53 protein-coding genes (1 of these 53 cut by a window edge) are annotated in these 49463 nt (G+C 63.4%); 24 read left to right on the top strand and 29 right to left on the bottom strand.

Translation table 11 applies throughout. The annotated features are described in order from the left end of the window. The first annotated feature begins 350 nt into the window (after nucleotides 1-350). The 10 genes from NKJ18_RS15085 (at nucleotide 351) to NKJ18_RS15040 (ending at nucleotide 10098) form a co-directional block, all read left to right on the top strand. Nucleotides 351-617: an acylphosphatase gene (locus tag NKJ18_RS15085; protein WP_023689148.1), complete on the top strand. Its 267-nt coding sequence runs from the start codon at nucleotides 351-353 to the stop codon at nucleotides 615-617. Nucleotides 618-774: 157 nt separating this feature from the next. Next, nucleotides 775-1428: a Rieske 2Fe-2S domain-containing protein gene (locus NKJ18_RS15080; RefSeq protein WP_023689147.1), complete on the top strand. Its 654-nt coding sequence runs from the start codon at nucleotides 775-777 to the stop codon at nucleotides 1426-1428. Next, nucleotides 1425-2270: an aromatic ring-hydroxylating oxygenase subunit alpha gene (locus NKJ18_RS15075; protein ID WP_023699367.1), complete on the top strand. Its 846-nt coding sequence runs from the start codon at nucleotides 1425-1427 to the stop codon at nucleotides 2268-2270. Before NKJ18_RS15080 ends, NKJ18_RS15075 begins: the two co-directional genes overlap by 4 nt. Then, nucleotides 2267-2926 (top strand): glutathione S-transferase family protein, encoded by a 660-nt coding sequence (locus tag NKJ18_RS15070; RefSeq protein ID WP_023699368.1) that lies wholly within the window; start codon nucleotides 2267-2269, stop codon nucleotides 2924-2926. The genes NKJ18_RS15075 and NKJ18_RS15070 overlap by 4 nt, the downstream gene beginning before the upstream one ends. A 1-nt stretch (nucleotide 2927) precedes the next feature. Next, nucleotides 2928-4307, top strand: coding sequence for an amidohydrolase (locus NKJ18_RS15065; RefSeq protein WP_023689144.1), 1380 nt, complete (start codon nucleotides 2928-2930; stop codon nucleotides 4305-4307). Nucleotides 4308-4333: 26 nt separating this feature from the next. Beyond that, the gene (locus NKJ18_RS15060) at nucleotides 4334-5431 is read left to right on the top strand and encodes a BMP family ABC transporter substrate-binding protein (protein WP_196813867.1); all 1098 of its coding nucleotides are present in this window, start codon (nucleotides 4334-4336) and stop codon (nucleotides 5429-5431) included. 3 nt (nucleotides 5432-5434) lie between these two features. Next, on the top strand, nucleotides 5435-6958 hold the full coding sequence (locus NKJ18_RS15055) for an ABC transporter ATP-binding protein (RefSeq protein ID WP_023699370.1): 1524 nt from the start codon (nucleotides 5435-5437) through the stop codon (nucleotides 6956-6958). Then, the gene (locus NKJ18_RS15050) at nucleotides 6955-8055 is read left to right on the top strand and encodes an ABC transporter permease (RefSeq protein WP_023695008.1); all 1101 of its coding nucleotides are present in this window, start codon (nucleotides 6955-6957) and stop codon (nucleotides 8053-8055) included. Before NKJ18_RS15055 ends, NKJ18_RS15050 begins: the two co-directional genes overlap by 4 nt. Continuing rightward, a complete protein-coding gene (locus tag NKJ18_RS15045) occupies nucleotides 8052-8963 on the top strand; it encodes an ABC transporter permease (protein WP_023700481.1) in 912 nt (303 codons plus the stop codon). The genes NKJ18_RS15050 and NKJ18_RS15045 overlap by 4 nt, the downstream gene beginning before the upstream one ends. 661 nt (nucleotides 8964-9624) lie before the next feature. Then, complete coding sequence (locus tag NKJ18_RS15040) at nucleotides 9625-10098, top strand: hypothetical protein (RefSeq protein WP_352758553.1); 474 nt, start codon at nucleotides 9625-9627, stop codon at nucleotides 10096-10098. A 355-nt stretch (nucleotides 10099-10453) separates the two neighbouring features. On the opposite strand, the gene NKJ18_RS15035 is transcribed toward NKJ18_RS15040, so the two are convergent. Together NKJ18_RS15035 and NKJ18_RS15030 are read right to left on the bottom strand one after the other, a co-directional pair. Then, on the bottom strand, nucleotides 10454-10708 hold the full coding sequence (locus tag NKJ18_RS15035; protein WP_198022651.1) for a hypothetical protein: 255 nt from the start codon (nucleotides 10706-10708) through the stop codon (nucleotides 10454-10456). 146 nt (nucleotides 10709-10854) lie between these two features. Further along, nucleotides 10855-11958 carry a LacI family DNA-binding transcriptional regulator gene (locus tag NKJ18_RS15030; RefSeq protein WP_352758551.1) on the bottom strand — a complete coding sequence of 368 codons (1104 nt, stop codon included), beginning with the start codon at nucleotides 11956-11958 and terminating at the stop codon, nucleotides 10855-10857. A gap of 580 nt (nucleotides 11959-12538) precedes the next feature. Between NKJ18_RS15030 and NKJ18_RS15025 the strand changes: the two genes are divergently transcribed. From NKJ18_RS15025 to NKJ18_RS15015, 3 genes are all read left to right on the top strand, one after another. Further along, nucleotides 12539-13501 carry a sugar-binding protein gene (locus NKJ18_RS15025; RefSeq protein ID WP_023672352.1) on the top strand — a complete coding sequence of 321 codons (963 nt, stop codon included), beginning with the start codon at nucleotides 12539-12541 and terminating at the stop codon, nucleotides 13499-13501. A 122-nt stretch (nucleotides 13502-13623) separates the two neighbouring features. Continuing rightward, entirely contained in the window at nucleotides 13624-15162 is a 1539-nt protein-coding gene (locus NKJ18_RS15020) for a sugar ABC transporter ATP-binding protein (protein ID WP_286487875.1), read from the top strand. A gap of 44 nt (nucleotides 15163-15206) precedes the next feature. Next, nucleotides 15207-16193, top strand: a complete 987-nt coding sequence (locus NKJ18_RS15015; protein WP_023672350.1) for an ABC transporter permease — start codon at nucleotides 15207-15209, stop codon at nucleotides 16191-16193. Between the two features lie 2 nt (nucleotides 16194-16195). Here NKJ18_RS15015 and phnN read toward each other — a convergent pair whose 3' ends face one another. From phnN to NKJ18_RS14970, 9 genes are all read right to left on the bottom strand, one after another. Continuing rightward, the gene (phnN, locus tag NKJ18_RS15010) at nucleotides 16196-16825 is read right to left on the bottom strand and encodes a phosphonate metabolism protein/1,5-bisphosphokinase (PRPP-forming) PhnN (protein ID WP_023702097.1); all 630 of its coding nucleotides are present in this window, start codon (nucleotides 16823-16825) and stop codon (nucleotides 16196-16198) included. Continuing rightward, nucleotides 16822-17976 (bottom strand): alpha-D-ribose 1-methylphosphonate 5-triphosphate diphosphatase, encoded by a 1155-nt coding sequence (locus NKJ18_RS15005; protein WP_023814494.1) that lies wholly within the window; start codon nucleotides 17974-17976, stop codon nucleotides 16822-16824. The genes phnN and NKJ18_RS15005 overlap by 4 nt, the downstream gene beginning before the upstream one ends. Before the next feature lie 34 nt (nucleotides 17977-18010). Continuing rightward, nucleotides 18011-18718, bottom strand: coding sequence for a DUF1045 domain-containing protein (locus NKJ18_RS15000; RefSeq protein WP_352745309.1), 708 nt, complete (start codon nucleotides 18716-18718; stop codon nucleotides 18011-18013). Nucleotides 18719-18855: 137 nt separating this feature from the next. Then, the gene (gene iolB, locus NKJ18_RS14995) at nucleotides 18856-19668 is read right to left on the bottom strand and encodes a 5-deoxy-glucuronate isomerase (RefSeq protein ID WP_352745312.1); all 813 of its coding nucleotides are present in this window, start codon (nucleotides 19666-19668) and stop codon (nucleotides 18856-18858) included. 190 nt (nucleotides 19669-19858) lie between these two features. Then, nucleotides 19859-20107: a DUF3329 domain-containing protein gene (locus NKJ18_RS14990; protein ID WP_352745315.1), complete on the bottom strand. Its 249-nt coding sequence runs from the start codon at nucleotides 20105-20107 to the stop codon at nucleotides 19859-19861. 9 nt (nucleotides 20108-20116) lie between these two features. Further along, nucleotides 20117-21034: a myo-inosose-2 dehydratase gene (iolE, locus tag NKJ18_RS14985; RefSeq protein ID WP_352459961.1), complete on the bottom strand. Its 918-nt coding sequence runs from the start codon at nucleotides 21032-21034 to the stop codon at nucleotides 20117-20119. A gap of 145 nt (nucleotides 21035-21179) precedes the next feature. After that, a complete protein-coding gene (gene iolD, locus NKJ18_RS14980; protein ID WP_286455401.1) occupies nucleotides 21180-23030 on the bottom strand; it encodes a 3D-(3,5/4)-trihydroxycyclohexane-1,2-dione acylhydrolase (decyclizing) in 1851 nt (616 codons plus the stop codon). A 33-nt stretch (nucleotides 23031-23063) separates the two neighbouring features. After that, nucleotides 23064-24998 (bottom strand): bifunctional 5-dehydro-2-deoxygluconokinase/5-dehydro-2-deoxyphosphogluconate aldolase, encoded by a 1935-nt coding sequence (locus NKJ18_RS14975; protein WP_352519347.1) that lies wholly within the window; start codon nucleotides 24996-24998, stop codon nucleotides 23064-23066. 154 nt (nucleotides 24999-25152) lie between these two features. Further along, nucleotides 25153-25998: a MurR/RpiR family transcriptional regulator gene (locus NKJ18_RS14970; RefSeq protein WP_023672343.1), complete on the bottom strand. Its 846-nt coding sequence runs from the start codon at nucleotides 25996-25998 to the stop codon at nucleotides 25153-25155. A gap of 213 nt (nucleotides 25999-26211) precedes the next feature. On the opposite strand from NKJ18_RS14970, the gene NKJ18_RS14965 reads away from it, so the two are divergent. Beyond that, nucleotides 26212-27321, top strand: a complete 1110-nt coding sequence (locus NKJ18_RS14965; protein ID WP_352758547.1) for a Gfo/Idh/MocA family protein — start codon at nucleotides 26212-26214, stop codon at nucleotides 27319-27321. A gap of 12 nt (nucleotides 27322-27333) precedes the next feature. Here the strand turns inward: NKJ18_RS14965 and NKJ18_RS14960 are convergent, their stop codons facing one another. Further along, nucleotides 27334-28026, bottom strand: a complete 693-nt coding sequence (locus NKJ18_RS14960; protein ID WP_352758545.1) for a helix-turn-helix transcriptional regulator — start codon at nucleotides 28024-28026, stop codon at nucleotides 27334-27336. 127 nt (nucleotides 28027-28153) lie between these two features. On the opposite strand from NKJ18_RS14960, the gene NKJ18_RS14955 reads away from it, so the two are divergent. Next, nucleotides 28154-28789, top strand: a complete 636-nt coding sequence (locus NKJ18_RS14955; protein WP_352758543.1) for a LysE family translocator — start codon at nucleotides 28154-28156, stop codon at nucleotides 28787-28789. Between the two features lie 115 nt (nucleotides 28790-28904). On the opposite strand, the gene NKJ18_RS14950 is transcribed toward NKJ18_RS14955, so the two are convergent. The 12 genes from NKJ18_RS14950 to NKJ18_RS14895 form a co-directional block, all read right to left on the bottom strand. Next, complete coding sequence (locus NKJ18_RS14950; protein WP_023748280.1) at nucleotides 28905-29420, bottom strand: SRPBCC domain-containing protein; 516 nt, start codon at nucleotides 29418-29420, stop codon at nucleotides 28905-28907. Beyond that, nucleotides 29398-29757, bottom strand: a complete 360-nt coding sequence (locus NKJ18_RS14945) for an ArsR/SmtB family transcription factor (protein WP_023672338.1) — start codon at nucleotides 29755-29757, stop codon at nucleotides 29398-29400. The genes NKJ18_RS14950 and NKJ18_RS14945 overlap by 23 nt, the downstream gene beginning before the upstream one ends. 74 nt (nucleotides 29758-29831) lie before the next feature. Beyond that, a complete protein-coding gene (locus tag NKJ18_RS14940; protein WP_352758541.1) occupies nucleotides 29832-30923 on the bottom strand; it encodes a 3-deoxy-7-phosphoheptulonate synthase in 1092 nt (363 codons plus the stop codon). Nucleotides 30924-31013: 90 nt separating this feature from the next. Beyond that, nucleotides 31014-31139, bottom strand: coding sequence for a hypothetical protein (locus tag NKJ18_RS14935; protein ID WP_280938682.1), 126 nt, complete (start codon nucleotides 31137-31139; stop codon nucleotides 31014-31016). Between the two features lie 258 nt (nucleotides 31140-31397). Further along, complete coding sequence (locus tag NKJ18_RS14930) at nucleotides 31398-31820, bottom strand: type II toxin-antitoxin system VapC family toxin (protein WP_023823981.1); 423 nt, start codon at nucleotides 31818-31820, stop codon at nucleotides 31398-31400. Further along, entirely contained in the window at nucleotides 31817-32080 is a 264-nt protein-coding gene (locus NKJ18_RS14925) for a type II toxin-antitoxin system Phd/YefM family antitoxin (protein ID WP_023672335.1), read from the bottom strand. Before NKJ18_RS14925 ends, NKJ18_RS14930 begins: the two co-directional genes overlap by 4 nt. Before the next feature lie 71 nt (nucleotides 32081-32151). Further along, complete coding sequence (locus NKJ18_RS14920) at nucleotides 32152-32946, bottom strand: SDR family oxidoreductase (RefSeq protein ID WP_352710622.1); 795 nt, start codon at nucleotides 32944-32946, stop codon at nucleotides 32152-32154. Nucleotides 32947-32976: 30 nt separating this feature from the next. Further along, complete coding sequence (gene iolG / locus NKJ18_RS14915) at nucleotides 32977-33972, bottom strand: inositol 2-dehydrogenase (RefSeq protein ID WP_023672333.1); 996 nt, start codon at nucleotides 33970-33972, stop codon at nucleotides 32977-32979. Between the two features lie 113 nt (nucleotides 33973-34085). Further along, nucleotides 34086-34868, bottom strand: a complete 783-nt coding sequence (locus tag NKJ18_RS14910) for an ATP-binding cassette domain-containing protein (RefSeq protein ID WP_027049093.1) — start codon at nucleotides 34866-34868, stop codon at nucleotides 34086-34088. A gap of 2 nt (nucleotides 34869-34870) precedes the next feature. Next, nucleotides 34871-35947 carry an ABC transporter permease gene (locus tag NKJ18_RS14905; protein ID WP_023710443.1) on the bottom strand — a complete coding sequence of 359 codons (1077 nt, stop codon included), beginning with the start codon at nucleotides 35945-35947 and terminating at the stop codon, nucleotides 34871-34873. Between the two features lie 107 nt (nucleotides 35948-36054). Beyond that, entirely contained in the window at nucleotides 36055-36996 is a 942-nt protein-coding gene (locus NKJ18_RS14900; RefSeq protein ID WP_023684065.1) for a sugar ABC transporter substrate-binding protein, read from the bottom strand. Nucleotides 36997-37369: 373 nt separating this feature from the next. Then, nucleotides 37370-38401 carry a LacI family DNA-binding transcriptional regulator gene (locus NKJ18_RS14895; RefSeq protein ID WP_023710442.1) on the bottom strand — a complete coding sequence of 344 codons (1032 nt, stop codon included), beginning with the start codon at nucleotides 38399-38401 and terminating at the stop codon, nucleotides 37370-37372. A gap of 174 nt (nucleotides 38402-38575) precedes the next feature. Between NKJ18_RS14895 and NKJ18_RS14890 the strand changes: the two genes are divergently transcribed. From NKJ18_RS14890 to NKJ18_RS14880, 3 genes are all read left to right on the top strand, one after another. Beyond that, nucleotides 38576-39679, top strand: a complete 1104-nt coding sequence (locus NKJ18_RS14890; protein ID WP_023684067.1) for a fatty acid desaturase family protein — start codon at nucleotides 38576-38578, stop codon at nucleotides 39677-39679. 84 nt (nucleotides 39680-39763) lie between these two features. Continuing rightward, nucleotides 39764-40078 carry a MocE family 2Fe-2S type ferredoxin gene (locus NKJ18_RS14885; protein WP_023672328.1) on the top strand — a complete coding sequence of 105 codons (315 nt, stop codon included), beginning with the start codon at nucleotides 39764-39766 and terminating at the stop codon, nucleotides 40076-40078. Between the two features lie 16 nt (nucleotides 40079-40094). Then, nucleotides 40095-41312, top strand: coding sequence for an NAD(P)/FAD-dependent oxidoreductase (locus NKJ18_RS14880; protein WP_023819885.1), 1218 nt, complete (start codon nucleotides 40095-40097; stop codon nucleotides 41310-41312). A gap of 132 nt (nucleotides 41313-41444) precedes the next feature. Here NKJ18_RS14880 and NKJ18_RS14875 read toward each other — a convergent pair whose 3' ends face one another. From NKJ18_RS14875 to hslV, 5 genes are all read right to left on the bottom strand, one after another. Next, nucleotides 41445-42401, bottom strand: a complete 957-nt coding sequence (locus tag NKJ18_RS14875; RefSeq protein WP_023672326.1) for a DUF1402 family protein — start codon at nucleotides 42399-42401, stop codon at nucleotides 41445-41447. Between the two features lie 324 nt (nucleotides 42402-42725). Next, nucleotides 42726-44039, bottom strand: coding sequence for an ATP-dependent protease ATPase subunit HslU (hslU, locus tag NKJ18_RS14870; RefSeq protein WP_023672325.1), 1314 nt, complete (start codon nucleotides 44037-44039; stop codon nucleotides 42726-42728). A 4-nt stretch (nucleotides 44040-44043) separates the two neighbouring features. Continuing rightward, nucleotides 44044-44643, bottom strand: coding sequence for a DUF2585 domain-containing protein (locus NKJ18_RS14865; RefSeq protein ID WP_023695986.1), 600 nt, complete (start codon nucleotides 44641-44643; stop codon nucleotides 44044-44046). A 4-nt stretch (nucleotides 44644-44647) separates the two neighbouring features. Further along, nucleotides 44648-45175, bottom strand: a complete 528-nt coding sequence (locus NKJ18_RS14860; protein WP_352758537.1) for a GNAT family N-acetyltransferase — start codon at nucleotides 45173-45175, stop codon at nucleotides 44648-44650. Further along, a complete protein-coding gene (gene hslV / locus NKJ18_RS14855) occupies nucleotides 45165-45716 on the bottom strand; it encodes an ATP-dependent protease subunit HslV (RefSeq protein WP_023672322.1) in 552 nt (183 codons plus the stop codon). Before hslV ends, NKJ18_RS14860 begins: the two co-directional genes overlap by 11 nt. 237 nt (nucleotides 45717-45953) lie before the next feature. Here hslV and hisB point away from each other — a divergent pair, with 237 nt between their 5' ends. The 6 genes in view from hisB to NKJ18_RS14825 are tightly spaced (at most 4 nt apart) and all read left to right on the top strand, a layout consistent with a single transcriptional unit that may run on beyond the window. Continuing rightward, on the top strand, nucleotides 45954-46553 hold the full coding sequence (hisB, locus tag NKJ18_RS14850) for an imidazoleglycerol-phosphate dehydratase HisB (protein WP_023672321.1): 600 nt from the start codon (nucleotides 45954-45956) through the stop codon (nucleotides 46551-46553). Nucleotides 46554-46557: 4 nt separating this feature from the next. After that, nucleotides 46558-47034, top strand: a complete 477-nt coding sequence (locus NKJ18_RS14845) for a DUF2628 domain-containing protein (RefSeq protein WP_023739747.1) — start codon at nucleotides 46558-46560, stop codon at nucleotides 47032-47034. 1 nt (nucleotide 47035) lies between these two features. Beyond that, nucleotides 47036-47686 carry an imidazole glycerol phosphate synthase subunit HisH gene (gene hisH, locus NKJ18_RS14840; RefSeq protein WP_023681413.1) on the top strand — a complete coding sequence of 217 codons (651 nt, stop codon included), beginning with the start codon at nucleotides 47036-47038 and terminating at the stop codon, nucleotides 47684-47686. A gap of 1 nt (nucleotide 47687) precedes the next feature. Further along, nucleotides 47688-47978 (top strand): DUF1330 domain-containing protein, encoded by a 291-nt coding sequence (locus NKJ18_RS14835; RefSeq protein WP_023672318.1) that lies wholly within the window; start codon nucleotides 47688-47690, stop codon nucleotides 47976-47978. Between the two features lie 3 nt (nucleotides 47979-47981). After that, on the top strand, nucleotides 47982-48728 hold the full coding sequence (gene hisA / locus NKJ18_RS14830; RefSeq protein WP_352519343.1) for a 1-(5-phosphoribosyl)-5-[(5-phosphoribosylamino)methylideneamino]imidazole-4-carboxamide isomerase: 747 nt from the start codon (nucleotides 47982-47984) through the stop codon (nucleotides 48726-48728). Beyond that, nucleotides 48725-49463 carry the 5' portion of an arginase family protein gene (locus NKJ18_RS14825; protein ID WP_352519342.1) on the top strand. Its footprint extends 98 nt past the window's final position, so the window shows 739 of its 837 coding nt (coding positions 1-739); its start codon is at nucleotides 48725-48727; the stop codon falls past the right edge of the window. The genes hisA and NKJ18_RS14825 overlap by 4 nt, the downstream gene beginning before the upstream one ends.

Raw genomic sequence — 49463 nt, 5'->3', positions numbered from 1 at the left:
ACACTCCTTCCAAGGCACCTTGCTCTCCTTGCAAAGGGCCGAAAGTGTAACCCATGTCTCCGGAATGAACTGTCACCCATCTCTCGGGAAGGGCAGATGCATTACAATAGCTTGGATAACCCTAAAGAGCGTCGCGCTGAACGGATTCATGCGACCGCTTGAAGTCTTTGTTTAATGCATGTCGTTGTCCCACAACCTCGGCACTTCTGGGCGACATGCATGAATGCCCGGGTCTAGGCACGGGCGATCAGTCGATATTCGGTGTTATTGGCGCGTCGATTACCACTTCCGCCCGTTCAGTCAGACGCTATGCTGCTGACCGTGACACCAAGGCGCGCGTTCCGTTCGTGATGAAGCAAAGTCAACACCGCTTGCATGAGCGGATGACCATTCGCGGCCACCTCGAACCCGCGTCCTTCCTGCCCTGGATCATGCGCCATGCGGCCAAGCTCGGTCTCGCGCACCACATCGCTCATGCAAGCACCGATCGCATCGAACTCGATATTGCCGGTGCGGCGGAACTGATCGACATGATGGAGATGGGATGTTCGCTTGGGCCCATTGAAGTCTGGGTCGAGACGATCGACCGCGCGCCTGTCGAGCAAAAAAACATATAGCTTTGCGTGTGGTTACCCTCCGTTTGCACTTAATTTAATCAATATTGCAATTGCGAAATAATTATGCATACGTCAGCCGCATCGAGCGGTTCGCCAACTCCTTGCGCCGGCATCTCTCTGGTCGGGAAACAGTAGTATCAGTACGGAAAGTAAGGTCATGCTGTCCGACAAGACGGACACCTGGGTGCCGGTCGCCCTTTCCCAGGATCTGCCAACAGGACAGGTAATGCCGGGGCGGACGCCCGCCGGTCCCATTGCCCTCTGGCGAAGCCAATCGGGGCGCTTGGCGGCATCGGCGGATCGCTGTCCGCATCGCGGCATGCGCCTCTCCCATGGCTTCGTGCGCGGCGAGGCGCTCTCCTGCATCTATCACGGCTGGACCTATTCGCAGGCCGGTCAGTGCCTGCGCATTCCTGCCCATCCCAGCCTCACGCCGCCGGAGACGATTCGCGTTGCGACCCGGTTGGTCGAAGAGGCGGGCGGGATCATCTGGGTCGCTGATGGAGAGCCTGACGGCAAGCCACCCCTTTTTGAGGGTTACGTCCCGCTCCGTTCATTGACGGCCCGCGCCGGATGTTCGGCACTCTCGGTCGCTGCCGGTACGAAGGCCACCGTTGAAGGATACGTCTGGCAGGCGCCCGGCGCGCCGGCAATCCGCCTGGTGCCTATCCCGCAGGAAGCCGGCGAGACGCTGATCCACGTCCTTGTTCCAGCCGATTGCGATGCGTCCGAGCGCATCGCCGCCTCGCGAGCCGCCGAGAGCCTTCGGCGCATGGCCGAAGGGATCGAGGCGAAAGGGGCTGTGCCATGATCGACGATGCGATGCGCGACGAATGGTATCCGGTCGGGCTTTTCAGCCGGCTCGACCGCTATGGGCGCGAGACCACCCTGATGGACGAGCGGATCAAGGTTGCGCTCGACGCCAATGGCGCGGCGAAAGTGACAGGCGAAAACGGGCGCGTGCTGCCGGTTTCCGTGCGCTATGGCCATATCTGGTCGTCGCTCGGCGAACCGAAGAAACCGGTCTTTCCGATTCCCGAGGCAGACCAGCCCGGGCGCCGCTTCGTCGATGTCGGCGTGGTGCGGGTGCGCTGCTCGCCGCTCCGCGCCGTCGAGAACTTCCTCGACATCGCACACTTCCCCTTCGTCCATACCGACATCCTCGGCTCGGAGCCACATACCGAGGTCGAAAACTACAAGGTCGATATCCGCGAGGAAGAGGATGAGGTCTGGGCGACCCAGGTGAAGTTCTACCAGCCGCAGGCGGCGAAATCCGCGAGCGGAGGTATCACGACGGAATACATGTACCGCGTGCCGGCTCCGACCTGCTCAGTCCTCTACAAGACCTGCCCGCCGCGCCCGGGCGAATGGGATGTGATTGCGCTATTCGTCCAGCCGCTTGCCGAGGATCTCTGCGACGTCTGGCCGTGGATGGCGCTTTTTGATGACGAGACGCCACAGACCGACCTCATCCATTTCCAGCAGACGATTTTCCTGCAGGACCGCTCGATCCTCGAAAACCAGATCCCGCGTCTTTTGCCGCTCGATCCCGGCATGGAAATCCCGACGCGCGCCGACCTGACCTCGGTCGCCTATCGCCGCTGGCTGAAGCGCCACAATTATACCTACGGCGCGCAATTGGTGGCACAATGAAGCTTTACGACTACATCCTCTCCCCAAGTTGCTACAAGGTGCGCCTGATGGCGACGCTGTCAGGTGTGAAGCTCGAAATCCGCCCGGTCGACTTCCATCCCGGCGCCGAGCATCGTGGCCCCGAGCTTATGGCGCTTAATCCGGGAGGCTCCATCCCGATCCTTGAAGACGGCGACCTGATCCTGACCGAGTCTTCCGCCATGCTTGGCTATCTCGCCGCGAAGGCAGCACCGGCCTGGCTCGGCAGCGGCGCCCCCGAGGAGACGGCGCGCATCCAGCAATGGCTTTCCTTCTCGCACAGGCTGACCGCCAACCTCGGCGGCGCGCGCCTGCATGAGATGCTGCTGCGTCCCGGTGACATCGGTGCGCTTCAGGCCAATGGCATAGCGGCACTACGTGAGCTGGAAGCCGGCCTCTTCGAACAAAAAATGCGTGGCGATCGGTTTCTCGCATCCGACCGGCCGACGATTGCCGACATTGCTTGCTTTCCCTACGTCGCGCTCGCGCCCGACGGCGGCGTTTCCCTCGATCCGTATCCCACGATCCGGCTCTGGTCGCGAGCGCTCCGCAGCCTCGACAATTTCATCGAAATGCCCGGTATCCACCGGCTGCACGAGTTGAAGCCCGAACCGCGACCCATGCTGGACGAGGCGTGAGGTGACCGGCTATCTCCTGAAGAATTGCGCAGCGGTCATCACCGACGAGGGCAGGGGTCCGAGCGTCCGGCGCAATGTCGATGTGCTGACGAATGGCCCGCAGATCGAGGCAATCGGGCAAGGCCTGCACAGAAGCGAGTTGCCGGCCGGTACTATCGTGCAGGACGCCGACGGCTGGTTCGTCTATCCCGGCCTCGTCAACACGCACCATCACTTCTTTCAGTGCTTTGTGCGCAACCGTGCCGAACTCGACTGGACGAAGCTGTCGGTCATCGAATGGCTCGACCGGATCTATCCGATCTTCTCCCGGCTCAACGAGGATTGTTTCTACCACGCCTCGATCACGGCGATGGCAGAGATGATAAAGCACGGTTGCACGACGGCCTTCGACCACCAGTACAATTTTCCGCGCCATGCCGGAAAACGGCTCATCGACCGGCAGTTCGAAGCGGCCGATCTTCTCGGCATGCGTTTCCATGCCGGCCGCGGCGGCAACACGCTGCCAAAATCGGAAGGCTCGACCATTCCAGACGAGATGCTGGAGACCACGGACGAATTCATTGCCGACTGCGCACGCCTCATCGACACTTATCACGACACCAGTCCCTTCAGCATGCGTCAGGTCGTGGTCGCTCCCTGCCAGCCGGTCAACTGCTACCGCGAGACCTTCGTGGAATCGGTTTCGCTGGCGCGTGATCGCGGGGTGCGGATGCACACCCATGTCGGCGAGGGCGAAAGCCCGATCATCGAGGCCCGCCATGGCATGCGTACGGTGGACTATCTCGAGGACCTCGGATTTGCCGGCCGAGACACTTTCTATGCCCATTGCTGGGAGCTGACGCATGACGAACTGCGGCTGATGGCGGCGAGCGGCACCGGTGTCTCGCATTGCCCTGAGCCGGTCTATCTGGTGGGCGCGGAGGTGACTGATATTCCCGCCATGTCCGCCTTTGGCCTGCGCGTCGGTCTCGGCTGCGACGGTGCTGCCTCGAACGACAATTCCAACCTCATGCACTGCATCCATTCCGCCTACATGCTGCAATGCCTGGCGGCCTCGACGCGCGCTCATCCCGTGCCTGCGCCGGTCGATTTCCTCGGCTATGCGACAACGGGCGGGGCCGCGCTTCTGGGCCGCAATGACATCGGCCGACTGTCGCCCGGCATGGCCGCCGACCTCTTCGCGATCGACACGCGCCGCATGGATTATGTCGGCACGCGCCACGATCCATTGAGCCTGATCGCCAAGGTCGGTATCGGCATGCCCACCGACATGACCATGATCAACGGCCGCATCGTCTGGGAGAAGGGTGCGTTTACCGGGCTGAACGAGGCCCGGCTTGCTGCGGACGCGGAAGCCGCCTTTGCCGCGGTGGAATTCTAACAACTTAAGACAGGGGAACTGACATGCTGAACTATCTGACCCGCAGAACTCTGATGAAGGGCCTTGCCGCGACAGGGCTTGCCGGCGCGCTTGGCAGCCGTCCCGCCTTTGCGGCCGACGAGCCGCTCGGTATCACGCTCGTGCTCCCGTCGCCGGTCGGCGATGTCGGCTGGGGCCATGCGCTCGCCGCCGGCCTCGAGCCGGTCAAGGCCGCCTACGGCGACAAGGTGAAGATCACCGTCATCGAGAACATCGCCGAAGGGCCGGACGCCGACCGGATCATGAACAAGACCGTCGCCGACGGTAACAAGTTCCTGATCGCCGGCTCATTCGGCTACCAGAATGGTGCACTACAGATCGCCCGCCGCGATCCTGGGGTCACCGTGCTGCATGCCTCCGGCTTCCAGACCGCGCCGAATTTCTCGCCCTTCGCGGCGAAGTATTTCCAGGGCACTTACCTGCTCGGCATAGCCGCCGCAGCTCTTTCCAAGACCGGCAAGCTCGGCTCCGTCTCGGCCTTCGCCATTCCGGAGCTGATCACCTCGATCAACGCATTCACGCTCGGCGCACAGACTGTAAATCCCGATGTCGAGGTATCGGTCGTCTGGGTGAACTCCTGGTTCGACCCGGCCAAGGAACAGGAAGCCGCCAAGGCGCTGATGGCACAGAACTGCGACGTGATCTTCTCGAACGCGCAGGACACACCCTCCGTGATCTCGGCCTGCGAGGAGGCTGGCGTCTATGCGTTCAACCTCAATTCGTCGATGAAGAAATATGCACCGAAGAAATATCTCGGCTGCATCGCGACGGACTGGTCGCCCTTCTTCAAGGCTTCCGTGGATGCCCATCTCGCCGGAACCTTCAAGGGCGCCAACACCTTCCTCGGCGTCGCGGAAAAGGTGGTGGAGGTCGTGGACTGGAACTCAGATATCCCAGCCGACACGATGACGAAGATCAAGGAAGTGGCGGCGAGGATCGCCGACGGCAGCTTCTCGCCCTTCACAGGTCCAATCACCAAGGCCGACGGCAGCGAAGCCGCCGCCGCCGGTGCGACGATAGCGGATCCCGAGATCGTCGCGATGGACTGGCACGTCAAGGGTGTCACCACACCACTGCCGAAGTAAGTCATGACCCCGCCCCTTCTGTCGCTCCGCGGCATCTCGAAGAGCTACGGCCAGATCCGGGCTAACGAAGCCATCGATCTGGACGTGGCGCCCCAATCGATCCATGCGATCCTCGGGGAGAATGGGGCGGGCAAATCGACGCTGATGAAGCTCATCTATGGCGTTGAACAGCCGGACGAAGGCACCGTCGTCTGGAACGGGGAGCCTCTGCGCCTTGCCTCGCCGGCTGAGGCACGGCGCAGGGGCATCGGCATGGTCTTTCAGCATTTCTCGCTGTTCGAGACGCTGACTGTCGTCGAGAACATCCAGCTCGTCGTCCCCGGCGGCAAGGCGGAGCTGGCCGGGCGCATCCGCAGCCTCGGCCAGGATTTTGGCCTTGAAGTAGATCCTCTCGCCGATGTGCACGCGCTCTCGGTCGGCGAACGGCAGCGGGTGGAGATCATCCGCTGCCTGATGACGGACCCGAAGCTGCTCATTCTCGACGAGCCGACCTCGGTCTTGCCGCCGCAGGCGGTGAAGAAGCTGTTCGACACGCTCAGGCGCCTTCGCGACCGCGGCGTGTCCATCCTGTTCATCTCCCACAAACTGGAGGAAATTCGCACGATCTGTGACCAGGCGACGGTCTTGCGTGGAGGGCGCGTTATCGGCACCGTCGACCCGCGCGACTATGATGCGCACGACCTCGCCCGGATGATGATCGGCCGCGACATGCCCGAGGTGATGCCCGCGTTGGCCATGCCCGAGGGGGAGAAGCGGCTGGAAATAATCGACATGGACTACACGCCGGACGACCCCTTTGCCACGCCGCTCTCCGGCATCAGCCTCACGGTACGATCAGGCGAGATCCTTGGCATAGCCGGAATATCGGGCAATGGCCAAGGCGAGCTTGCCGCGCTCATCTCGGGCGAAGCGATGCTGCTGAAGGAACAACGCGACCGGATCTACATGATGGGCCGCGACGTAGGCACACTCGATGCGGCCGCGCGCAGGAGATTTGGCTTCGCCTTCGTGCCCGAAGACCGGCTGGGACGCGGCGCGGTCCCTGAAATGTCGCTCGTGCTCAACACCGTTCTTACCGCCCATCCTTTCGATCTCGTGAGGCGCGGCCTCATCAACAGCGCCGGAGCGACGGCTTTCACCAGCGAATGCATCCGTCGGTACGACGTCCGCGCCTCCGGCCCGGATGCCGAAGCGGGCTCGCTGTCCGGCGGCAACTTGCAGAAATTCATCGTCGGTCGCGAGATGATGCTGTCACCAAAACTGCTTTTCGTGGCGCAGCCGACCTGGGGTGTAGACATTGGCGCTGCATCCGCCATCAGAAGGCGGCTCATCGCGTTGCGCAACCTGGGCGTGGCGATCCTCGTGATTTCCGAGGAACTCGAGGAACTTTTCGAACTCTGCGATTTCATCCAGGTGCTCCATCATGGAATGCTGAGTCCGCCTCTGGTCACGCGGGACACGCGCCCCGAAGACATCGGCAGATACATGATCGGAGCACATGCCTCGCCAGAGAAGGTTCCTGCATGAGCGTTTGGGCCGCGACGTTCCTCCCCGCGCTCGTCCGCCGGGAGCATGCCTCGCTCGTCGCGGCCATGCTGGCCCCGGCTGTCGCGCTTGGCATGGCGATCATCCTCAATCTGGGCCTTTATGTGCTGATAGGCCGAGATCCGGCGGCCGTCCTGTACGCGATGCTTCTCGAGCCGTTCCTCTCCTGGGCATCGTTTGCGGAGGTGCTGCTGAAGGCGGGGCCCCTTCTCCTCATTGCTCAGGGGCTGGCGATCGGTTTCCGCGCAAAAGTGTTCAACATCGGCGCGGAGGGCCAGTTTATCCTGGGCGCTATTTTCGCCTCGGCGATCCCCGTCTGGTTTCCGCAGGCGACCGGGCAGTGGATCTGGCCGCTGATGCTGCTTCTCGGTGCCCTCGGCGGTGCACTTTGGGCATCTATCACCGCCTTCTGGCGCGTCAGGCTCAATGCGAACGAGATCCTGGTCTCCCTGATGCTGAGCCTCGTTGCGGCGCAAGTCCTCAACTACCTGCTGCTCGGCCCATGGAAGGACCCGGCCGGCTTCAATTTCCCACAATCCGTCATGTTTCAGAACGACGCGATGGTGCCGACCCTGATCACCGGTACCCGCGTCAACGTCTCGCTGCTCATCACACTTGCGCTCTCGCTGGTGGCCTGGGTTTTCATGCAGCGAAGCTTCATGGGGTATAAGCTCAAGGTCGGCGGCCTTGCCCCGCGCGCGGCCGGTTACGCCGGCTTCAGCGAAGGGCGTGCGATTTGGCTATCGCTTCTGATCGGTGGCATGGCGGCGGGACTGGCAGGCGCGGCGGAAGTCGCGGGTCCGCTCGGCCAGCTGCAGCGCTCGATCTCGACCGGCTACGGTTATGCGGCCATCATTGTCGCCTATCTCGGCGGCTTGCATCCAGTCGGCATCATCTTTTCCGCGCTCTTCATGGCTGTCCTCTATATCGGCGGCGACAATGCGATGGTGTCGGCAAACCTGCCGATCGCCGCCGTCCGCGTCTTCCAAGGCAGCTTGCTGCTCGCCTATCTCGGCGCTGTGGCCTTCGTGCGCTACCGCATCGAGTGGCGCCGCCCCCATCACCTGAGCCAGCCATGAACGCCGTCGAGTTCATTATTTCGGGCATGCTCGCAGCGGCAACCCCCTTTCTCCTTGCCGCACTCGGCGAGTTGGTGGTCGAGCGCGCCGGTGTTCTTAACCTCGGCGTAGAGGGCCTGATGGCCCTCGGCGCGGTGCTCGCGTTCATCGTCGTCTACCACGGCGGTGGACACCTGCTGGGGTTCGTTGCCGCCGGCCTCGGTAGCGCCGTCCTGTCCCTCGTCTTTGCAGTGCTGGCACTCGGATTCCGGGCAAACCAGGTCGCGACAGGCCTTGCGATCGGCATTCTCGGCCAAGGCCTTTCGGCGCTGTTCGGCAAAAGCTACGAGAGCTTGACGGTGAAGGGGCTCCCGAAACTTGCCTTTCCCGGCCTCTCGGAAATCCCGGTAGTCGGCAGGCTGTTTGTCCAGGACATCGTCGTATGGCTTTCCCTTGCCGTGACGTTTGCGATCTGGGCGATGTTTGCCTATACGAGAGTCGGCCTTGTCGTGAGGGCAATCGGCGAGAATCCCAAGGCAGCCCATGCCATCGGCTATCCGGTCATCGCTATCCGTATCGCGGCCATAGCTTTTGGTGGCATGATGGCGGGTTTTGCCGGCGCCTATGCGGCGGCGGTGTACACGCCCCTTTGGGCGGACGGTATGATTGCCGGACGTGGCTGGATCGCGATCGCACTCGTTGTCTTTGGTACGTGGCTCGCTGGCCGCATCTTCCTGGGTGCCTGCCTCTTCGGTGCGGTTTCGCTGATGAGCCTCGCCGCCCAGGCGACCGGTCTGGACTTGCCATCGCAACTGCTTTCCAGCCTTCCCTATCTCGTTACGATCGTCGTGCTCGGTGTCATCTCGGCGGACCGCCGCTTGCTCAGGCTGAACGGTGTCGCCTCGCTTGGCGAACCCTTCGAACGTTAGCCGGGATTAAAGTGGATTTGCGAAACTCGGCGTAAGTTGAAGAGATTCGAAACGCCAGCGGACGATCGGCATCCGATCCAAAGGGCAGAAACGCCAAACGGGGCGAAGGTATGCCCGCAAGGGTAGCGCTGACGCCGTCGACTGCGAGCAGCGGAACGATGTGGCGCACAACGCGCCCGACATCGGTGGAGATCGTCGCGGGTTTCTTGGATCGTCCCCTTTTCTGCAGTACGAGCCCCATTCTCGAGGGTCCATTCTCCACCGCAGCCTAGGGAAGCGGCGTCGCAAGACGGCCTGAGGCATGCGCCCGGTAAATTCCCGCATGCGAGCACTCGTCCTGCCTGTCTAAGGTTCCGAGTCTAACCGCAAATCCTCGATTTTTTCCGCCAATTCCAACATATATATTCCGGTCGCCGCAAGAAGCCATAACAACGATTTCCAATACTACCTATTCTTGCAGAAACTAAAAACGCTACACTCGCGTAATCATATTGGTAACGGATGCTGTTCAACCTGGGTCCAGGCAACCAGCACGGGGAGCGGCGTTATGGATTTCTTTAAAAGTTTAACAAAGGTCTTGGCCGGCGGCGCGGTTTCCGTAGCTTTGTGCTTTCCGGCTGGCGCGGGCGGGCTCAGTGTGGGCATCGGCGGCAGCGGTGGGGTGGGTGTTTCGGTCGGCGGCAGTGGCGGCGGGCTTGGCGTCGGTGTCTCGGTCGGCGGGAGCAAGGGCGTCAATGCCGGAGCGACGGTCGGAGGCACCAGCGGCACCACCGCCAGTGTCGGCGCCTCGGTTGGCAGCGGCGTTACCGCCGGCGCCGGCGTATCGGTCGGCACGGGCGTCGGGGTCGGGGTCGGCGCAACCGTCGGCAGCGGTGTCGGGGTCGGCGCCGGGGTCGGGGTGGGCAGTGGAGTGACGGCCGGGGTCGGCGTCGGCATTGGCACACAGACAACGACCACCAGCCCCAGGGATCCCAACACGCCGGCGGTGCCCGCGCGACCGGCGATGGTTGCCATCAGCGCCATGTCGGCCGGCCAGATCGCCAAGATGAAAAAACGCTGCGCCAGCGTGCTCAGCGGCAAGGGCACCTACGACCGGGACCTGAAGGAGCTCTGCCGGATATTGGCGCGGCGCTGAGTACCGCAACATCGCATCTGCCGTGGGGCGTCAGTCTCTCAGCCAGCCACTGCCGCAAGGTGGCGGGCATTCTTAGGGGGTAGCTTTGCCAAGCGGTTCAGAGTTTCGCGGAAAGGCGGAACCGCTCAGGCTGTGCGCTTTCATCGGCGGCATTCCGCATGGCTTGGTCGCCGAGCCGAAGGAAGCGCGCCGCCCGGTAGCGGCCTTGCTCCGACCTCTGCCGTCCGTCCGGTCACCCGTTTGGGCCGGCTCGAAGATTCGCCTCTGGCCTTTTGTATCACCCGCTCTAGCTGCTTTGTGTTAGGCTCGTCATGTTAGCCTTGTCTTGCTGATGGAGGTTTTGATGGATCGGCGATCATTCTTGACAGCATTGTTCGGCGTTGCGGGGGCCGCGGCGCTTGCTACCGCGGTTCGGCCTCTCGAGGCCGTGGCCGGGGTTCCCAATGTCGGTAACGGCATTCTCGATGAACTCGACAAGCAGGATGCCAATTCGTTTGATGACGACGAAGGCGCTGGCGATGTCGAGCAGATCTCGCATCGGCGATGGCACCATCGTCGCCACCACAGGCGGCATGTCTGGAGACGGCACTGCCGCACGTTCTGGCGGCATGGCCGGTTGCGCCGGCGCTGCTATCGCAGGCGCTCCTTCGTCGTCTTGCGGTTCTAACCGCGGCACGTTCCCGGATTGACCCTGCCCTGAGGCGCAAACACCAAACAGACCCATCCCGATTTGCATCGGGATGGGCTGGTTCAGCTTTATCCAGCCACAGCTGCCACCGAATCCCGCTGCACCAGCGGGCATTCCAGCTTGGTGATTGGATAGCGGCCGCGGCCGGGAGGCGGCGGCACTTCGAGCTGTTCGATCGCCCATTGGCCCATCGCCATGTGCGGCAGGATCGATGTTGTCAGCGGCGGGAACAGATGGCGGGCGATCTCCTCGTCGTCATAGCCGACGACGGAGATGTCCTGCGGGATGTGCAGGCCCGCCTCCTTCAGCGCTTCGTAGCAGCCGATGGCCGTGCGGTCGTTCTGGCAGAAGATGGCGGTCGGGCGCTCTTTCAGCTCCAAAAGCTCCACGGTCGCGGCATAGCCGGCGCTCGCCGACCAGTCGCCCTCGACCACCAGTTCGGGATCGAACGGGATGTCGGCGGTGGCGAGCGCCCTGCGGTAGCCTTTCAGCCGGTCCTGCGCGGCCTGCATCCACGGCTCGCCGGTGATGGTGGCGATGCGGCGGTGGCCGTGGCCGATCAGATGCCGGGTCGAGTTCTGGCCGCCGGCGATCTCGGACGGCACCACGGCCGGGAAGGCATAATCGGCCGTGTAGCAGTTGAGCAGGATGACCGGGATGTCGAGGCCGTAGAGGAAGTCCGGCGCCGTGATCTCGCGGGTGAAGATGGTCATGTAGACCAGCGCCGAGATGCCGCGCCTGGTGAGCGCCGCAACGGCGCGCGGCTCCATGACGGCGTCGCCCATGGTCTGCGCCACGAGCAACACATTGCCGGCGTTCCACGACGCCTGGCGCGCGCCCTCGATGGCGACAACGGCTTCCGGGCTTGTCGCCAGCTGGTCGACAGCGAAACCGATGACACCGTCAAGTCCATCGAAGGCGGGAACAGGTTTGCGCAGCGCCGAGAAGGCGGGTGCTGCGTAGCCGAGCGAGCGCGCGGCGTCGATCACCCGCTCGCGCGTCTGCTGCGACAGCCGGATGCCGGGCGAATCGTTGAGCACGAAAGAGACGGTCGCCTGCGAGCAACCGGCTGCCCTGGCAATGTCGGTCATGGTGACGCGGCCGCCCTTGGCAGCTCTCGCCGGCGCCTTGCGCCGCTTCGCCGTGTCGTCCGGATCCCTCGTCTCGCTCATGGCATTGCGTCCCAATCCCCAGCCTGTCTAGTCGCAAGCCTGCCACACCGACAAGATGGTGTCGCGCCGTCGACCAATGGAAATAGTCGAAGGCGATTATCTTTATTAGCAGTTTTGAAGTTCCCCGCCATGCCGCTGCGGGCTGCGTGAAATTCAAGGACTGCAAGGCATCTGCTTGCGCGAAGCCGTGCTGCACCTGTTCGGGCAAACTAGACCTAGGGCCACCGCCGAGTGTCCGCGCGAGACCTCTGCTAATAGTGTTTACTAATACAAAACGACGCTGTAACGTCAATCCGCCGTGTCCGGTCAGGTGGGACCCGTGCGGCGAGAAGTGCACGTGAATGGCCCGATGGCGAGCGGGGTTTGCCTCCGCAAGCTTGGTCTCGGACATGTGATATGTCAGACAAATCAGACTATTTACGAGCACGGGATGAGTCTCTAAAGTCCGTGATCGCGACCGACGACGCCATTCTTCAGCGCCGGGAACCCCTGAGGAGGAGGGCGTCCAAATCGCGAGCGGCAAGTCAGTGAATGCAAGATCGGTTCAGTCCGACGACTGAGCCAAAACGGGAGGTTGAACATGAAATCCTTGATACGACATGCATCCGTGGCCACCGCAGCCCTGCTGCTTGGCCTGACCGCGACAGCCATTGCGCGCGCCGACGACAAGCCGACGCTTGCCTTCGTCGTCAACGGCGCTTCCGATTTCTGGAAGGCCGCCGAAGCCGGCGTCAAGAAGGCGCAGGCCGAATTGCCCGACTACAATCTCGAACTCAAATATCCCGAGCAGTCCTCGGTCGCCATCCAGCAGCGGCTGATGGACGATCTGGTGACCGCCGGCGTCAAGGGCATCATGGTCTCGGCCGTCGACCCCAAGACCTCGACCGACGGCCTGAACAAGATCGCGTCGGAAACGGCGCTGTTCACCACCGACTCCGATGCCCCGCAGACCAAGCGCGTCGCCTATATCGGCTCGTCCAATGTCGACGCCGGCAAGCAGGCGGCCGAGATCGCCAAGAAGGCGATGCCGGACGGCGGCAAGTGCCTCGGCTTCGTCGGCCTGCTCGGCGCCGACAATGCCAAGGAACGCATCCAGGGCATGAAGGACGGCCTCGCCGGCAGCAAGATCGAACTGGTGGACGTGCGCGGCGACGACATCGACCAGGCGCGCGCCAAGAAGAATGTCGAGGACGCGCTGGTCGCCAGCCCCGACATCACCTGCATGGTCGGCTTCTATTCCTACAACACGCCGCGCATCTATGAAGCGCTGCGCGACGCCGGCAAGCTCGGCTCGATCACCGTCGTCGGCTTCGATGACGATCCGATCACGCTGGGCGGCGTCAAGGAAGGCACCGTGGCGGCGACCGTCGTGCAGCAGCCCTTCGAGTGGGCCTATCAGGGCATGAAGCTGATGGCCGCCTATCTCAAGGGCGACAAATCAGGCATTCCGGAAGGCGGCCTGATCATCATCCCGACCAAGATCATCGGTAAGGACGATGTCGACACCTATGCCGCCAATCTGAAGGCGATGTCCGGAAACTGAGACCACGAGCAGTTGCGCCGGCTCAGGGTTCGCCTTGAGCCGGCGATCGTGTTGACGGGTCGGCCAAGGCCCGTCAGTCTGTAGCCCACCGGCTGCTGGCAAGCCTGATCAAATATGGCGTGATGAATTATTCCGACCCATCCATCGTCGCAACCACCCCGTTCCTCGGCCTCGAGAACGTGCGCAAGACCTATCCGGGCGTGGTGGCGCTGGACGGCTTTTCCATGGAGGTCAGGCCGGGCGAGGTGATCGGCCTGGTCGGCGAAAACGGCGCCGGCAAATCGACCTTGATGAAGATCCTCGGCGGCGTCACCAGGCCGGACAGCGGCGCCATCACCGTCGACGGCGTTGCGCATGACGGGCTCACCGTCGAAGGCAGCCTGGGGTCGGGCATCGCCTTCGTCCACCAGGAACTCAATCTCTTCGAAAACCTCGATGTTGCCGCCAATATCTTCTTCGGCCGCGAGCCGTTGCGCGGCGGGCCGCTGAGATTGGTCGACCGCGCCAAGCTGCGCGAAATGGTGGCGCCACTGCTGAAGCGCGTCGGCGCCAATTTCTCCGCCGATACGCCGGTTGCCTCGCTGTCGCTGGCGCAGCAGCAGATGGTCGAGATCGCCAAGGCACTGTCGATCAAGGCGCGGCTGGTGATCCTCGACGAGCCGACATCGAGCCTGCCGCTTGCCGAAACCGACAAGCTGCTCGACGTCATCAAGGCGCTGAAGGCCGATGGCATCAGCGTCATCTTCATTTCGCACCGGCTGCATGAGGTCGAGCGCGTCGCCGACCGCGTCGTGGTGCTGCGCGACGGCATGCTGGCCGGCACCTTGCCGAAGAGCGCCATCAACCACGACCAGATGGTCAAGCTGATGATCGGCCGCATGCTGAAGGAGCGCGAAAAGGCCTCCGAGGCGGCGCGGGCGCCGGGCGCCACTGCGCTCTCGGCCAAAGCCATCCGCACCCCCGCCTACCCTGCCCGGCCGGTCGACCTCGACATCAGGCGCGGCGAAATCCTCGGCCTTGCCGGTCTTGTCGGTTCCGGCCGCACCGAACTGGCGCGGGTGTTCTTCGGCATCGACAGCACGCTTGGCGGTGGGCTCGAACTCGACGGCAAGCCGCTTGTACTGGGTTCGGCGGCCGATGCGGTCGCGCATGGCATTTTCCTGGTTCCGGAAGACCGCAAGCTGACCGGCATTTTGCTTGACCTGTCGATCGCGCAGAACATCTCGCTGCCCAACCTGCCGGCGCATGCGAAGCGTCGACTGGTGTCGGCAAGCTCCGAGGCCGCCACCGCAGAGAAGCAGAAGACGAATCTCGGCATCAAAGCGCCGTCGGTGCAGACGCGCACCGGTACGCTGTCGGGCGGCAACCAGCAGAAGGTGGTGCTGGGCAAATGGCTGGCGATGAACCCGAAGGTGATGATCCTCGATGAGCCGACGCGCGGCATCGATATCGGCGCCAAGGCCGAGATTTACGGGCTGATGCGAGCCTTGGCCGATGCCGGCGTCGCCGTGCTGATGATCTCCAGCGACATGGAAGAGGTGATCGGCGTGTCCGACCGCATCGCCGTCATGCATGAGGGCCAGATCTCGGGCATTCTCGACAAGGAACAATTCAGCCAGGAAAACGTGCTGTTGCTGGCGGTCGGCAAGCCGGCAAACTAGCGGGCTTCAGGCGATTGCCGGTCCGGCGCATTGGGGAGAAGACGATGAGCAAAAAAGATCTCGGCCTGCTGATCCTGATCCTGGTGGTCGGCGCCGTGGTGACCGCCATCAACCCGCGCTTTCTTTTGCCGATCAACCTCGCCAACACCTCGAACCTGATCGGCCTGTTCGGGATCCTCGCCATCGGCCAGGCCTTCGTCATCATCACCGGCGGCATCGAATTGTCGGTGGGATCGCTGGTGGCGCTGCTCGGCACGCTATTCATCGATTTCATCGCCGTGCGCGACATGCCATGGCCGCTGGCGCTGCCGCTGATCCTGGTGCTGGGCGGCATCATCGGACTGGCGCATGGCTGGCTGATCACAAGGCTGAAATTGCAGCCCTTCGTGGTCACGCTGTGCGGCCTTTTGATCTATCGCGGGGTCGCCCGTTTCTATACCGCCGACGGCACCGCCGGCTTCGCCTTCGGCCAGAATTTTCCCGAGCTCGAATTCCTCACCGCGGGCCGCAGCTATGGCGTGCCCAACAGCTTCATCGCACTGATCGTCATTTCGATCGTCATGTGGGTGGTGCTGCACCGCTCGGTGTTCGGACGCTACCTCTATGCCATCGGCAAGAACGAAGAGGCGGCGAAATATTCGGGAATTCGCACCGGCCGTGTCGTCATGGCCGCCTATGTCATCTGCGGCGTGCTGACGGCGCTGTCGGCGATCTATTTCGCCATGTACACGCGCTCGATCTCGCCGGCCAGCCACGGCCAGTTCTACGAGCTCTACGCCATTGCCGCCGCCGTTCTCGGCGGCTTCTCGCTGCGCGGCGGCGAAGGCTCGCTGGTCGGCGTCATCCTGGGCACCGTGCTGCTGCAGGAGTTGCAGAACCTGGTCAATCTGCTCGGCATCCCGTCCTCGCTCAACTTCGCGGTGATGGGCGGCGTGATCCTGATCGGCGTGCTGGTCGACCAGCAATGGGGCGTGTTCCGCGCAAGGCGGCTGATGCTCGATGCCAGCCGGAAGACTGTCGCGGCGGAGTAGCGCTACATCACGCCGGATATATCCGAGAAGGCCATCGCCTTGCGCAGCACCTCGGCGAAGCGTTCTCCGGCGGCTTCGCGCCGGCCGCCATTGTCGATCGAGGTGACGCCGGAGCCGGACAAAGCGATATTGGCGCTGCGGGCGAGCCGAGCCAGCACTTCGCCGCGCGATTCGCGGCCGCGCTGGGCGAGACGCTCGGCGAGGATTTCCGGCGAGGCGGTGATCTCGACGACAGCCAGATTGGCATAGCGCTCCCGCAGCACCGGGATGACTGCGCGCGAGACATTGGCGACCGCGACATGGCCATTGGCGATGGACCAGTCGACATCGGCCGGAATGCCGTAGCGCAGGCCGTGCGCCTCCCAGGAAATGGCGAAAGCGCCGTCGGCCTGGGCCTCGGCAAAGGCGGCGTCGGCCAGCGTGTCGTGATCCTCGCTTGCGGCGTCGCTCGGCCTGGTGATGACCCGGCGGACGAACTCCAGCCTCGTCTCGTCGGCAAACAAGGTGCGGGCATAGCCGATTACCGTATCCTTGCCGGCGCCGCTCGGGCCGACGACGGCGACAAACACGCCGTTGCGGAGCGGAAAGGCCTCGCTGGTCAGTTCGCGCTCGATCGACGCCGAGACCATCAGGCGACCCGCCGCCCTTGGCGCCAGACGGTGCGCACGACCGGCACATGGTCGTCGACGCGCACCCGCACGAGGTCGGCGCGGCGGCCCTGTTCGATGACGCCGCGGTCGTTGAGGCCGATGGCCTCGGCCGGGTTCTTCGACACCATCGCGACCGCCTGCGGCAAGGAGATGCCCTCGACGACGTCGCCGAGGAAGAAGGCCGACTGGATCAGGCTGAAAGGGATATAGTCGGACGACAATATGTCGAGCAGGCCGTCGCCGGCCAGCGTGCGGGCCGAGACATTGCCCGAATGCGAGGAGCCGCGCATGACGTTGGGCGCGCCCATCAGCACGCCGAGCCCGGCATCCTTCGAGGCCTTGGCGGCTTCCAGCGTGGTCGGGAATTCCGCGACGCGCACGCCCTGCTCGATCGCCTCGTCGACATGGCCTGATGTGGCGTCGTCATGGCTCGCCAGCACAATGCCCCGCTCGTTGCAGGCGGCTGATATCGCCACCCGGTTCGGTCCCGAATTCTTCGCTGATTCCGACATCCGCTTTTCGCAGAACAATTGGAAGTCGCGATCGGTCAGCTTCAGCTTGCGCTGGTAGTAATAGGCGTAGGTCTCGAGATTGACGAACTGGCGCTGTCCCGGCGCATGGTCCATCAGCGAGGCCAGTTTGACCCGCTCGTCGCCATCGAAATTAGCGAAAGCCCGCAAGCAATCCGGCGCCGAGACCTCGCAGCGCAGGTGCAGGAAATGGTCGGCCCGCAACCGGTCTTTCGCGACGCTGTCCTCGATCGCGCCGGCGAGCTTGCGGATGTCGTCGGAGGTAATATCCGCGTCCTCGTCCATGCCGACACGCAAAGCGTCGAGCACGGTGGTGATGCCGGCGGTGGCCACCTGCGCGTCATGGGCAAGGACGGCGGCGATCGGGTTCCAGCGCACTTTCGGGCGCGGCGCATAGTGGCCTTCGAGATGGTCAGTGTGCAGCTCGACCAGGCCGGGAATGATGTAGTCGCCGCCCATGTCCTCGCCGCCCATGCCCCCGCCGGTGTGGCCGGTGCCGGCGTCGACGCCGGAGATAAAACCGTCGCGCAGCACGAGCGACCCTTCGACGATCTCGTCGGCAAGCACGATGCGGGCGTTGTGGAGAACAGTTTCGGCGGTCATTCAGGCAGTCCTTGCTTACTCGGACGAATTGCGGTCAGGCGGTTTTTCGGGCAGCGCGGCGGCCGAGCGCATGATGCGAAAGCACCATGAACGGAGCGCCCGGTTCGGTTTCGACGAACAGCGTCAGCGCATCCACCAGCACCGGCTGCTGCAGCACATCGGCGAACAGGCTGTCAATTGCCGCGCGCAGACGTTGGCTTTCCTGCGGCCCGGCCCGGCCGGACAGTGTCATGTGGAAGCGAAAGGTCTCGAACACGTAGGGGTAGCCCCACTGACAGAGATTGCGGAACTCGGCGGGTTTCAGCGAATCCGGGCTGCGCCGCTCGATCTCGGCCTCGGTGAGCGGCGCGCGAAAACGGTCGAAGCTAAGCACGACATCATCGGCGAAACGGTTGAGCGGCGGCAGCGGGCCTTCCGGCAGCAAAGCGAAGAAACCATCGATCTGGCTGACGACCAGGCGCGGGATGGTGACCGTCGGCGTTGCTTCGGCAAAGGCGTCCAGCGCCGCGCGCAACGAGCTTTCGGTTTCGTTGGCGGCCAACCGGAAGGGCGCTTTCAGCGTCGCATGAAAACCGTAGCGCCGCGCCGATGCGGTGTGAAAGGCGACTTCGGCCGCCGACAGCTCGCCCACCGCCTCGACCGGCCTGGTGGCGGCGCCAAAGGGGTCGCGGCCCAGCCAGTTGGCGGCGAGCCGCGCCAGCGGCTCGTCCTGCCTCGGGGTGAAATAGATGGCGTAGCGCATCGAAAAAAATCCTCGTCAGCCCGCTGCCATAGGTGATTTCCATGACGGATTGACGAAGCTTATGCGAGTTTTCGAAGGCAAATCGACCCCATGGATCGTTAGCCGACGATTTTTCTTCCGGCGCAAGCGAAGGCCGATCAGGCCTTCATGAGCCATTCGTGCTCGGGCGCGTTGTGGAACTTCCACGTCCGCTTCGGCCCGGCCATGACGTTAAGGTAATAGAGGTCGTAGCCGTGACAGGCCGCGCACGGATGATAGCCCTTGGGCACCAGCACGACATCGCCGTCCTCGATCGCCATCGCCTCGTCCAGTTCGCGGGCGCCCGACTTGTCGGCGTCGGTGTAGACCCGCTGGAAGGCAAAGCCCTGCGGCGGGTTGAGGCGGTGGTAATAGGTTTCCTCAAGATAGGATTCGGCCGGCAGATTGTCCTGATCGTGCTTGTGCGGCGGGTAGCTCGATGTGTGGCCACCGGGCGTGATGACCTCGACCACCAGCAGCGAGTCGGCGGGCTTGCCCTCGGGCAATATGTTGGTGACGTAGCGCGTGTTGGTGCCTTTGCCCCGAGTCTCCTGGCCGAGGTCGTCGGGTGCGATGACGCGAACGGGCAAGCCGCCGCCCAGGCCCGGCGCCGAGCAGACCGCGAGTTCGAGATCGGTGTCGGCGGTGACCGACCAGTCCGAACCCTCCGGAATATAGACCGACCACGGCTTGCCCTCGAAGGGCGACATGCGCTCGCCGAGCAGGCCGAGTTCCTGGCCGCCGGCCTTTGCCGTGCCCTTGCCGGTGACGAACACCAGGCAGACTTCGCGACCGCCCGTCTTACCCGAGGCGTTTTCGCCGGGCTTCAAACGGTGCAGGTCGAAGCCGACATAGGTCCAGCCGGCGCTGTTGGGCGTGACATGCGCGACGCGGCCATGGCCCTTGTCGGCTTTGACGAGCAGTTTCGACATGTTTTGTCTCCTATCGCAAGTCTTCGAGGTCGGCCTCTCAACTTCGTCATCCTAGGGCGAAGCAGGAGCGAAGCTCCGTCGCGAAGACCCTAGGATGACGAAGCAAGGGACGTTCCGGCCAATCACCGACGTAGGCGATACGCCAGGTGTCGAGTGTCCGACCCGCAAGCCCTTCCGAGCCACGGCCGCTTCATTCCTTCGGTTCGGCGTCCGCCTTCGCTTCGCCGGTCTTCGGTCGATCAGGCGCAGCCTTGCTCTCCTCCACCGGCTTGTAAAGATAGAAGAACTGCCACACCGCGTAGGCAGCAAAGCCGAGCGCGATGACACCCCAGAACGGCGTGCCGGAGGCGAATTCTATCCCCGCCCAGATCACACAGACGGCGACGACGGCAACGCGCCGCCACAGCGGCCGGAAGAACGGGTGCTCGTAATCCTTCATCGGATCGCCTCAGGCATTGGGAAAGCCTTGCGTTTCCACGGCGTAGCCGGCAGCCGTCATCACGCGCATCAATTCCTTGTGGCCGACCTGCGCCATCTTGAGCGGCGGGTTCTTCTTCGGGTCCTGCTCGGCCTCGACGACGAACCAGCCTTCATAGCCATGGTCGGCGAAGCGCTGCACGATGGCGCCGAAATCGAGCGAACCGTCGCCAGGCACCGTGAAGGCACCGAGCGCCACGGCGTCGAGAAAGGACTGCTTTGTGCGGTCGAGCCCGTCGATCACGCCCATGCGCACATCCTTCACATGGACATGGCTGATGCGCTTGTGGTGGTTGTCGATGGCGCGCAGCACGTCGCCACCGGCAAAGGCGAGATGCCCTGCATCGAGCAGCAACGGAATGCCTTCGCCGGAATGGCGCATGAAGGCATCGAGCTCCGGCTCGGTCTCGACCACCGCCGCCATGTGATGGTGATAGGACAGCGGCATGCCTTGCTCGGCGCACCATTCGCCGAATTCGGTGAGGCGCCTGGCATAGGCCCTCATCTCGTCGTTGGACAATTTCGGCTTCGTGGCGAGAGGCCTGGAGCGATCACCCTGGATCGAGCGGCCGACCTCGCCATAGACGATGCAAGGCGCATTCACCGCCTTGAACAGGTCGATCATCGGCTGGATGCGATCCTTGTTCTTGCCCATGTCCTCATCGACCAGCGTGCCGGAGAACCAGCCGCCGCACAGCGTCACGTCGGCCTTTTTCAGGATAGGCAGCATGATTTCGGGGTCATTGGGAAAGCGGCGGCCCATTTCCATGCCGGTGAAGCCGGCCGAGCGCGACTGGCGCAGGCACTCTTCCAGCGAGACGTCGTCGCTGAGTTCGGCAAGATCATCGTTCCACCACGCAATGGGGGACATGCCCAGTTTGGCTTTCAAGTTTTAGCTCCGGTTTCTTGTTCACCCTCCCCCTTGTGGGGAGGGTCGCTGCGAAGCAGCGAGGTGGGGTGCGGCGCCAGACCCCCACCCGGACCTTCGGTCCGACCTCCCCACAAGGGGGAGGTAGGGGCCGGGTGCATGTACATCAATCGCCGATTGTCTGCATCTGCCGCTTTTCGTCGTAGGCCTTGCGGGCTGCGTTGACCTGCGGCCGTGCGGAGACTTCCGGCACCGCGACATCCCACCAATGGCCGCCGGCATCGGTGGAAATCAGCGGGTCGGTGTCGATGACCAGCACGGTGGTGCGGTCGTTGGTTTTCGACTTTTGCAGCGCGGTCTCCAGGCCGGTGATCGACGGCACCTTCTCGGCAATAGCGCCCATGCTCGCCGCATGCGCGGCGAAGTCGATGTCGGGCAGGATCTCGTGGCGCGCGTCCTTCAGGAGGTTGTTGAAGTTGGCGCCGCCGGTGGCCATCTGCAGCCGGTTGATGCAGCCATAACCCCTGTTGTCGAGCACCACTATGGTCAGCTTCAGGCCGAGCATCACCGACGTGGCGATTTCGGAATTCATCATGAGGTATGAGCCGTCCCCGACCATGACGACGACCTCCTGGTCGGGCTTGGCCATCTTGGCGCCGAGCCCGCCGGCAATCTCGTAGCCCATGGTCGAGAAGCCATATTCGCCATGGTACGAGCCGGGCGCGCCTGCCTGCCAGAGCTTGTGCAACTCGCCCGGCAGGCCGCCCGACGCGTTCAGCAAGGTCACGCCGGATCCCAGCGCGCGCTGCACGGCGCCGATCACCTGCGCGTCCGACGGGAAGGCGGCGTTGGTCGACGCCGTCACCTTGGAGGCTTCGGCCTGCCAAGCCTTCTTGCCTTGGGTCGCATTGTCGGTCCATGTCGCCGGTGCTTTCCAGTTCCCCAGCGCAGCACCGAGTTCGGCGAGCCCTTCGGCCGCATCGGCGACCAGCGGCAGCGCGCGGTGCTTGCCGGCGTCGAAAGGCTGCACGTTGAGGCCGATGATGGTCTTGCCGGAGTTCTTGAACAGCGCCCACGAGCCGGTGGTGAAATCCTGCAGGCGGGTGCCGATGGCGAGCACGACATCGGCTTCCTCGGCCAGCCGGTTGGCCGCGGACGTGCCGGTGACGCCAACCGCCGCCATGTTGAGCGGATGTGTGTCGGGCAGCGAGGACTTGCCGCCTTGCGTCTCGCAGACCGGAATGCCGGCGCTCTCGGCGAATTTCGCCAGTTCGTCCGAAGCCTGCGCATACAGCACGCCGCCGCCGGCGATGATCAGCGGTTTTTTCGCACCCTTCAGCGCGGTGACCGCCGCCGCCAATTCATGCCGGTCCGGACGCGGCCGGCGCTGGTGCCAGACGCGCTCGGCGAAAAAGCTCTCGGGATAGTCATAGGCCTCGGCCTGCACGTCCTGGCAGAGCGACAGCGTCACCGGGCCGCATTCCGCCGGATCGGTCAGCACCTGCATGGTCCGCGCCAATGCCGGGATGATCTGCTCGGGACGGGTGATGCGGTCGAAATAGCGCGACACCGGACGGAAGCAGTCATTGACCGTCGCGGTGCCGTCGGAAAAGTCCTCGGCCTGCTGCAGCACCGGATCGGGGATGCGGTTGGCGAAGACATCGCCCGGCAAAAACAGGACGGGCAACCTGTTTACGTGGGCGAGCGCCGCCGCCGTCACCATGTTGAGCGCACCGGGGCCGATCGAAGAGGTCGCGGCCATGAAGCGGCGGCGGAAATTGGCCTTGCCATAGGCGATCGCCGCATGCGCCATCGCCTGCTCATTGTGGGCGCGGAAGGTCGGCAATTCGTCGCGCAGCTGGTACAGCGCCTCGCCGATGCCGGCGACATTGCCGTGACCGAAGATCGCCCAGACACCGCCGAAGATGGGCACTCGTCTGCCGTCGATCTCGGTCATCTGCTTGCTCAGAAAGCGGGTCAGCGCCTGCGCCATCGTCAGGCGGATTGTCTTGCTCATGGTGTTTTCCTCCGCAGTCCTCTTGCCGCGCCTTTATGCTGCTTTACGGCCACGCGCGGCAAGCCACGCTTCGGTCAACTGTTCGAAGCGCGCGGCCATGTCGGCGATAGCCTCGTCATCCGTCATCTTGCCCGCCAGCCATTGTTCGGCGGCGTGGACGAAGATGGTGCGGCCGACGGCAAAGCCCTTGACGATCGGCGCCTTGGCGGTGGCGGCAAAGGCCGCTTCCAGTTCGTCCTGCGGCGCTTCGAGACCCAGCAGCACGACGCCACGACACCAGGGATCGTGCTTCAGGATCACCGCTTCGATCTTGGCCCAGGCGCCGGCCGACGCCTGCGGTTCGAGCTTCCACCAGTCCGGCTTGATGCCAAGCGCATAGAGTTCTTCCAGGGCGCGCGGGATGGTCGTTTCGTCGAGCTTGCCGTGCTTGCCGGCGATGATCTCGACCAGAAGCTCCCGGCCGACCTTCCGCGCGGCTTCGAACAGCGAGCGCAGCTTCTGCTGCTGCTCTTCCTTGAGCGCTGCCGGATCGTCGGGGTGATAGAAGCACAGGCATTTGATGCAGTGGTCGACCGGCCATTCCACCAGTTGCGAGCCGATGTCCTGCGAGAACTCGAAGCGCAGCGGCCGCGAGCCCGGCAGTTCGACGGGACGGCCGAGCCAGGCAAAGGGGTGGCGGGCGAATTCGAACATCGCTTCGCGGCCATGCTTCTCGTCGATCAGCATGCCATAGCCGTCGCGGCCGGCGGCGACTTTCGCCGCAGCCTTGACCGCCAGCACCTTGAAATCGCGGATGCGCGCCGGATCGGCGCCGGTCTTTGCCGCGACGTCCTCAAGCTGCACACGGTGGTCGCAGGCGAGCGCCATCATCGAGGGGATATCGCGGCGGCGGGTCGTCGCCCAATGGATGTGGTTGATCGCCTCGTCCTTGCGCAGAGCGAGGTGCTTGCTGCCGTTCCTGAGGAAGAACTGCAATTCCTCGAAGGTCGGATATTCCGGCGCGCAGAGCAGCCGCGACACGGCGAAAGCGCCGCAGGCATTGGCCCAGGTCGCCGCTGTCGCATGATCTTCGCCACCCAGCCAGCCGCGCAGGAAACCGGACATGAAGGCATCGCCCGCGCCCAGCACATTATAGATCTCGATCGGAAAGCCCTTGCCGACGATACCGTCTTCCAGATCGTCGCTGACCGGCCCGTCATAGACGATGCAGCCCATGGCGCCGCGCTTCAGTACGATGGTTGCCTTGGACAGCGCGCGGATCGTCTTCAGCGCGCTCAGGCAATCGTCGGCGCCCGAGGCGATCATGATCTCTTCCTCGGTGCCGACGATGAGGTCGCAATCGGGCAGCACCGTCTTCAGCTGGGCTGAGACGCGGTCGGATTTGACATAGCGCTCAAAACCTTCGGCATGGCCGGCGAGCCCCCAGAGGTTGGGGCGGTAGTCGATGTCGAACACCACCTTGCCGCCCTTGGCCTTGATGATGCGGATCGCCTTGCGCTGGGCGGCGTCGCTGTTGGGCCGGGAAAAATGCGTGCCGGTGACGACGATCGAGCGGGCCGAGGCGATGAAGGCTTCATCGATGTCTTCTTCGGCGAGCGCCATGTCGGCGCAGTCGCTGCGATAAAAGATCATTGGCGAGACGCCTTCGCTCTCGACCGAAAGCAGCACCAGGGCCGTCAGCCGTTCCTGGTCGGTCTTGAGCCCATCGACATTGACGCCTTCGCGCCGCAGCTGCTCGCGGATGAAGCGGCCCATCTGCTCGTCGCCGACGCGGGTGAGCAGCGCCGAGCGCAGGCCGAGCCTGGCCGTACCGACGGAGATATTGGCCGGGCAGCCGCCGACCGATTTGGCAAATGAGCCGATGTCCTCCAGTCGCGAGCCGATCTGCTGGCCGTAAAGGTCGACGGAAGCGCGACCGATGGTGATGACATCGAGCGTCGCCTGTTTGGCGTCCACGGCTTCGCTCATTGGAACCTCCCGTCGGTCTTGTTGTCTTGAGCAACGTAGTTGGGGGACACGCGCGAGCGGCAGCGTGGCGCCGGGAATATGAAATAATAATTCCAATCTATAGTCAATATGGAATGAGCATTCCTTCCGCGAATTTCGAGCGCCGGGCGCCGGCCTAGGCCTTACGCTTCTTGCCCGTGCTGCGCCGCTTCTCGCCGACGCCGACGGTGAGCGCCATGGCCAGCGCCATGGTGGCCGACAGCGAGCGGAAGCCGGCAAAATCGGCCTCGGCAACCTCGAACCAGACCTTGGCGAACTGCGCTAGTGGCGAAAACGAACTGTCGGTGATGGCGACGATCGGCACGCCCTGTTCGGAAATGGTGCGGGCCTCCTCGATGGTGGCCGGCGCATAGGGCGAGAAACTGATGGCAATGACGGCGTCCGCCGGCGTGGCGAAGGCGACCATCTCGGCATTGAGGCCGGCGGCGGATTCGATCAGCTGGTTGCGGATCTTCAGTTTGCCCAGCGCATAGGCGATGTAGCTCGCCACCGGATAGGAGCGGCGCTTGGCCAGGACATAGATGGTCTCGGCCTTGGCCAGCAGCGCAATTGCGTCTTCCAGATGGGCCTCGTCCAGCGAGCGTGAGATGTCGTTGAGCGAAGTGCTGGCGGCGGCGACGAAGCCGTCGAAGATGGCGCGGTGTCCAGCACCCGCATCGGCCTTGGCGCGCAGCGCCTGCAGGCGTTCGTCATAAGAGGAATTGCGCTCGCGCAGCCGCTCGCGAAACACCTGCTGCAGGCTGGTGAAGCCGTCGAAGCCTAGTTGCTGGGCAAAGCGGATCAAGGTGGACGGCTGCACGCCCGCCGAAGCGGCGATGCTGGCGGCGGTGCCAAAGGCGATGTCATCGGGATTGTCGAGCGCATAGGCGGCGATCTGGGCGATGCGCTTGGGCAAGGTTTCACGGCGATCGAGGATCGTGGCGCGCAGCGTCTCGAAGTCGCGAGGTACCCGTTCGTCCATCGTCGCCCCGTCCAAGCTCATCTAGAGCATGATGCCGAAAAGTGTGCAGCGGTTTTCGGACGACATCATGCTCTCTTTAACTCAAGTGACGTCCTCTCTGCCCCATCATAGCGAGCCTGCGCAAGAAGGCCATAAAAAATGAGGCAGACATTCCATTCGGAGAAGAAATGGACTAATTCATCCATCGATCGCTTCAGGTATTGGGAGAAAGAAATGGTCGGCGTTGGTCTTATCGGCACGGGTTTCATGGGCAAATGCCACGCCATTGCGTGGAGCGCCGTCGGCGCCGTCTTTCCCGATGTCGCCAAGCCGAAGCTGGTCCATCTCGGCGAGGTCAACGAGGAGCTGGCCAAGCGCAAGGCCGGTGAGTTCGGCTTCGCCAAGGCGTCGGGCGACTGGCGTGCCGTCGTCAACGACCCCGAGGTCGATATCGTCTCGCTGACCACGCCCAATCAGTTCCATCCGGAGATGGCCATCGCTATTCTCGAAGCCGGCAAGCATCTGTGGTGCGAGAAGCCGATGGCGCCGAGCTTTGCCGAAGCAGCGGCGATGGCGGCCGCGGCGAAGAAGTCCGGCAAGGTCGCAGCGCTTGGCTACAACTACATACAGAGCCCGGCCATCCGCCACATCGGCGCGCTGCTCGAGGAAAAGATCATCGGCGAGGTCAACCATCTGCGCATCGAGATGGACGAGGACTTCATGGCCGACCCCGAAGCGCTGTTCTTCTGGAAGCATGAGGCCGCATCCGGCTATGGCGCGCTCGACGATTTCGCCGTGCATCCGCTGTCGCTGGTCTCGACGCTGTTCGGCCGCGTCGCAAAAGTGATCTGCGACATGGCCAAGCCCTATGTCGACCGCAAGCTGGCCAGCGGCGGCCGCCGTGCGGTGGAAACCTACGACATCGCCAGCGTGCTGATGCATCTGGAAAACGGCATTGCCGGCACGCTGCTGGTCAACCGCTCGGCCTGGGGCCGCAAGGGCCGCATCGCCATACAGATTTTCGGCTCCAAAGGATCGATCCTGTTCGACCAGGAGCGGATGAACGAAATCCAGCTCTACGTCACCGCCGATCGCCCGACCGAACAGGGCTACCGCACCATACTGGTCGCGCCGCACCACAAGCCTTACGACGCCTTCCTCCCGGCGCCGGGCCATGGGCTCGGTTTCAACGACCTCAAGATCATCGAGTGCCACGAATTGCTGACGCGGCTTGCCGGCAAGCCGGCACGGGTCATCGAATTTGCCGAAGGGCTGGAGATCGAGCGCACCGTGCACGCGATGGCGAGGTCGTTCGAGGAGAAGCGCTGGGTGGAGGTGCGGTAAGATCCGCTCGTTTCAGCCGCCAGCGACAGCGTTCCAGCCATCGGCCCAGACCTGCCGCAGGCGATCGCCTTCGCCCTTGAAGCGCAGCCCGGTCGCCCGGCAAGCCGCGATGCGGTCGCTGCGGAAATTGCGGATCGCCTGGCGCAATTCGCACCAGGCGACGATGTTGGCGGTCTCTGAATAGTAGATCAGCGCGATCGGACGGATCAGCCGCTCGGAGGCGCGGCCGATTCCGTCGCGATAGGACAGGTCGAGCTTTTCCTCGTCGCGGATTGCGCGGCGCACCAGCGCCAGATCGATGGTGCCGATTGCCGGTGCAGCGAACCCCCAGACATGCAGTGCGTTGGCGTCGAACGCCTGGCGCAACGGCGGCGGCACGGCGCCGGCGATCTTGGCGCTGACGCGCTTGGCCGCCTGCTTGAGCTCGCTGTCTCCCGTGCGCTCCAGCAGCGCCAGCGACAGGACGATCGCCTCCATCTCCTCGATCGAAAACATCAGCGGCGGCAGGTCGAAGCCGGGCCGCAATATATAACCGATACCGCGCCCGCCTTCGATCGGCACGCGCATCGCCTGCAGTGCGGCGATGTCGCGATAGATCGAACGCATCGTGACTTCCAGCTGCCCGGCGATCATGGCCGCCGTCACCGGCTGCCGCGCCAGCCGCAGGATCTGGATGATCTCGAACAGCCGCGACGCCTTGCGCATTTCCTCTCCCTGATGAAACGCTACTGACACATCCCCGTCAGTTGGAATGATTTATTGGACTGCCTGTCGGGTTGAAAATCAACAAATTCCTCAACGGCACCCCAGCAGGAAGCGACAGGCAACTGACATGAGTTACGCGGAAAATCTCTGGCTGTTCTTTATCCTGCTGTCCGGCATCATCATCGTGCCCGGCATGGACATGCTGTTCGTGCTTGCCAATGCGCTCACCGGCGGCCGCGACCGGGGCCTCGCCGCCACCGGCGGCATCATGGTCGGCGGCATCGTGCACACGCTGAACGGCGCCATCGGCGTCGGCCTGCTGATGCATTTCGTACCGATCCTGTACAAGCCGCTGCTGATAGCCGGCGCCGCCTACATGGCCTTCATCGGCATCTCGCTGATGCGCAGTTCCATCACCGTCGGCCATGACGGGCCCGCCGGCAGCCGTACGGCCTGGAAGGCCTTTCGCCAGGGACTGGTGACCTGCCTGATCAACCCGAAGGCCTATCTCTTCATATTTGCCGTCTATCCGCAGTTCCTGAAGCCGGATTACGGCCCGATCTGGATGCAGGCGACGGTCATGGGCTTGCTGACGGTGGCGACTCAGGCCGCGATCTATGGCGGGCTCGCCATCACCGCCGGCCGCAGCCGCAATCTGCTGGTGGCCAATCCGCGGGCGACCGCTTTTGCGGGCCGGGCGGCCGGACTGCTGCTGTTTGCGGTCTCGGTGTTTACGGCATGGGAAGGGTTGAGGGCAGCGTGATCCCGATCAAGCGATGACGCCGCCTTTCTTCGCCTCGGCGCGGCGCTTGCGGATCACTGTCCCGGTCTTTTCGTCGTCAAGGGCGGCAGCTACCCCGCCCGCGAGACCGTTGACGTCATGACCGCCTCACGCTCTCGCCCAAGACGACGAGAAGCTCGTCCAATTGCTCGAACGTCTCGCCCATCGCATCCGCCGCCCCGGTACCGGCCGCGTCGAGAGCCTCCTTCGAGGGATAGAGTTCGTGCATGACCAGCAGCGTCTTGCCACCCTTTTCCTCGAAGGTCAGCGTGGTGACGGGTCCACCGTCACCACCTTCGTCATTGGTCCAGACAAGGCGTGAGTGCGGTGTCACTTCGATATACCTGCCGAAGAATTCGTGAAGGTCCGAGGCGTCGTGGCCGAACACCAGGCGGTACGTGCCTCCGGTACGAGCATCCATCTCACATGAACGCAGGAACATGCCCATCGACTTCGGCACCCACCACTGCTTGAACAGCTCGGGCTTCGTCCACGCCTCGAACACGATGCGCGCCGGACCGTTGACTGTTCGCGTGACGACCAGCTCGCGCTCGGACTTCCGTTCGACCGTCGTGCGGTTGTTCGTGGGCTCACTCTCGGTTCTTTGGCGCATCGGCTTTCTCCTTCCGTTTCAATTCCTCGACAACCTTGTCCAACTCGTTGAAGCGTGCGTCCCAGAGCAGGCGGTGCCGCTCGATCCAGGCCGCCTCTTCCTCCAGTCCGCGCAGGCCGAGCTTGCAGGTCCGCACGCGGCCAACCTTCTGCGTGGTGACGAGCCCCGCCTGCTCCAGGACGCCGACGTGCTTCTTCATGCCCGTGAGGGTCATGTGGAATTTTCCGGCAAGCTCGGTGATCGAAGCGTCTGCGCGTCCGAGCTGCTCCAGAACGCCACGCCGGGTGGCGTCCGAGAGCGCGGCGAACGAGGAATCCAAGTCGGTATACTGAACCATACGGTTCAGTATTTAGCAGACCGGTTGCTGGGTGCAAGGGGAGCCGCAGCGTCCTTCCCGCGCATCGCCTCGTATCAGGCGGCGCCCGGCCGGTTCTCCATCATGGCGCGGCGGGCTGAGCGGCGCCATTCTACGGCGCCGGCGAGGCCGTGCAGCACAGTCTCTGTGGTCGCCCAGTCGATGCAGCCATCTGTGATGCTCTGGCCATAGACGAGCGGCTTGCCTGATACCACGTCCTGCCGGCCGGCGACGAGATTGCTCTCGATCATGACGCCGATGATACGCTCGTCCCCTGCTGCCACCTGGCCGGCGACATCGGCCGCCACCTTCGGCTGGTTCTCCGGCTTCTTGCTCGAGTTGGCGTGGCTGACATCGATCATCAGACGGGGGGCGACGCCGATGCGGGCAAGTTCGACCGAGGCCGCCTCGACGCTCGCCGCATCGTAATTCGGCTGAACGCCGCCGCGCAGGATGACGTGGCAGTCCTCATTGCCGGTAGTAGTCGCAATGCCGCTGCGTCCGCCCTTGGTCACCGCCATGAAATGATGCGGCTGGGCGGCGGATTTCACCGCCTCGGCGGCGATCCTGAGATTGCCGTCGGTGCCGTTCTTGAAGCCGACCGGGCAGGACAGGCCGGAAGCCAGTTCGCGGTGGATCTGGCTCTCGGTGGTGCGCGCGCCGATGGCGCCCCAGGCGACGAGGTCGGCAATGTATTGCGGCGTCGTCATGTCGAGGAATTCGGTCGCTGCGGGCAGGCCGAGATTGTTGACCGCCGACAGCACGTTGCGCGCCATCCTGAGCCCCTTGTCGATGTTGAAGCTGCCGTCGAGGTCGGGGTCGTTGATCAGGCCCTTCCAGCCGACGGTCGTGCGCGGCTTTTCGAAATAGACCCGCATGACGATCTCCAACCGGTCGGACAGGGTCTCGCGCAGCGCCACTAGCCGGCTGGCATAGTCAACGGCCGCGACCGGGTCGTGGATCGAACACGGGCCGACGATGACAAGCAGCCGGTCGTCGGTGCCGTTCAAGATGGCATGGGTGGCGTTGCGTGAGGCGCTCACGGTGCGCGTTGCCGTCAGCGTGCGCGGGATCTCCTGCATCACCTGGTCCGGCGTGCTCAATTCTCGGATTTCCTTGACCCGAAGATCGTCTGTGGTGGTCAACACGGCTTTCTGCTCCTGTTTTTAGGGAGACCTGCCGGCTGATACAAAAAAGCCGCCAGGTCTGGCGGCTGTTCGGACTTGTTGCTGCAATCTTCAGATCGAGCGCAATCCTCCCGCCGCCAGCGAGCTCGTAAAGTACCAATAGGTGGCGGTCAGGTTGATCATGAGGCTCATATAGTCGATGCCGAGGCGCTTGTCACGTGGGGTATGCGGAGACAATTCGGGATGGGCCGAATCCTCGCGATTTCGTCATCCCTGGGCGGAGCAGGAGCGAAGCTCCGTCGCGGAGACCCTGGGATCCATTCCGTGACCTGGGCCGTGGAGTGCGGCGGAGCAGAATTCTGGACCGTAGCAGCGCTCTGAAGTCGCGGCATGGATCCTCGGGTCTGCGCTGCGTCGCTACGCTCCTTGCTCCGCCCGTGGATGACGAAGTGCCGGCGGTTTCGCCAATCGCCAACACGTATAACGCGGAGCGGCTCATGCGGTCCAGGGATCGAAGAGTTCAAGCCCAAAGCCTTCGAAATCTTTCGTATTGCACGTTGCCAAGGTGAGCTCGTGCGCAATCGCAGTGGCTGCGATCAGGCCGTCCATCGACGACAGACCACGACCGCGGCGCTTCGCAAGACCCATCAGGTCGCCCCAGGCCAAGGCAACCGCATCGTCCACCGGCAAAACCCGCTGTTCGAAGCGCTGGGGCAGGTCCCGGGCGAGCGATTCGGCCAGCGCCTCGCGTTTGCGGCCCTCGTCCATCAGAGAGACGCCGCGCCGGATCTCGGCGATCGACACTACGCTGATGAAGGAGCGGTCCTCATCAAGCTCGTCCAGCCAGCCCAGGACACGTGCGTCAGGCGCTGGCCTCGTCACCTCGGACAGGACATTCGTGTCGAGCAGCAGTCTCACTGCGGCAGGTCACGCGGTTCGTCGCGCTGACGTTCAAGCTCGAGATCGGCGCCGCGCAGCGGCGAGTCCAGCAGGAACTCGGCAAGCGTACCCTTGCGTGCGATCTTGCGCTGCCATTCCTCGGCCGAGACGACAACCACGCTTGGTTTGCCGTTCTTGGTGATCGTCTGCGGCAAGGACTGTGCGCGCTCGATGACCTCGGAGAGCCGGGCTTTTGCCCCGGCAACCGTCCAGTTGGTGTCTTTGGATGACGTTAGCATCGCATGCTCGTGACTAGCCTGACTATCAGGACTATGTGGGAATGGCGATGTTGCTGCAACAGGGTTTGAGGCTACTCCGGCGAGGTCCCCGCGACGTTCTGGTCGTAGTCAACCAGCGAGCCGGTCATGACACCGGATTGCGGGCTGGCCATGTAGCTGATCAGCCGCGCCAGTTGGTCGGGCTTCACCAGTTGGCCCATGGGCTGGCCGGCCTCTGCCTTTGCCAGCCAGTCGTCGGAGGCACCGTGCCATTTCTTCTGCACGATGTCCTCGCCCTCGGTGTCCATCCAGCCCGGCAGCACGGCGTTGCAGCGGATGCGGTTGAAACGATAGGCGTTGGCGACGTTCTTGGTCAGCGTCGCCAGCGCGCCCTTGCTCGAGGAATAGGGCGCAAGGAACGACTGGCCGCAATGTGCCGACATCGACAGCACGTTGACGATCGAGCCCGGCGCCTTCTTGTCCAGCAGATGCGCCACCACGCCCTGCATCAGGAAGAAGGGACCACGCACATTGGTGTGGAAAATCTGGTCGAAGGTCTCCTCGGAGGTTTCGACCAGCGACCCGCGCGCGGAGGTGGCTGCGGCGTTGACCAGCGCGTTGATGGTGCCGAAATGCGAGACGGCGGTGGCGACGGCACGCTTGCAGTCGGCCACTTTCGAGACGTCGGCGCTGATGAAGATCGCATCGACGCCGGCCTTCTTGAAGTGGGCGACCGCCTTGTCGCCCTTCTCCTGCGAGCGGCCGATGAGCGCCAGCGCCTTGCAGCCCTCGTCGGCCAGCGCTTCGGCGACGGCAAAGCCGATGCCTTGCGCACCGCCGGTGACGATGGCGCGCGTGTTCGAATTGCGATCGGCGGATGTGCTCATCGCTCTGCTCCTGTGCCTTGGTTCCGGTTCTTACTTGTCGAGACGGACGGTCTTGCCTGATGTCGCCGACTTCAGCGCGGCATCGGCCAGCTTCAGCGCCACGAGGCCGTCGGCGCCGCTCGGCGATGCCTTCTTGCCCGAGGTTGCAGCAGTGATGAAAGCGGCAATCTCGATGGCGTAGGCGTCGAGATAGCGGGTCATGAAGAAATCGTGCAGCGGCGGGCGCGTATAGCCCTTCTCGTTGGCGACCTCTATCGACACCGGCCGCTGGTTTTCGGCGGCGACCATGCCTTTGGAGCCATGCACCTCGATGCGCTGGTCGTAGCCATAGGTGGCGCGGCGCGAATTGGAGATGACGGCCTGCTTCCCGGACGCGGTTTCGAGGATGACGCTGACCGAATCGAAATCGCCGGCCTCGCCGATCTTCTTGTCGACCAGCACCGAAGCATGGGCGCTGACCGCCGCCACCTCTTCGCCGAGCAGGAAGCGCGCCATGTCGAAATCGTGGATGGTCATGTCGCGAAAAATGCCGCCCGAGCGCTTGATGTAATCGACCGGCGGCGCGCCCGGATCGCGCGAGGTGATGGTGACCATCTCGACAGTACCGATGGCGCCGTCGTCGATCGCCTTGCGCACGGCGGCGAAGTGCGGATCGAAGCGGCGGTTGAAGCCGACCATCAGCGTCGCCTTGGCCTTGTCGACCACGGCCAGGCACTTCTCGACGCGCTTGACGTCGAGGTCGATCGGCTTCTCGCAGAAGATCGCCTTGCCGGCCTTGGCGAAACGCTCGATCAGATCGGCATGGGTGTCGGTCGGCGTGCAGATGACCACGGCGTCGATGTCCTTGGCCTTCTCGATCGCGTCGATGGTGCGCACTTCGGCGCCATAGGCGGTTGCCAACTCGGTCGCCGCCTTTTCAAAAGCGTCGGCAACGGCCACCAGTCTGGCCTGCGGGTTGGAGCCGACGGCGCGGGCATGGACCTTGCCGATGCGGCCGGCACCGAGGAGGGCGAAACGAACAGTCATGGGGTATTTCCTCTAGGGGGATGGGTTCGAGAGAGTTGTGTCTCCACCTTCCTTTTGAGAAAGGTGGCAAGATAATTTTTCGAGCACGCCAGAAAACAGGATGACCATCCTGTTCAGGCCGCGAGTTCCGCCTCCCCGGTCTTGGCGCCGGTGATGTAGGAGACGATGTCGTTGCCGTCGGTGTTTTCCTTGCGCAGGTTGGCGACGATGCGGCCGCGCCGGAAGACGACGATGCGGTCGCACAGGTCGAACACCTGGCGCATGTTGTGGCTGATCAGGATCAGCGGCTCGCCATTGTCCTTCAGCGTGCGGATGATGTTCTCGACCTGCGCCGTCTCCTGCACGCCAAGGGCTGCCGTCGGCTCGTCCATGATGATCAGCTTGGAGGCGAAGGTCGCGGTCCGGGCGATCGCAACGCACTGGCGCTGGCCGCCCGACATGTGGCGAATGGTGTTGGACAAATTGGGGATTTTCACTGCCGTGCGGATCAGCGCCGCCTCGGTCGCCTTGCGCATGTATTTGCGGTCGAGGATCGAGAACGGGCCGAGATTGAAAAGCACCTTTTCGCGGCCGAGGAACAGGTTCGACGGCACGTCGAGATCGTCGGCCAGCGCCAGGTTCTGGAACACGGTCTCGATGCCCGCCGTGCGCGCTTCGATCGGCCCGGCAAAATTCACTTCCCTGCCGTCGAACCAGATCTGGCCGCTGGTGCGCTGCTCGACGGCGGTGATCTGGCGCACGAAGGTGGATTTGCCGGCGCCATTGTCGCCCATGATGGCGACATGCTCGCCCTTGCGCAGCTCGAAATTCGCGCCTTCCAGCGCATGGACGCCGCCATAGCGTTTGGTCAGGTTTTCGGTCTTCAGGACGATGTCTGTCGTGGAGATATCTGGCATGGTCAAGCCCTCAATGCCCGCATGCGCTGGCGCCATTGGTCGAGAACGACCGCGCCGACGATGATCACGCCCTTGACCATCTCCTGATAGTAGGCGTCGAGGCGCAGGAAGGTGAAGCCGGAAATGATGACGCCGAAGATCAGCGAGCCGATCACGGTGCCGACGATCGAGCCGCGGCCGCCCGACAAAGAGACGCCGCCGATGACCGCCATGGCGATGGCGTCGAGCTCGTACATGACGCCCATGCCGGACTGTGCTGTCAGGTTCTTGGAGGAGAGCACGACGGCGGCCAGCGCGGCGAGGATGCCGGCAATGACATAGACGAGGATCTTGTGGTTGGCGATCTTGATGCCCGACATGCGCGCGGCATCCTCGTTGGAGCCGATGGCGTAGCAGTGCTTGCCGTAGCGTGTGTAGGTCATGATCAGCTGGAACAGCACCGCCAGCGACAGGAAGATGATGACCGGCATCAGGCCCTTGCCGATACCAGCGAAACTTTCGGTCGGAAACGAGATCGGCTGACCCTTGGACCACCATTTGGCAATGCCGCGCGCGGTCACCATCATGCCGAGCGTGGCGATGAACGGCGGAATGCGCGTGTATGCAATCAAGGAGCCGTTGACGAGACCGGCGAGCAGACCGCAGCCGATGGCGACCAGTACCGGCACGACGACCGGCAGGTCGGTCCAGCCTTGCGCCAGGAACATCGCCTTGGGGTTGGGGTTACCGTTGACCGTCGCCACCTGGGCAAAACTCATGGCGATCATGGCGGTGGCGCCGACGATCGAGCCCGAGGACAAGTCGATGCCGCCGCAAATGATCACCTGCGTGACGCCGATGGCGATGATGCCGACGATCGACACCTGCAGGATGATGATCTGCAGGCGGGCCTCATTGAAAATCCCGGCGACGTTGTCGCGCGTGTTGAACAGGAAGCTGTCGCCAAGAAAGATGCGGCCGATCATTTCGAAGATGACGACCAGAATGACCAGCGCCAGGAAGACGTTGAATTCGGCCGGCCATGTCCGCCTCTTCGCGTCATAGCTGACCCCGCCGACGCCATGAGATGTCTGTGACATGTCTGTCCTCCGTGAGGCGGCATTTGCCCTCCCGCACGTAAGGGCGGTGAGGGAAACGGGAGCGGCGCGATTGATGCGCCGCTCCGTTAGTCGAAGGAGTCGCCGGCTCAGTTCTTCTTCAGGAACTTGTCGATGTTGGCTGGCGTCACGAGTTGGAAGGGCACGTAGACCTTGTGCTCGACCTTCTCGCCCTTGGCGAGCTTCAGCGCTGCGTCCAGAGCGCCGGCGCCCTGGCCGGCCGCATCCTGGAACACGGTGGCATCGAGGTCGCCGGCCTGCATGGCGGCAAGCGCGTCCTGCGTGGCGTCGACACCGCCGACGACGACCGTCTTCATGTCGATGTTGGCGGCCTTCATCGCCTGGATGGCGCCGATGGCGCTTTCGTCATTGTTGGCGATGACGCCGTCGAACGGCTTGCCGGTCGACAGCCAGTTGGTCATCAGGTTCTGCGCTTCGTCGCGGTTCCAGTTCGAAGTCTGCTTGTCGATGATCTTGATGAAGCTGCACTCCGGCGTGGCGATCACCTCTTCGATGTCCTTGGTGCGCTGCACGGCGGCCTGGTTGGAAAGCTCGCCCATGATGACATAGACATTGGCTTCCTTCTTGCCGGCCTCGGTGAACAGGCGGCAGACTTCCTTGGTCTCGAGCGTGCCGGAATCGGCCTCGTTCGACGCGACGAAGGCCTGGTTGTCCGGCAGCGTGTCGACATTGACCGGCTGGCGGTTGACATAGACCAACGGGATCTTGGCGGCTGCGGCGGCGTCCGACATCGCCTGCGTGGCCGAGGTGTCGACCGGGTTGACGATGATGGCGTCGACGCCCGAGGCGGCGAAGTTCTTGATCTGGTCGAGCTGCTTGGCGACGTCGTTCTGCGCGTCCTCGACCTGCAGTTCCACGCCGCTCATGCCCTTGGCCTGCTCGATCATGCCGTTGCGCAGCACGGTGAGGAAGTTGTCGTCGAACTTGGCCATCGACACGCCGACCTTGGCGGCAAAAGCGGACGAACTCATCAGCGCCGCAAAGGCGACGCCCAAAATCAGTTTCTTCATTGTGTTTCTCCTCCACATTGGTGTCCGGCTGCACCGATCTACCCGGAATCCCCGATAGCCCGAGGAATCTCTCCCTGATGCCTTCCTGTTCCGTATGGCGTTTTGTCCAAGGGATGGAACGCCAGGCTCCCAGTTTGAAACAGATGTTCCGGAACGAAAGAACCAAAATACCAATCTGATGAAATATTTATTCCATTTTTTCGCGAGACGTCAAGAGCGATTCCTAAGTCGGAAAGCGGATTTTCGGTCGCCGCGCCGCAATTTCACGTCGAATCAAGGCCGACAGCGGCCCAGGCCGAGTCTGAAGGCAGAATCTGATAGATTCTATCATCGCCGGGAGAGCCCACGCCGAACGGGTCGGCGCGGCAACGCGTTAGATATTTTCCGGCAGATAGATGTCGAAGGGCAGAAAGGTCTGGCCCGGCGCGTTGGCGGCGCCGGCCTCGATGGAATGCGCCATCAGGTCGACAAGCTCGCGGCACAAGGCGGCGAGCGGCGTCGAGATCACCATAGTCAGGATGTTGTCGGCGAGTGCCGCGCGCGATTCGGCGTTGATCTCGTTGCAGACGACCACCGGCATGTTTGCGGGCTTCGCTGCGCGCAGCGCCGAGACCGCGCCTTCCATGCCGCCGCCGGCGACATAGCAGCCGGCAAGATCCGGATACCGCACCAGGAGATCGATCATCGCATGGTGGGTGACCTGGTTGGCTTCCAGATTGACCAGCGTTTCCATCACCGTGAAGTCCGGCGCATGTTCGCGGAAGAAGGAGCGAAATCCGATCTCGCGCAGTTCATGGCCGTGGAAGCGATGACTGCCGACGAAAAGGGCGACCTTGCCGGGGTTCTTTGCCGCCCTGGCGATCATCCAGGCCGCGGTGCGACCGACCTTGCGATTGTCGAGGCCGACATATCCCTCACGGATGCCAGCGGCAAAGTCGGACAGCAGCGAGAAGACAGGTTGCCCCCTCGCTTTCAGCGACTCCACGACCGCCGTCAGCGTCGGATGGTCCGGACCGACAACGGCGATTGCTCTGGATTTCGCTGCCAGCTTGCGCATCTGGGCGGCGATCTCGTCGGCGGCTAGCGAGCTGGCGAAATCGATGGTGGCGACGCCGCGGAAGCGCTGCGATTGCGAGACCGCCATTTCTAGCTCCCTCGCGAAATCGCCGTAAAAAACATCATTGCCCCGCAGCAGCAGAAAGCCGAGGCGGTATTCCGGCAATTCCTGGCGCATGCGCCGCTTGATCAGCCCGGCGGCGTGGTAGCCGATGCCGGTCGCCGCCTCATAGACGCGGCGCGCGGTTTCCTCGCGCACCGGCAGCCGGTTGTTCAGCACCCTGTCGACAGTGGCGACGCTAACGCCGGAGATGCGCGCCAGATCGGTGATGGTTGGCCGTTTTGCCATGACTGTCCCGCATGAGTGCCTGCAACTGCTTACATCGTTCTGATGGAAAATGATAGAAACTATCTTTGTGATATTGAGACTATCACCGCATGGCGCTATTTTGCGCTCGGACACAGGCGCCTGTAATGGACATATCCGTCCTGACGGATGCTGTGGCCGACGGAGGCAGCCCCTATGGAAGCGACACTATCCACACCACCGTCCCGGCGCGACTACAGCCTGATCGGCCGCGACGCCAAGCTCGCCGTCGAGACCGGCCTGTCGGCGGCCGAGTGGTATCACACCGATATTCCGCGCAAGCAGATGAAGGAGCTGATGCAGCGCTCCGATGGGCCGGCGATCCGCGACACCACGATCTGGCTCGCCGCGCTGATCCTGAGTGCCGCCGGCGGCGCCTGGTTCTGGGGCAGCTGGTGGTGCGTGCCGTTCTTCTTCGTCTATGGCGTGCTCTACGGCTCCTCCACCGACTCACGCTGGCACGAATGCGGCCACGGCACCGCCTTCCGCACCCAGTGGATGAACGACGCGGTTTACCAGATCGCCTGCTTCATGATCATGCGCAATCCGGTGACCTGGCGCTGGAGCCACACCCGCCACCACACCGACACCATCATCGTCGGCCGCGACCCGGAAATCTCGGTGATGCGCCCGCCGGACCTGTTGCGCGTCGCGCTTGCTTTCGTCGGCGTGATCGACGCCTGGAAGGCGATGTCGGACATGCTGCGCAACGCCGCCGGCAATATCAGCGCGGCGGAAAAGACTTTTATCCCCGAACAGGAGCAGCCTAAAGCCATTCGCATCGCCCGAATCTGGACGGCCATCTATGCCGTCACCATCGCGATCGCACTGTATTTCGGCTCATGGCTGCCGCTGATGCTGGTCGGGCTGCCCCGGCTCTACGGCGCCTGGCATCATGTCATGGTCGGCCTGCTGCAGCATGGCGGGCTCGCCGAAAATGTCGTCGACCACCGGCTGAACAGCCGCACCGTCTACATGAACCCGGTCAGCCGCTTCATCTACTGGAACATGAACTATCACGTCGAACACCACATGTTCCCGATGGTGCCCTATCATGCGCTGCCCAAACTGCATGCGCTGATCAAGCACGATCTGCCGGCGCCGACGCCGTCGATCCTGGCCGGCTATCGTGAGATGATCCCGGCCTTTTTGCGCCAGCTGCGCAACGAGGACTATTTCCTCAAGCGCGAATTGCCGCCGACGGCGCGGCCGTACCGCGAGGAATTCCACAACGACGTCGTCGCCGCCGCGGCGGAATGATCGCGCGATTAAGCTTTTGTTTTGACGCAACTCCGAACGGAAACCGCAACGCACTTTTCCTGGAATTGCTTTTGGGAGGAACACATGAGCGACTGGATCGAAGCCTGCGCCGCCGGCGACATCGACGAAGAAGATGTGATGCGCTTCGATCATGGCGGCCGCACCTTCGCCATCTATCGCAGCCCCGATGACGACTACTTCGCCACCGATGGCCTGTGCACGCACGAAAAGGTGCATCTGGCCGACGGGCTGGTGATGGACGACATCATCGAGTGCCCCAAGCACAATGGCCGCTTCAATTACAAGACGGGGGCGGCACGGGGCGCGCCGGTTTGCGTCAATCTCGCCACGTATCCGGTAAAGGTCGAGGCCGGCAAAGTGCTGATCCAGATCGGGTAGGACCATGCAGGCGGGAATGGTCATCATTGGCGCCGGCGAGTGCGGCGGGCGGGCAGCCCTTGCTCTGCGCGAACTGGGCTATGACGGGCCGGTGACGCTGGTGGGTGACGAACCCCATCTGCCCTATGAGCGGCCGCCCCTGTCCAAGGACGCAATGACGAGCGACGCGGCCGAGATCAAGACGATCGCCAGCGACGAAATTCTGGCCGAGAAATCGATCCGGCATATCCATTCCGTTCAAGCGGTGGCGATCGACCGCCCGGCGCATATGGTGCGGCTATCGGACGGTTCGGCCCTGCCCTACGACAAGCTGCTGCTGGCGACCGGCTCGACACCGCGCAAGCTGCCGATGCCGGGATTGGGGTCGCGCTGCGTCTACCTCCGCACCTTTGCCGACGCGCTGGCCATTCGCGCCCACCTCAGCCCGGCAAACCGCATCGCCATCATTGGTGGTGGCTTTATCGGCCTGGAGCTCGCCGCTTCGGCGCGCAAGCTCGGGGCCAGCGTCACGGTCATTGAGGCGCAGCCGCGCATCCTCCTGCGCGGGGTGCCGGCGGAGATCGCTGAAATCATCCATCAGGCGCATGAGGCCGAAGGCGTGACCGTGCTCACCGGTCAGGGCATCGCTGATATCGCCGACGACGGCGCTGAGGTGCACATCATGCTCGCCGATGGGCAGGACATCGTCGCCGATCTCGCCGTCATCGGCATCGGCGCCGTGCCGGTGACCGGGCTTGCCGCGGAAGCGGGCCTGACCGTCGATAACGGCATCGCCGTCAATGGCGAACTCCAAACAATCGATCCCGACATCTTCGCCGCCGGCGATTGCTGCTCGTTTCCGCTCGCTGTCTATGCTGGCCGGCGGGTGCGGCTGGAAGCCTGGCGCAATGCGCAGGAACAGGGTGCGCTGGCCGCGAAGAACATGCTGGGCGCCCGCGAAGCGCATGCCGCGGTGCCATGGTTCTGGTCGGATCAGTATGGTTTGTCGCTGCAGGTCGCCGGCCTTTCGGACGAGGGCAAAAGCACGGTCCGCCGCGATCTCGGCGACGGTGCTTTTATTCTGTTTCATCTGGCCGAGGATGGCAGGCTGGTGGCGGCGAGCGGCCTCGGTACGGGCAATGCCGTGGCGCGCGACATCAGGCTGGCCGAGATGCTGATCGCCAAGCGGGCTAGGCCGGCGCCGGAGGCGTTGGGGTCGCCGGATGTGAAGCTGAAGTCGTTGCTGGCAGCGTGAAGGACTGACTTACCCTCCCCTTGTGGGAGGGTCGCTGCGAAGCAGCGGGGCGGGGGTGCGGCACCGGCCCCCACCCGGACCTGCGGTCCGACCTCCCCACAAAGGGGGAGGTAGACGGCTGAGCTAAGCCCGCTAAAACAGCGCCTTCAGCTCGTCCAGCTTGTCGTTGACCAGCCAGCCGTAATAATTCTCCTCGGGCAGTTTGACCGCCTCACCCGCCGCGCGGCGCTTGTCGTTCTCGGCCTTCAGCGCATAGGCGCGCTGCTCGGGATTGCCGACATTGTAGAGCGTGGCGGTCAGCCCCGGATTGCCTGAGATGTCGAAGCCGGCAATGTTTTTGTAGGCGTCGATCGACTTCCTGATCGTCGCTGCGACGTAGGGCAATGTCAGGTCCGGATCCATGATGGTCTTGTAGACCCCATTGGGATCGCCGACATCGAGCTCGGGCAGCCCCGACACCTTGTGCACGAGATCGCTCATCTGCAGCGCGGTCAGCGGGTTGAGCTGGCCGAGGCCAAAGGTCTGGCCGGCATAGTAGGGCTGGAAGAAGGTTGCGCCGAAGCGGTCGTTGGGAAAGCTTGTGCCGCCGACGGTCTTGCCGCGGAAGGAGCGGTTCCACACCTGCTCGCGGCATTCCCACAGGTCGTAGCTGTCCGACATCGTGCACTTCTTGAATTCCGGCCGCTGCACGAAATCGGTGATGTCCTCTCCGTCATAGGCGAAGGACAGCTTGCTGGAGAGGTAGGAAATCGCCTTGACGTAGTAGGTCTGCAGCCGGTCGTAGGCGTCGACATTGTAGGTGTGCTCGCCGACGATGGCGCCGACGATGTGCAAAGGATTGATGCCGTAGGCAGCGGCGGCCTTCCTGATCTTGGCGCGCAGTTCGGCGTCGTTCTGAAGCAAGGCGTAGACCTTGCGGTATTTGGCCTGGAAGGTGGTGTTGGTGGCCTGGGTGCGGCGGCTGGAGGCGCCCGGTATGTCAGGTTGCACGGCATTGCGGTTGCCCGCCGGCACCAGTGTCGCCGCGTCGGCCGCGAACAGCGTCGCCGCCAGCGTCAAGCCGAGAATGACAAGGATCAGTTTTTTCATGCGCCGCCGCCCAAGCAATTCCAGGAAAAGTGTGAAACGGTTTTCCGTCCGGAATTGCGTCTAGAGAATTGCCGCGCAAACTAGGGAGTGCTCCCGGTTGAGTCGAGAGCGCCCTTGCACCCGGCAAGACGAAAGGTGGCCCGATGATACCATCCGGCCACACATCAAGCTGTTAGCCGGATTGTTGCCTAAGCATCGGCCCAAAGATCGAAACCGATTTTTGGAAAGTCCGATGCATCGATTCAATACTGCTAGAGCGACCTTTGCGTGTCCAAAGGACGCGCGGCGCTCTAATACCGGCGCCGGATGAACCGGCGCCCTCGTTTAAAGGATGAATCGCGACAAATCTGTGTTTCGCGAGAGGTCGCCGACATGCTTTTCCACATAGGCGGCATCGATGGCGACGCTGGTGCCGTTGCGGTCCGGCGCGTCGTAGGAGATCTCGTCCAGCACACGCTCCATCACCGTCTGCAGGCGTCTCGCGCCGATGTTCTCGACACTGGCGTTGAGGTCGACGGCAATGCCGGCCAGCGAATCGATGGCGTCGTCGGTGAAGGTGAGATCGACGCCTTCGGTCTTCATCAGTGCGATATACTGCTTGATCAGGCTCGCCTCGGTCTCGGTGAGGATGCGAATGAAATCGTCCTTCTCCAGCGCCCGCAACTCGACACGGATCGGCAGGCGGCCCTGCAATTCCGGCAACAGGTCGGAGGGCTTCGAGACATGGAATGCGCCCGAGGCGATGAACAGGATGTGGTCGGTCTTCAACGGTCCATATTTGGTCGCCACCGTCGTGCCTTCGATCAGCGGCAGCAGGTCGCGCTGCACGCCTTCGCGTGAAACGCCGGCGCCCATGCCACCTTCGCGCGAGGCGATCTTGTCGATCTCGTCGAGGAAGACGATGCCGTCATTTTCGGTCGCGTCGAGCGCCCGGCGCACCACCTCGTCCTGGTCGAGCAGCTTGTCGGACTCGTCGTTGACCAGCAGCGCGTAGGATTCCTTGACCGTCGTCTTGCGCGCCTTGGTCTTCTTGCCACCCATCGCCTTCGACAGCATGTCGTTGATGTTGAGCACGCCGATATTAGCGCCCGGCATGCCGGGGATCTCGAAGCCGGGCATGCCGCCGGTGCCGGTGTCGGCAACCTCGATCTCGATCTCCTTGTCGTCGAGCTCGCCGTCGCGCAGCTTCTTGCGGAAGGAATCGCGGGTCGCCGGGCTCGCCGTCTTGCCGACCAGGGCTTCCAGCACGCGCTCCTCGGCATTGAGGTGCGCGCGCGCCTTCACGTCCTCGCGCATCTTCTCGCGCACCAGGCCGATGGCGATCTCGACCAGGTCGCGGATGATCTGCTCGACATCGCGGCCGACATAGCCGACTTCGGTGAACTTGGTGGCCTCGACCTTGACGAAAGGCGCACCGGCGAGTCGCGCCAGGCGGCGCGAGATCTCGGTCTTGCCGACGCCGGTCGGGCCGATCATCAGGATGTTCTTCGGCATCACCTCTTCGCGCATCTGGCCTTCCAGCTGCTGGCGGCGCCAGCGGTTGCGCAAGGCAATGGCCACGGCGCGCTTGGCGTCCTTCTGGCCGATGATGAAGCGGTCGAGTTCCGAAACGATTTCACGGGGAGAGAAGGTGGTCATATCACTAGATTCCACTTTGCCACTGCTTGATGGACTCGAACGGATGCAGCAGCATGATCACGTTGAGCGTCAGATTGTCCCGGATGAGGTAGCCGACACCCAGTTCGAAGATGAGGGCGAGGCCGACGATGCTCCATATAGGTAGCTTTCGCGCCATCACAAATCCCAGCACCATGGCCAGCGTGTCGGACACCGAATTTATGATCGAGTCGCCATAGTAATCCAGCGAGATGGTGCCGGCGCGGTAGCGCTCGATGATGAACGGGCTGTTTTCCAGGAGTTCCCAGCCGCCCTCGATGACGACGGCGAAAGCCAGGCGCAGACCGATTGGCGAGCGCGGGAACAGGAACCAGGCCAAGGCGTAGAACAGGAAGCCGTGGATGATGTGCGAGAACGTGTACCAGTCGGAAATATGCTGGGAATTCTCCGAACTGTTCACCACACCGTGCCAGAGTTTGACGTAACCGCAGGTGCAGATCGGCGTGCGGCCCATGCCGTAAAGCGCGCCGGCCTGGAAGATGAGCAGAGCGAGCACGAGCAGAAGCCCCATCCGCCAGCTGTCTTCGTAGGCCGAGTAATTTTTGGCAGTGCCCGGTGTCGCCATCAACTCATTCCCCTTCTTCCGCGTCGCTCTCTTTGGCACCGACAGCCATCAGCACGACGTCCCCATATCTAGAGTGCCTGCGATCGATAGCCCTGAACCCCGCTTTTTCATAGGCGCGGATGGCGCGGCCATTGTCGGGATGCGGATCGATTATGATGCGCGGCGCGCCTTCCTCGAACAGTTGCTCGACGAATTGCCTGACAATCGCCGAGCCATGACCTTTGCCGACCAGGTCCGGCACGCCGATCGACAGGTCGATGCCGAGCGTGCCAAACGGCTGGTCGGCATAGGGATGGCCGTCTTCCAGATGCGGATCGTAGCTCTGCAGATAGGCGATCGGCCTGCCGTCGAGCTCGACGATCAGCGGCTCTACAGAAATAGAGTCAATGTGCTCCCGGATTTCGGCGATTTCCGTCTCCGGATCGTCCCACCATTCGGCGACATGCGGCTCGGCCAGCCAGCCGGCGATCATCGGCAGGTCTTTTTCGGTAACCGGTCGAAAATCATAGAGCACCGGCGGGTTAGCCGGCATCGAGCGTTTCGACAACAAAGTTGTTGTTGGTATAGACGCAAATGTCGGAGGCGATCTGCATCGCCTTGCGGGCGATCTCCTCGGCATCCTTGTCGCTGTCCATCAGCGCGCGGGCAGCGGCCAGCGCATAGTTGCCGCCGGAACCGATGGCCATGACGCCGAATTCGGGCTCCAGCACGTCGCCGGTGCCGGTGAGCGCCAGCGAAACCGACTTGTCGGCCACCAGCATCATCGCTTCCAGCCGGCGCAGATAACGGTCGGTGCGCCAGTCCTTGGCGAGCTCGACGCAGGCGCGCGTCAACTGGTCGGGATATTGTTCGAGCTTGGCTTCCAGCCGCTCCAGAAGGGTGAAAGCATCCGCCGTGGCGCCGGCGAAACCCGCAATGACATTGCCGCCTTTGCCGATGCGGCGCACCTTTTTGGCGTTGCCTTTCATGATGGTCTGGCCAAGGCTGACCTGGCCGTCGCCGGCGATCACCACCTTGTTGCCCTTGCGCACCGTCACGATGGTCGTGGCGTGCATGCTCAGTTCATTCGACATTTTTAGCTCCGATTCGCGCGATCCCGATAAGGCGATTGGCGCGCGGTACGAGTGATTTCGATCGGCCATATGTATGCATGGGGCGGGTGATTGCAAACGGCGTCCGCCATGGCCGGTGGCTGTCCGCATCGCAACTGGCAATCGCCGGATCATGCTGCTAGAAGGCTTTCGTTTTCAAGCAAATGACAGCTTGGAACCCCGTCTTGAGTTTCGAACCCCTCAGCCAAGGACAAGGTCATGGCGTCCCGTTCCGCCGAAGTCAGCCGCAAGACCAAGGAAACCGAGATCAGCGTCTCGGTCCATGTCGACGGCACCGGAAAATCCGACATGTCGAGCGGCGTCGGCTTCTTCGACCACATGCTGGACCAGCTGTCGCGCCACTCGCTGATCGACATCACGGTGAAGGCCAAGGGCGACCTGCACATTGACGACCACCACACGGTCGAGGACACCGGCATTGCGATCGGCCAGGCGCTGGCCAAGGCGCTGGGCGAGCGGCGCGGCATCATGCGCTACGCCTCTGTCGACCTTGCCATGGACGAGACGCTGACGCGGGCCGCGATCGACGTGTCGGGCCGTCCGTTCCTGGTCTGGAATGTCGCCTTCTCGTCGCCCAAGATCGGCACGTTCGACACCGAACTGGTGCGTGAATTCTTCCAGGCGCTGGCGCAGAATGCCGGCATCACGCTGCATGTCACCAACCATTATGGCGCCAACAACCACCATATTGCCGAGACCTGCTTCAAGGCGGTGGCGCGCGCGCTGCGTTTCGCACTGGAGCGCGACCCGCGCCAGCCGGAAGCGGTTCCCTCCACCAAGGGATCTCTGAAAGGGTAGGCTGATGGCCATCTATGTCGTGATGGAACCGCCAGGCCGCACCGAGGCGGCCGACGCAACCATTTTTGTCCGCGACGGTTTTTCCTGGCTGGCTTTCCTGGTGGCGCCGCTGTGGCTCGCTTGGCACCGGCTTTGGATCGAGGCGGCGCTCGCCTTCGTCGCCATGGGGCTCATCTCGGTGCTCGGCCAATGGCTGGGACTGGACTGGGCCGGCTCCGCACTGTCTTTACTGGTGTCGCTCTATATCGGGCTGGAAGGCCAAGGGTTGCGGCTCGCAGCGCTGCGCCGCGGCGGCTGGCATGAATGGGGCGTCGTCGAAGCCGACAATCCTGACGATGCCGACATTCGCCAGTCACTGGACGCCGAGGCGCTTGCCGATGAGCCGGCGCCGCTGCCGCGCATCGTGCCGGACGCCAGCCTGGCCCGGCCGGCGCAGACCGGGCTGACGCTGGGCCTGAGCCATACGCCGGGAAAAGCCTGAGATGCGGGTCGCGATCATCGATTACGGGTCGGGCAATCTGCGCTCGGCCACCAAGGCCTTCGAGCGCGCCGCGCATGAAGCCGGCATTGCGGCTGCCATCGAGCTGACCGCCGATGCCGAGCGTGTGCGCAGCGCCGACCGCATCGTTTTGCCCGGCGTCGGCGCCTATGCCGATTGCGCGGCGGGCCTGCGCGGCGTCGCCGGCATGTGGGAAGCGGTGGAAGAGGTAGCGATCGCCAAGGCGCGGCCGTTCCTCGGCATCTGCGTCGGCATGCAGCTGATGTCGGAGCGCGGCCTGGAAAAGACCGTGACCAAGGGCTTCGGCTGGATTGCCGGCGACGTCAAGGAGATCACGCCCGCCGATCCGGCACTGAAGATCCCGCAAATCGGCTGGAACACCATCGATCTGGAGCGCAAGCACCCGCTGTTTTCGGGTATTGCGACCGGGCCTAAGGGTCTGCACGCCTATTTCGTTCATTCCTACCATCTCGACGCGACAAGGCCGGACGAAGTGCTGGCCGTCGCCGATTATGGCGGCCCGGTAACGGCGGCGGTCGCGCGCGGTAACCTTGCCGGCACGCAATTCCATCCGGAAAAGAGCCAGGCGCTCGGCCTGGCACTGATCACCAACTTCCTGCGCTGGAGGCCTTGAGATGAGCAAGAAGGGCTACTGGATGGCGATGGTCGATGTGACCGATCCGGAAAACTATCCGAAATACATCGCCGCCAACAAAGCGGCGTTCGACAAATACGGCGCGAAATTCCTGACGCGAGGCGGTCAGTCGTCAAGCCCGGAAGGGCCATCCGGCAATCGCCATGTGATCGTCGAGTTCGAAAGCTACGAGGTCGCGCTGGCTTGCTTCCATTCCCCCGAATACCAGGCAGCGCTGAAATTCCGGCGCGCTTATTCGACCTCGCATTTCGCCATTGTGGAAGGGGTCTGAACGGTGATCCTGTTTCCGGCCATCGACCTCAAGGACGGCAAGTGCGTGCGGCTGAAGCACGGCGATATGGCGACCGCGACCATCTACAATGACGACCCTGCGGCCCAGGCCAAGGCCTTCGAAGAGCAAGGGTTTGAATGGCTGCATGTCGTCGACCTCAACGGCGCCTTCAAGGGCCAGAGCGTCAACAGCGCGGCGGTCGGCGCCATCCTCAAGGCGACGAAAAACCCGGTGCAGCTCGGCGGCGGCATCCGCACGCTGGCGCAGATCGAGGACTGGCTCGACCGCGGGCTGGCCCGCGTCATCCTCGGCACGGTGGCGGTGCGCGATCCCGACCTGGTCCGGGAAGCCTGCAAGGAATTTCCTGGAAAGATCGCCGTGGGCATCGACGCCAAGGGCGGCAAGGTGGCGGTCGAAGGCTGGGCCGAGGCCTCCAGCCTCGGCGTCATCGAACTGGCGCGGAAATTCGAAGGCGCCGGCGTTGCCGCCATCATCTACACCGATATCGACCGCGACGGCGTTCTGACCGGAATCAACTGGGACGCCACCATCGACCTTGCCAATGCGGTGTCGATCCCGGTCATCGCCTCGGGCGGGCTGGCCTCGATCGCCGACATCGTGCGCATGACCATGCCCGACGCAAAGAAACTCGAAGGCGCCATCTCCGGCCGCGCGCTCTATGACGGGCGCATCGACCCGGCCGAGGCGCTGGCGGTGCTGCAGGGCAAGGCGATGGAGACCCGGCCGTGAAAATCTCCATCATCCTGGCCTCCTATGACAGCGGCCACTATCACGGCGGCATGGGCCGAGGCCCGGATGCACTCATCGCCGGCGGGCTTGTGGACGCGCTGACGCTCACCGGGCATGACGTCGTCGTCACCGATATCGGCAGGGTTGGCGACGAACAACAGCGCGAGATCGCCACCGGCTTTGCCGTGTGCGGTGCCGTCTCCGGCGAGGTCCGCATCGCCATAGACCGCGGCCGGTTTCCCATCGTGCTGGCCGGCAATTGCCTGACATCGGCCGGTGCGGTTGCCGGCGAGGATGCCGATGCGATCATCTGGGCCGACCAGCATGGCGATCTCAACACGCCGGAGACGTCCATCTTCGGCTTCCTCGACGGCATGGCGCTGGCCACGGTTCTCGGCCTGTGCTGGAAGCCGATGGCCTCGGCCATCCCCGGCTTCAGGCCTATCGATCCGGCGCGCTGCGTGCTGGTCAACGCGCGCGATCTCGATCCGGCCGAAACAGAGCTGTTGAAGACTTTGCCGGTCATCCGCACCGAATGCCCGGACTGGGCCACGGCCTGCGACAGGCTGAAGGCGCCGGACGCGAAGCGGGTGCACCTGCATCTCGATCTCGACGTGCACGACCCCGGGGCGCTGCAGGCCAACCGCTACACCACGCCCGGCGGCCCGGAGCCGAAACAGCTGCGCCAGGCTGTCTGCGGCATGGCCGGCCTGCTGCCGATTTCCGGCATTACCA

The organism is Mesorhizobium sp. M0217 (assembly GCF_040321955.1).
Lineage (GTDB): Bacteria > Pseudomonadota > Alphaproteobacteria > Rhizobiales > Rhizobiaceae > Mesorhizobium.
Note: the sequence above shows the minus strand (reverse complement) of the source record. Positions and strands in the feature narration are given on the sequence as shown.

Bases quoted from the DNA above. Each gene is read 5' to 3' on its own strand.
- NKJ18_RS15085 (WP_023689148.1), top strand. From the start codon at position 351: ATGAAGCAAAGTCAACACCGCTTGCATGAGCGGATGACCATTCGCGGC.
- NKJ18_RS15080 (WP_023689147.1), top strand. From the start codon at position 775: ATGCTGTCCGACAAGACGGACACCTGGGTGCCGGTCGCCCTTTCCCAG.
- NKJ18_RS15075 (WP_023699367.1), top strand. From the start codon at position 1,425: ATGATCGACGATGCGATGCGCGACGAATGGTATCCGGTCGGGCTTTTC.
- NKJ18_RS15070 (WP_023699368.1), top strand. From the start codon at position 2,267: ATGAAGCTTTACGACTACATCCTCTCCCCAAGTTGCTACAAGGTGCGC.
- NKJ18_RS15055 (WP_023699370.1), top strand. From the start codon at position 5,435: ATGACCCCGCCCCTTCTGTCGCTCCGCGGCATCTCGAAGAGCTACGGC.
- NKJ18_RS15050 (WP_023695008.1), top strand. From the start codon at position 6,955: ATGAGCGTTTGGGCCGCGACGTTCCTCCCCGCGCTCGTCCGCCGGGAG.
- NKJ18_RS15045 (WP_023700481.1), top strand. From the start codon at position 8,052: ATGAACGCCGTCGAGTTCATTATTTCGGGCATGCTCGCAGCGGCAACC.
- NKJ18_RS15035 (WP_198022651.1), bottom strand. From the start codon at position 10,708: ATGCCGCCAGAACGTGCGGCAGTGCCGTCTCCAGACATGCCGCCTGTG.
- NKJ18_RS15030 (WP_352758551.1), bottom strand. From the start codon at position 11,958: ATGAGCGAGACGAGGGATCCGGACGACACGGCGAAGCGGCGCAAGGCG.
- NKJ18_RS15025 (WP_023672352.1), top strand. From the start codon at position 12,539: ATGAAATCCTTGATACGACATGCATCCGTGGCCACCGCAGCCCTGCTG.
- NKJ18_RS15020 (WP_286487875.1), top strand. From the start codon at position 13,624: ATGAATTATTCCGACCCATCCATCGTCGCAACCACCCCGTTCCTCGGC.
- NKJ18_RS15015 (WP_023672350.1), top strand. From the start codon at position 15,207: ATGAGCAAAAAAGATCTCGGCCTGCTGATCCTGATCCTGGTGGTCGGC.
- NKJ18_RS15005 (WP_023814494.1), bottom strand. From the start codon at position 17,976: ATGACCGCCGAAACTGTTCTCCACAACGCCCGCATCGTGCTTGCCGAC.
- NKJ18_RS15000 (WP_352745309.1), bottom strand. From the start codon at position 18,718: ATGCGCTACGCCATCTATTTCACCCCGAGGCAGGACGAGCCGCTGGCG.
- iolB (WP_352745312.1), bottom strand. From the start codon at position 19,668: ATGTCGAAACTGCTCGTCAAAGCCGACAAGGGCCATGGCCGCGTCGCG.
- NKJ18_RS14990 (WP_352745315.1), bottom strand. From the start codon at position 20,107: ATGAAGGATTACGAGCACCCGTTCTTCCGGCCGCTGTGGCGGCGCGTT.
- iolD (WP_286455401.1), bottom strand. From the start codon at position 23,030: ATGAGCAAGACAATCCGCCTGACGATGGCGCAGGCGCTGACCCGCTTT.
- NKJ18_RS14975 (WP_352519347.1), bottom strand. From the start codon at position 24,998: ATGAGCGAAGCCGTGGACGCCAAACAGGCGACGCTCGATGTCATCACC.
- NKJ18_RS14970 (WP_023672343.1), bottom strand. From the start codon at position 25,998: ATGGACGAACGGGTACCTCGCGACTTCGAGACGCTGCGCGCCACGATC.
- NKJ18_RS14965 (WP_352758547.1), top strand. From the start codon at position 26,212: ATGGTCGGCGTTGGTCTTATCGGCACGGGTTTCATGGGCAAATGCCAC.
- NKJ18_RS14960 (WP_352758545.1), bottom strand. From the start codon at position 28,026: ATGCGCAAGGCGTCGCGGCTGTTCGAGATCATCCAGATCCTGCGGCTG.
- NKJ18_RS14955 (WP_352758543.1), top strand. From the start codon at position 28,154: ATGAGTTACGCGGAAAATCTCTGGCTGTTCTTTATCCTGCTGTCCGGC.
- NKJ18_RS14950 (WP_023748280.1), bottom strand. From the start codon at position 29,420: ATGCGCCAAAGAACCGAGAGTGAGCCCACGAACAACCGCACGACGGTC.
- NKJ18_RS14945 (WP_023672338.1), bottom strand. From the start codon at position 29,757: ATGGTTCAGTATACCGACTTGGATTCCTCGTTCGCCGCGCTCTCGGAC.
- NKJ18_RS14925 (WP_023672335.1), bottom strand. From the start codon at position 32,080: ATGCTAACGTCATCCAAAGACACCAACTGGACGGTTGCCGGGGCAAAA.
- NKJ18_RS14920 (WP_352710622.1), bottom strand. From the start codon at position 32,946: ATGAGCACATCCGCCGATCGCAATTCGAACACGCGCGCCATCGTCACC.
- iolG (WP_023672333.1), bottom strand. From the start codon at position 33,972: ATGACTGTTCGTTTCGCCCTCCTCGGTGCCGGCCGCATCGGCAAGGTC.
- NKJ18_RS14910 (WP_027049093.1), bottom strand. From the start codon at position 34,868: ATGCCAGATATCTCCACGACAGACATCGTCCTGAAGACCGAAAACCTG.
- NKJ18_RS14905 (WP_023710443.1), bottom strand. From the start codon at position 35,947: ATGTCACAGACATCTCATGGCGTCGGCGGGGTCAGCTATGACGCGAAG.
- NKJ18_RS14900 (WP_023684065.1), bottom strand. From the start codon at position 36,996: ATGAAGAAACTGATTTTGGGCGTCGCCTTTGCGGCGCTGATGAGTTCG.
- NKJ18_RS14895 (WP_023710442.1), bottom strand. From the start codon at position 38,401: ATGGCAAAACGGCCAACCATCACCGATCTGGCGCGCATCTCCGGCGTT.
- NKJ18_RS14890 (WP_023684067.1), top strand. From the start codon at position 38,576: ATGGAAGCGACACTATCCACACCACCGTCCCGGCGCGACTACAGCCTG.
- NKJ18_RS14885 (WP_023672328.1), top strand. From the start codon at position 39,764: ATGAGCGACTGGATCGAAGCCTGCGCCGCCGGCGACATCGACGAAGAA.
- NKJ18_RS14880 (WP_023819885.1), top strand. From the start codon at position 40,095: ATGGTCATCATTGGCGCCGGCGAGTGCGGCGGGCGGGCAGCCCTTGCT.
- NKJ18_RS14875 (WP_023672326.1), bottom strand. From the start codon at position 42,401: ATGAAAAAACTGATCCTTGTCATTCTCGGCTTGACGCTGGCGGCGACG.
- hslU (WP_023672325.1), bottom strand. From the start codon at position 44,039: ATGACCACCTTCTCTCCCCGTGAAATCGTTTCGGAACTCGACCGCTTC.
- NKJ18_RS14865 (WP_023695986.1), bottom strand. From the start codon at position 44,643: ATGGCGACACCGGGCACTGCCAAAAATTACTCGGCCTACGAAGACAGC.
- NKJ18_RS14860 (WP_352758537.1), bottom strand. From the start codon at position 45,175: ATGCCGGCTAACCCGCCGGTGCTCTATGATTTTCGACCGGTTACCGAA.
- hslV (WP_023672322.1), bottom strand. From the start codon at position 45,716: ATGTCGAATGAACTGAGCATGCACGCCACGACCATCGTGACGGTGCGC.
- hisB (WP_023672321.1), top strand. From the start codon at position 45,954: ATGGCGTCCCGTTCCGCCGAAGTCAGCCGCAAGACCAAGGAAACCGAG.
- NKJ18_RS14845 (WP_023739747.1), top strand. From the start codon at position 46,558: ATGGCCATCTATGTCGTGATGGAACCGCCAGGCCGCACCGAGGCGGCC.
- hisH (WP_023681413.1), top strand. From the start codon at position 47,036: ATGCGGGTCGCGATCATCGATTACGGGTCGGGCAATCTGCGCTCGGCC.
- NKJ18_RS14835 (WP_023672318.1), top strand. From the start codon at position 47,688: ATGAGCAAGAAGGGCTACTGGATGGCGATGGTCGATGTGACCGATCCG.